The following is a 56,890-nucleotide window of genomic DNA, read 5'->3' as shown; positions in this document are numbered from 1 at the left end:
CGTGCCCGACCTCGCCGAGTGCGCCGCACACGGCATCGACTACCAGCCCTGCGTCCTGCCCGGCGGGGTCACCGAACGGCAGCGCGCGCACGGCGACTTCATGTGGCGGCAGTTCTACAACATGGGCCGGGCCGGGGTGCCCAGCGTCTACATCTCCATGTTCGACGAGTACAACGAGGGCAACCAGATCGCCAAGACCGCGGAGTCCCGGAACTGGGTGCCGGCCGGGTCGGGCCTCCTCGCACTCGACGAGGACGGCACCGCCTGCTCGTCCGACTACTACCTCCGGCTGACCGGCGACGGCGGCCGCATGCTGAAGGGCCTCCTCCCCCTCACCGCCTCCCGGCCGACCCCACCACGCGTCGGCGGCGATGACGACCAGCCGCCCACCGCGCCCGGCGCTCCGCACACCACCGCCGTCACCGACACCACGGTGGCGCTGGCCTGGACCGCCTCGACCGACGACGCCGGCGTGACCGGCTACCGCGTCCGCCGGATCATCGGCGACACAGCCACCCCGGTCGCCACCGCCCCGGCGAGCGCCACCACCTGCACGGTGACCGGTCTCTCCCCCTCGACGTCCTACACCTTCGACATCCAGGCACTCGACTCGGCAGGCTCCGTCTCGCCGCCCTCGGCCCGGGTCACCGTCACCACCGCGGCGGGAGGTGCCCCCACCGGCGATCTGGCCCTGCGCCGGCCGGTCTCGGAGAGCAGCCACACCCAGTCGTACGGTGCGAACAACGCCGTGGACGGCGACCCGAACACGTACTGGGAGAGTTCCAACCACGCCTTTCCCCAATGGCTCCAGGTCGACCTCGGCACCGCCACCGGCGTCCGTCGTGTCGTCCTCTCGCTGCCGCCCTCCACCGACTGGGCCGCGCGCACGCAGACCATCGCAGTCCGGGGCAGTACCGACGGCGTCTCGTTCAGCCAACTGCGCTCCGGCACCGACTGCTCCTTCGACCCGCTCACCGGGAACACCGTCACCCTGGACCTGCCGGCCGCCACGACCACGCGCCACCTGCGGCTCGTCTTCACCGCGAACACGGGCTGGCCCGCCGGCCAGCTCGCCCGGCTCCAGGTCTACGGCACCTGATCCGCGCAGGTGGTGTCCTGGCTCCGAGCGCCGCCGGTCCCGGGCCGGCCGTGACCAGGAGCGATACGGCCTGTCGGCCCGCCGGAGAACCCGGCGGGCCGACAGACCCATCAGAGGAACCCGGCCCGAGGACTCCACGGACGCTCCGGGATCACTCCGCTCCGAGTCGGGCCAGCTCGGCACGTAGCTCGTTGATCGCGTCCTCGGCGACGTCGTACGCGCTCGGCACACCCGGAACCGGCTGGTCGTCCTCGGGAATCCAGAACTTCCGCCTCGTCAGCCGCAAGGAGTCGAGGAACGCCGGGATGGCGTTGAAGATTTCGATGAGCAGCGGACCGTCGTACGCCGGCAGGACGGGGTCGAGGAACTCGCGCCAGGGAATCCAGCTGTCCGCGACCTCGCCGCGATCCGGCGGGGACACCTGCACGTAGTGCAGACGCTGCTGAGCGACGGCGTCCTCGACGTCCCGCTGATACGCCTTCGGGCCGCTGCTCCCGAGGACGACGTGGGAGCTGTCGACGCACACACCGATGTGCCGGCTGCTCACGCCTGCGAGGAAGTCGAGTACGTCGCGCACCATGTTCGGCGCGGGAGTCTCCCAGTGGTCGACGGGTTCGATGGCGACGTGGACGCCCTTCTCCGCCGCGTATGCGCCCAGCTGCTCGAAGAGCGGCTGGGCGATTTGGTACCGGGGCCGCAGCCAGTCCTGCAGTGCGTCACTCCACAGCCGCTCGCCGTTGAGGGTGGGGAAGACGTTGTACGGGAACAGGACGGGACCCGCCATGATGGTGCCGCGCAGAGCCGCCGTGATGTCCACCCGTGACTTGAGGTAGACGAGCGCGGCCTCGCGTTCCTCGGCGATCAGCGACGTGGGGTCGAAGGCCGGCGTGGTGGCGACGTTGGTGGTCAGACCGACGTCCGCCAGGCCGGCCGCGTCGAGAGCGTCCCTCAGCTTCTCGTAGCGGGGCACGTCCCCCTGGGGATCGCCCGTGTCGTTCGGGAAGACCGGCATGTCGAAGCCCGCGTACCCGATGTCCCGCAGTTTCTCCATGTGCCGGACGATGACCTCGGTGTACTGGGGATCGTCCGGGTGCAGGTTGACCGTGAACATGAAGAAGCTGAGGTAGATGTCGCGCGCGCTCATCGCTACCATCCCAGGACCTCGGTGAGGTAGGCGCGGGCCATCTTGGCGTACTCCAGCGGGCATGCCACCGCCGGGTCCTGTTCGGCCTCGACGACCAGCCATCCCTCATATCCGGCGTTCCCGAGCGTGGTGAGGACGGGCCTGAAGTCGATCATGCCCTGGGAGTCTCCGGGCACGGTGAAGACGCCCTGCCGGATTCCGTCCTCGAAGGACAAGTGGTCGCTCTTCACCTTCTCGGCCACCGACTGGCGGACGTTCTTGAGGTGCACGTGCTTGATCCGCTGCGTGTGCTTCTCCGCGGTGTGGAGCGGGTCGTCACCCGCGAGCTGGAGGTGTCCGGTGTCGAGCAGCAGGTGCACCCGGTCCGGATCGGTGCCCACCATCAGCCTGTCGATGTCCTCGGCCGTCTGCACACCCGTGCCCATGTGATGGTGGTAGCAGAGCCGCATCCCGCTGTCCGCGGCCAGCTTCCCGATCTCGTTGAGTCCGCCGGTGAGGAGATCCCAGTCCGAGTCGGTGAAGTGGGGACGGTGCTTGAAGACGGGGATGGGCTGCAGATGCGACGACTGCCCGAACTCCGCGACCACGATGTCGTGGCCGCCCACATTCTTGAGGAACTCCAGCTGCCTCTTGAAATTCGCGATGGTCCGGTCCTTTTCACCGATGGTGAAGTACGTGCTCACCCATGGCTCGGACACTTCCAGACCGCGCAGGTCGAGGGCTTCCTTGAGGACCGCGGCGTCCGTCGGGTACTTGTGGCCGATGCTGCAGCCCTGGAATCCCGCGAACGCCATCTCGCTCACGCATTGCTCGAAGGGGATTCCGATGTCGATCAGAGGGAAGTCGTCGTTCCACCACAGGGTCGGGGTGACGCCGAGCGACACCTTGTCGGGGCCGAGGTTCGGGACGGGGCTGGTCATTGGATTTCCTTCGCTCAGTGGTTTTCGAGTGCGGGTGGGCTGGCCCACGATCCGTAGCCCGGCGCCTTCGCGCCGGACGGATGGGCGCCGATGGCCCGCCACAGCAGGCCCTCGGTGTAGGCGTCGGGTGAGACGACGAACGGGGGTGTGCGGTCTTCGCCGTCCCCCGCGAGGTCTCCCCCGGCCGTCCGCCGGCCGGGTGCGGCCTGTGGGGGCAGGCTTTCCTCGGGCTGGCTGTCATCCGGCACGGCGGGCTTCGCTCCGCTGCGGCCGGGCGCCGTCCAGGCCGCCACGTCCACGCGTCCCGTCAGTTCCGGGCCGTACCAGACGCCGACGTACCAGAGCTTGATGATGCTCTTCACCACGGGATCGGCGGGGACGGCGGACGGATCGGACGAGAGCGCCTTCTGCAGCGCGTCCGGCCCTTCTTGATCCACGACCGTTTCGTAGTACGCCTCTGCCTGACCGGTTCCCCACAGGTCGAACTCGGTGAATCCGGTGACAGTGGCGGAGAACTTCACGAATTCGCGCACTTTCTCTTCTGTGGTCGCTGTCTGCGTCACAGTGTTTCCTCCCTCGGCGGCCTAGATCTCGAATGTCGGACCGGCGTTCACGCCCGCGCTCCCGGTGAGCGGGTTGCGGATGAGCCGGTTCATGCTGTCGCGAATGCGGAACATCTCCCAGACCGCCTTGAGCAGCAGGTCGGGCCGGCCGTTGTAGGCCAGGTTGATATTGGTCAGGAAGGTGGCGTAGGACCGGTTGAATTCCTCGGCCGCTGCCAGGATTTCCGGGTATCCCGCGAGATCCGCCAGTTTGATGTCCGGCTTCACCGGATAGACGGCATCCCAGTCGACGTTCACATCGGGTCCGGAAGGATGGCCCGGCGTGTCGCCCTTCTGGTAGTACTGCCCCTTCTCCAGTTGCTGGAACCGGTAGTAGTGGGCGATTTCGTCCTGGCTGTCGAAGATGCCGCCGTACAGCCCTTCGCCCTGCTCCGCGACGAGGGTGAGCGCCGCGACGGCGGTGTCGCGCCCCGTCACCACGATCACATCGCCGCCACCCGAGTAGAAGTACTCGGGGGTCACCTGGCGGGCGGGGTCACCGGTGAAGATCGTGGATCCCGCCTGCCGGGCCTGGTCCTCCAGGTAGTTGATCCCCCGCATGATCTCCTCGTAGAACTCACCGATGCTCAGGAAGCGCTGGGTGGGCTCACCGGGGACGAGGCCGAGGATCGCGCCGGACTCCTCCAGTTCCGCCAGCTTCTCCGATGGCGGTGCCGCGCCGTCGGACGCGAGTCCGAGGGCCGCCCAGTCCATCGGGACGAACCTGTCCTCCTCGTCGGCTGCCGCCGCCGGCTTCTCGATCTTCAGGAACGTGTCGAGTGCCTCGCGCGAGAACGGCCGGAGGTGCACCTCGAAGTAGTCGGGCCCGCACGGCAGGCGCGTCGGGTAGTTCGGGACGAAGCCGGACTTGGTGAGTTCCGGAGTGCCGCCCACGGCGTTCAGGACGTTGGCGACCAGGGTGAGGTGCAGCATCTCCTCGACGGCTACGACCCTGATGACGTGCCAGGCATCCGAGTTCTTCCCCGGGTGCAGCGAGTAGAGGGCGGTCAGGTAGGGCGGGAGCGTGGCGTGCTCCAACTGGAGCCCTTTGTACAGGTATTCGCGCAGTTCCTCGATGGTTTTGATCTTGGAGTCCTGGGACGGCTCCGGTTCTGAAGCGGACATGTTCCCCCAATCGTGGGCGGTGGCGGTGGCGGCGGCCGGCTTCGCGCTCGGGCCGCCGGTCTGTCGGCCGTCTAGCTGCGGACGGTTACCGGGGCCTTCGCGGCGCGCAGGTACCTGACGATGTGGGTCGAACTGCGGAAGGCGAGGGCCGCCATGGTCAGGCTGATGTTGGAGGTCCCGATCGAGGGCAGGCTGCCGGGCCCGACGAGGTAGAGGTTGTCGTGGTCCCACGACTGCTGGGTGTGGTCGACCACCGAGTTCGTCGGATCGGTCCCCATGATGTGGGTGCCCGCGAGGTGGTTGCCGCCGACGATGTTGTACCACTGGCCTTCGTGCTCGACGGCGCTGTAGCGGTCCTTGTCGTACTCGGTCCGCTCCTCGGCACCGAGCTTCGCGAAGATGTCGGTCGCGAGGTTCCTGGCGAACGCGGCGCCCCGCATGGTGTACGGCGGGATGGTGAGCGACACGACCGGCTTCAGGTTGTCCAGGGCGTCCTTGTACCGGTCGTCCACGGTGACCGTGTTGTTCGTGTCGGGCAGCAGGTCGATCATGAAGGCGAGCAGGAGCTGCCGGGAGATCCGGTTCCCGAGGGTCCGGCGCAACTCCTTCCCGTACAGGCCCTCCTTGTCGACGAGTTCGACCAGATCCGTGTAGGGCGAGCCGGTCGCCCAGCCCCAGCCGTCGTTGTGGATGTCCACGCCGAATCCGGCCTGGGTGCCGCGGAACCGCCCGCCGCGCAGATCGGTGATTCCGCTCGTGCAGGACGTGCCTCGCATCGTGCCGGCCGGCTCGGGCAGCAGACCCCAGGACAGCAGGTACGCGTGGTCCATTAGGTTGCGGCCGATCAGCTTGCTGCGGCTCATGCGCTGCATGTCGGAGGCCAGCATGAGCCGGGCGTTCTCGATGGCGTGGGCGCAGAGGATGTAGACGGTGCCCTTGACCGTGTACGTCTCGTAGTCGCTGGATTCAAGCGACTGGTAGTTCTTGATGGTGATTCCGGTGACCCGGCGGTCCTGCGCGTCGACTTCGACCTTGGACGCGACCGCCTGCGTCACGATCTTGACGTTGCCGCTGCTGAGCGCCTTGGTCAGGGTCTTCCCCGCGTGATACTTGGCCTGCACGGGGCAGAGCGGTACGCAGTTGGTGTTGCCCTGACACCGTTCGCCCTCTTCCACCTGGGTCGTGCTCACGGCACCGACCGGGACGTAGCCCTTGCCGCCGTCGTACGCGGCGTTCGGCACACCGTTGCGGGCCTGCGGGAAGCTGCGCACCCGGAGGGTGTATTCGTCGTCCGCCAGATTGACCCGCATACCGTCCACGCCTCGGGCGACCGTCTTGTCGAGATAGGACGGCGGCATGCGGTGCATGGGGAACACGTAACCCTTCGGGAAATGCATTCCCAGGTATGCCTGGTCCTCGACTTCCGCGGCCACCCCCAATTCGGCCTCGGCCTGCCGGTAATACGGTTCCAGATCGTCGTAGCTGAGCGGCCAGTTCAGCCCCTGGCCGTACTTGGTCTTCAGGTCGAAGTCCTCGGGGAGCATGCGCAGTGCCTTGCCCTCCCAATGCATGGAGGTGCCGCCCAGGACTCGGGTGAACGTGGTGTCCGAGCAGTACTCGTCCTCCTGCACGAGGTAGAACTCGTCCCGGGGTGTCTCCGGGTTCACCGGCATGGTGTCGGTGCTCCTGGGCATCCGGGCGTTCGGGTTGAACGGGTACGGTGACTGGTTGTCCTTGACGACCGCGCCGTAGAACCGCGACAGGTACGACTCGTACTCCGCGAGGTCCAGGTCCTTCCCCGGGCCGGCTTCGACGATCAGCACCCTGTAGCCGGCCTGGCTCAGCTGCCCGGCGACGATGGAGCCCGCCATGCCGCCGCCGACGATCACGGCATCCCACTCCCCTCTCGCGGCCTCGGCCGCGCTGGTCTCCGTCGCAGCCCCCGCTGGGAAGATCACCGGCTCTGTATCGTCGAAAGACGTCATTGATGCCCCTTGTCGTGTCTGGGGGTGGGCTCACCCCGATTTCGGGCCGAACAGCCCCGTGAATTCCCGCCGGTTGCCGGCACGAATGGTGATCGAACGGCTGTCGAAGGCCCATGTACCGCCGCCGATGGAATGAGGACTTCCCGTACACCCCAGGAGGGTTGCCGACGCATTGCGCGGGACCGCACCTGAAGCCGCGCGCCGATCCGCCGGGATCGAAGGAAGGGCCTCGGCACGAGGTTTGCATATGACGCGGTCATTCGCTCCGCCACGACTGGGATCTCGCCGGGAAACCCATCGATAGGGGGTAATCAGCGGTTCGATGTCAACTCAGGCCGTTGACAAGTCGGTTGAACCGAAGAAACTTCCCGCTGGAGGCTTCATGTGCTTGTCCATTTTTCAGCCGTTGACGTTTCCGTTTCCGCCGCGCGTCCTGCCTGCCGGGGATGGCCTCCCCGGGCGGGAGCGCGCCCCCTCTACATCACCGGGACATTGATGTACCGTCCACTCACATGCGCACCCGACTTGTTCTCGCGTGGGCCTCAGCCGTGACGGCCGCATTGGCGGTCACGGCCGCAGCCGGACCCGTGACGGCCGCACCGGCCGGTCGCGGGGCCGTGACGCCCACGGCCCGCTGCCCTCAGCTCTCCGACGATCTCCCCTGGTACGGCGGCAACAGAGCCCAGCTGCAGCGCGTGATCGACGAGCGCGGCACCTGCCACGGCAGGGGCGGGCCGCGCCCGGTCGCGGCGTTCGACTGGGACAACACCATCACGAAGAACGACGTCACCGATGCCACCATCAGCTGGTCCCTGCGCCACGACAAGATCCTTCGGCCCGCCAGCTGGAAGGACACCAGCACCTGGCTGACCGGCACCGCGGACCGGGCCCTCACCGCTGCCTGCGGAACCGACGTGCCGGTGGGAACGCCCCTGCCGACCTCCACCGACGACCGCTGCGCCGACGAGATCCTCCAGATCCGTGAGGACGGCAGAACGATGAGCGGCGAGGCCGCCTTCGCCGGGGAGTGGAACCATCGACGCACCGTGCCGCAGTACGCATGGGTGCCACAGCTGTTCGCCGGACACACCGTCGCCGAACTGCGTGCGTACACCGAGGCCGCCCGTACCGAGGCCCTCGCCGCGCCCGTCGGTGCGACCCGCACCGTCGGCACCCACGTACTGCCCGCTTACGTCCGGTACTACGAACAGCAGCGCGACCTGGTGCGGACGCTCCGGAAGGCCGGATTCGACGTCTGGATCGTCTCGGCGGGGTCCGAACCGGTGACCGAGGTGTGGTCGCGCGGCATCGGGATCGACCGGGCGCACACCGTCGCGATCCGGTCCGTGCTCGACGCCGAGGGCCGCATCACGACCAGCAACGAGGGCTGCGGCGGAGTGGGCGTCACCAAGGGGGAGGTCATCCCGTACATCGACGGCAAGCGCTGCTGGATCAACCAGGAGATCTACGGGATCCACGGCCGGGCCGCCTGGAAGCGACAGGCCCCGCATCGGCGGATCGCGATCGGCGGCGGCGACGCCGACACCGACGTGACGTTCGTCGGCGACGCCACGGGCGCGCATCTGGTGCTCAACCGCAACAAGAACGAACTCATGTGCCGGGCCTACGACGACGCCGACGGCCGCTGGGTCGTCAACCCCATGTTCATCGAGCCGCTGCCGCGCAGGACCACGGCCTACCCCTGCGCGAGCACCGCCTACACCGGTCCCGACGGCACCCTCGGCCCCGTGCTGCGCGGCGACGGCAGCGTCGTACCGGATCAGCGGGACGCGGTGTACTGACGCCGCGGACCGCAGCGCCGTGCCGAAGCGCGGAAGCTCCGCCGGAGCAGGGTGTCCCCCGCTCCGGCGGAGCCCGGACGGCCCGGCGGTACCTCAGCGGCGGCCCGCCGGGACCGGTGCCGCGTGCGACGATCCTCGGCTCACGCGAAGTTCACGTCGCTGCACCACATGTACGTCTGGTCCAGGTGCGAGGCCTGCCAGATCACGAACATGATGTGGTGTCCGCTGTAGCCGGAGGTCTGGACGGGGAACGTGATGTCCTGCGCCGGAGCGTAGCGGCCGGTCTGCGTGATGAAGTCGAGGTTGCCCCAGCCCAGCGTCTGGGTCTTGGGGTCGAAGCCCTGCTTGCTCACGTAGACCTTGAAGTAGTCGGCACCGTGGGACGCCTGATCGCGCAGGTGCACCGAGAAGTTGTCGCCGACCGTGGTGGTCTTCCACGCCCCGGGCTTGTCCAGACTGGCGTTCCGGGACAGGTTGTTGCTGCAGAGCGTCCCGTCGGGGGTCTTCGCCTGGAACTGGCCGCCGAGACCGTCGCGCAGTGCGCTCATCCAGTTCCACATGGTGTCGGTGTTGGCCTGCCATGCCTGCCAGCACATGGGGTCCTCGGTCTGCATGGCCGGGTCCATGTGGTGGCTGCCCCAGGTCTCCCAGCAGCGGTACGCGCGGCTGGCGGGGTCGACGATCGTGCCGTGCGCCTGGGCGGGGGCCGACCAGGCCAGCGCGCCGACGACGACGGCGAACAGCATGACGAGTGCCTGGAGAGGCCGACGAAGGTACGACCTCGAACGTCCGGTTAACGGGATCTTCTTGTACATGTGGGGGGAACTCCTTCCAGTGGCAAGGCTGTCGTGGGAGCGCTCCCAACGGTACGACTTTCGCGGGACATGTCAATGCAACAATTCAAGTTGGCCGTCGGTTCGCGCTCTTGCGCATCCGGGCCGGAACGGGAGACTGCCTTCACCACCCAGTCCCGCCGGCCCCGGCAGCACCACGCCGCACAGGCCGGAGCGGACCGGGCCGGATCGTCCGCCTTCACTCTCCCGAGACGAGGTCCCATGAACCGGAACCGCACCGCCGTCAGCACCGTTGCCCTGGCCCTGTTATGCGCCGGCTTCGCCGTCGGCCCCATGGCCGGCACCTCCGCCGCCGCGCCCGCCACCGGGGCGAAGGCACGCGTCGGGGCCGACTGGGAGACGCAGTCGATCGTCTTCACCGCCGCTCCGGGGCAGACCAACGACCTCAGCATCTACCCGATGTACACGAGCGACGGGATCAGCCGGATCGGCTTCAGCGACGTGGTCCCGCTCTCACCCGGCGAACACTGTGCGTACGCCAGGGCCGAGGACACCACGGCCGTCGTCTGCGAGCTGCCCGTCGACGGCGCACGGCCCGGTCGGATCGACGTCTTCCTCGGCGACGGTGACGACACGATCGCCGCCTTCACTCCCGGAATGAACACCGTCAGCGGCGGCGCGGGCGACGACGAACTGCACGCCCACACCGCCCGCACGGTCCTGGGCGGCGCGGGGGACGACATGGTCATGGGGCCCGGGACCCTGTACGGCGGCAACGGCATGGATCATCTGATGGGTGACAACGGGAACCAGCGGATGTGGGGCGGCCGGGGCGACGACATGATCGAGGGCTACGGGGGTGACGACACCGTGTACGCCGGGCCCGGCGACGACCACGTCATGGGCGGGGACGGCCGGGACATCCTCTTCGGCGGCTCCGGCGACGACCTGGTACACGGTGAGGGCGGCGACGACTTCGTCTGTGGTGGGACCGGGAAGGACGCCCTCGACGGCGGCGACGGCCGGGACCTGGTCCTTCCGTAACCGCCGCTCCCCCGCCGGCGGTTGCCCGCTGGGGAGGGAGGAAGCGAAGTCCCCCTCCCTCCCCAGCGGCTGTGCGCAACCGAACCGCGCTGCGGCGGGTCGGGCGCGTGCGGCGGCCGGGCCGCCGCCGGCCGATCAGACCTGGAACCCCGTGGCCTTCACGTCCTCGACCTTGCGGACCTTGATCTCCATGCGATTCACCTCCTCGTGACTGGACTGCCTGCCCCGGCCGGTGGTGCGGCCGGGGTGGACCGGTACCCGCGGGACCTCAGGTCCTCGACGTGAGCCGCCGTGCGCGCTCACGGACCGAGAGGGCCGCGGGAAGAACGAAGGGAGCCAGACAGACCGCGGTGCACAGCAGCGCCCACCAGAACTGTCCGGTGGCCGGGCCGGTGCCGAGTCGGCCGGCGGCCCAGCGCAGCACCTCCCACGCGGAGGGCGCCAGGAACAGCCCCGCCCAGACCAGGGTCAGCACCGCCCCGAGGAACCGCACCCAGCGGAACCAGCGTCCGGCCCGCTCATCGGCCGGATGCGCGTCGGCCAGCTCCGCCGCCCCCGCGGCGTCCAGGCGCCCGACGGCTCGACGGAGCATCAGCGTCGAGACCCGCCACAGGTTGCGGCAGCCCAGCGCGTTGACCAGCACCGCGTACAGGTCCGTGCGCAGGAAGACCATGCACTGCCACAGCATCGCGGTCAGCTTCACGTAGATCCAGGTAGCGAGGACCGCGTCGAGCGGACGGGGCGCTGCCCACGCTCCGGTGTCGATCAGCAGCCGCGCCACGAGCGGCACGGCGAGAAGCACCGAGTCAAGGGCGAGGCCGGCCAGCAGCGGCCCGTACCGCTTGCGTCTCGGTACGGTCCAGAGCTGGGTCAGGTCGGTCTCGAAGACCAGCAGGAACCCCATGCGCCGGTCCATGCCGAATCTGGCCCCCAGGCCGAGCGCCCGGGCCGCGAACCAGTGCCCCAGTTCATGGATCGCCGTCGCGGCCGTGGCGAGCGGGATCAGGATCAGGCTGCCGAGGCCGATGTCGTCCACGACGAACGCGTCGGTCGCCGGATCGGGGAAGAGGCCGGGCCGGGACACGAACACCGCGAGGGCGAGCACCGCGCACGCGGCGTAGCAGCTCCAGGCCACCCGCCCGAAGAAGGGCCGGGCGACCTCCTGGCGGACGCCGTCCAGCCACCGGCCGCCCTGCACGGGCGCCGAGCGGACCGGTGCGGCCTGCTGGCCCTCGTCGACGAAGCCGAGCTCGCGGAGGGTCTCCACGAAGGAGGGCACGTCCACGGGCTGCCCGGCGAACTCCTCGGCCTCGCCGGCGGCCTCGGCGATCGTCGCCCCGCGCAGCAGCGCCTCGATCACCACGCCGCCGACCTTCGGAATGGCGACGAACTGCCCCGTCTCCGGGTCGCCCACCAGGACTTCGTCGTCCCCCTCGGGCACCAGGCTCAGCGGTCGCAGCCGCACGGTGGACCGTGGCGGTCCGTCCACCCCGGTCATGCCGCGGCCGCCCGTGCCGGGGCCAGTGCGCACACCGGGCAGTCCGGCACGTCGGGGAACGGGACGCGGCTGCCCGCCAGGCCCTCCCGCAGGTCGAGCCGGACCCGGGCGCCGGCGGCCAGCGGCTCCTGGAAACCGGTGAGATAGCGCAGGCCCTCCAGCGCGATCAGCGAACCGATCTGCATGGCCACCGGGCCGATGAGGGGATTGGTCGTCCGCATGCCGTGCACGAGGTCCTCCGCGGCCGCCGCGCCGGTGCCCTCCTCCGGCTGCTGCGAGAACTCGCAGGCCAGGCAGGCGCTCGACCCCGGGTCGACGGACATGTACGAGAGCAGGGTGCGGGTCGCGCCGCCGACGACCAGGGGTACACCGGCCCGGACGGCGGCCTCGTTCACCCACAGGCCGGCGTCGGGGTGGCCGTCCAGGCCGCCCACCACCAGATCGATGCCGTCGGTGAGATCGGCGAGGTCCCCGGGGCCCGCGACCCAGCGGTCGACGGTGCGCACCTCGATGTCCGGGTCGTACGCCCGCACCCAGGCGGCGGCGCGCTCGACCTTCGAGCGGCCGACGTCCTCGTGCCGGTAGAGGAACTGCCGGGCGAAGTTGCGGGTCTCGACGCGGTCGTGGTCCAGCAGCGTCAGCCGGCCGACGCCGAGCCCCGCCAGGCACTGGACCAGCGAGGAGCCGCCACCGCCCACACCGAGCACCAGGACGTGCGCGTCGCGCACCCGGCGCAGGAAGTCGGTGCGGTGCCGGTCGAGGTCCGAGAAGGTGCCGAAGAACGCCAGGTTGGAGAAGTGCCGTTCGTCGACCGCCGGATCACCGGTGAACCTGCCCTCGTCGCGTTCGACCAGCCCCAGACCCGCGAGCCCCTGCAGTCCGCCGTCGAGCTCCTGGCCGGTCACCTCGACGCCCCGGGTGGCGAGCTCCGCACGCAGTCCGTCCACGCTGCGGGGGCCCTCGCGGAGCACGGAGAGAAGCGCCTCGACCTTCCCCTCGGGGTCCTCCAAGGTGATCGACTCACGGGGGTCGAAGACGACGATCAGGTCTTCCCCCACCGCTTGCCAGGTGCACTCCTTGAGCGCGACACGCATCAACCCACTCGCTTTCGGCCTCAGCGGACCCCGGACCCCCCAGGGCATGGCCGCAACTCTGCTGTCCGGCGCTGAACTTCCGCTTTGACGCCGCTTTGAGCCCGTGGCTCAGTCCGTCGCCCGCAGCTGTTCGCGTACGGCGTCCGCGTCCGGGTGCTCCAGTTCGTCGAGGAGGGCGAGGGAGGCCCGCCACGCCCCGCGCGCGCCCGCGGGGTCGCCGACGGTGTGCATGACCTCGCCGAGGCTGCGCAGTGCGACCGCTTCCCCGTACCGGTTGCCGAGCCGGTGGAACGCTTCCTGGCACCGGCGGTAGCAGTCGAGCGCTTCGGCGTACTGACCCATGGCACGGCGGATGACGGCGAAGGTCTCCCAGGTGTACGCCTCGCCGAGCGGGCTGCCCTCCTCCCGGTGCAGTCGCAGCGCCTCCTCGCAGCAGGCGAGCGCCTTCTCGTGGTCGCCCAGATGGGTGTGGCACCAGCCGATGTTGTTCAGCGCGCCGCCCCATGCGGCCCGGTTGCCGGCCGCGCGCTCCAGTTCGAGCACCTGCTCGATGCAGCGGAGCGTGGCGCGGTAGTCGCCCTGTTGCTCGTACGACCAGCCCAGCGCCCGCAACGTGTGGGCCTGCGCCGCCGGTTCGTTCAGCTCACGCTGCAGTTCCAACGCCCGCGACAGCTCCTCCCGGGCCTCCTCGTACCGCCCCAGCCGGATCGCGGCCCGGCCCGACTCGCAATGGCACAGTGCCGTCCCGGCCCGGTCCTGCCGGCGCCGGGCCGCGGCGATGGCCGTGCGCTGGGTGGCCGCCCAGTCGTGCCAACGACCGCTGAGGTGGAGGAAGTCCCCCATGACCAGCGGCAGTTGCCAGGCGTGGTCGTCGAAACCGGCCGGGCCCGCCGCACCCGTGGCCGCGAGCAGCGCGGCGTGCTCCGTCTCGAACCACGCCAGCGCCTCTTCGTACCCCTCCGGGTGGTGGGGTGCGGAGCCGGGCACCGGCGGCGGCAGCGGCAGTCCGGCGCGCACCGGGGCGAGCCGCCGGCCCGCCGCGTGCGCGGTGTGCAGGAAGTGGTCGAACAGGCGGTGCAGCGCCTCGGTGCGTTCCGCTTCGGAGTCCTCGGTCGCCGCCAGCTCCGCCGCGTAGGTGCGCAGCAGATCGTGGAAGGAGTACCGGCCGGGGTGGTGCTCGTCGATGAGATGGACCCGGGCCAGCGCGGTCAGCGCCGACGCGGCCTGCCGGAGGGACAGCCGGGCCAGGGCCGCCACGGCGGGCGCGGCCACGTCCCGGCCGGGGTACAGCCCGAGCAGCCGGAACACCTTGGCCGTGCCGGCGTCCAGCCGGAGGTACGACCACGAGAAGACCGTCCGTACGCTGCTCACCCCCTCGTCGGCGTCCAAGGCGTCCAACCGGCCTCTGGTGTCCCGCAGTTCGGCCGCGACGGCGCTCAGTGCGAACCCCGGACGGCCGACGGCGCGGGCGGCGGTCACCGCGAGGGCCAACGGCAGTCGGGCGCACAGCTCGATCAGCTCGGCCACCGCCTCGGGCTCCGCGTCGAGCCGGTCCGCCCCGAGGCGGGCCACGAGCAGTTCGTGTGCCTCGTCGTGCGGCAGCACGTCGAGGGAGACCAGCAGGGCGCCGTCGGTGACGGTGAGACCGGCCAGCCGGCCTCGGCCGGTGACGACCACGGCGCAACGGGCGCCGCCCGGCAGCAGGGGACGCACCTGGGCCGCGTCGGTGGCGTTGTCGAGGACGAACAGCAGCCGGCGGCCGGCGGTCTCGGTGCGCAGCAGCGCCGCCCGCGCCTCCAGCGCGTCCGGAATGCGCTCCGGCGGCACCGATAGCGCCTCCAGGAATCCGCGGATCGCCTCGCCGGGCGGCACGGGCCCGGCGGAGTCGAAGCCGCGCAGATTCACGTACAGCTGGCCGTCGGGATAGTACGGTGCCGCGCGGTGCGCCCAGTGCAGTGCCAGCGCCGTCTTTCCCGCGCCCGCCGTACCGGTGATCACGCGCACGGCCGGGCCCGTGCCGGTGGCCGCTTCGTCGGACGGCCCGTCCAGCAGGTGCAGCTCGGCCCGGCGTCCCGCGAACCTGGCGACCGCGGCGGGTAATTGACGCGGTGGTGCCGGGGCCCATCCGGGGCGGGCCGGTCCCTTGGACGGTCGTGGGCCCGGCGCGGGGGCGGCGAGCCCCGGATCGCCGCGCAGCATGCGCAGTTGCAGCTCTCGCAGCGGGGCGGACGGTTCGACGCTCAGCTCGTCGGTCAGCAGCCGGTGTACCTCCCGGTAGGCGTCGAGCGCCTCCGCCTGCCTTCCCGACCGGTACAGCGCCAGCATCAGCTGCCCCCACAGCCCTTCCCGGAGCGGGTGTTCGCGCACGGACTGCCGTAGCTCCGATACCAGTTCGGTGTGGCGTCCGCAGGCCAGGTCCGCTTCGACACGGGTCTGGAGGACGTCGAGCCGCTGCTCGTCGAGCCGCGCCGCCTCGGCTTCCACCACCGGCCCGGCCGGTACGTCCGCGAGTGCGGGGCCGCGCCAGAGCGCGAGCGCCTCGGCGAGCAGAGCCGCCGCGTGTTCCGCCTCGCCGGCCGCCAGCGCGGCGCGGCCGGACGCGCCGAGACGGACGAAGGCGGTGGCGTCCAGGTCGTCGGCGCCGTCGGGCACCACCTGGTAGCCGGGTGACCGCGTGACGATCAACCGGCCCTGGCGGTCCCCAAGTTCACGGCGCAGTCGCAGCACGTACTGCTGGATGAGATTGGCGGCCGCCCTGGGTTCGGTCTCGCCCCACAGCTCCGTCGCGAGCCGGTCCGTCGGAACGGGGGTGTCGCGCCGGGCCAATAAGGTGGCGAGCAGGGCACGCGGCTTGGCGGCGGAGATGCCCCGCCAGTGGGTGCCGTCGAATATTTCGAGGGGGCCGAGGATACGAAAACGCATCCCGCCTCCCCCGTTCTCCGTACCTTGCCCATGTGATCTTGCCACCGGGCGACGCGATCCGCCATGTGGTTGCCGGCTGCGGAGCGCTCGGATGGTGGGCGGTGGGCGGTGGGTGGTGGACGGCGGGTGGCGGGTCGTCAACCGGTCGGTGTCGCCTTCGTAGGGACGACGGCGACGGGGGCGTTGGCGAAGTGGAGTGTCGAGTGCACGACGTGTCCCACGTACCGGCTGCCGGTTCTGCTGCTGCGCCCGAGCACCAGGAGCCGGGCACCGGCGGCCAGGGACACCAGCATCTCGGCGGCGAAGCCCACTTCGGTGTGCTCGGTCACCATGACGTCGGGATGGCGCCGGCGCCACGGCCTCAGGAGGGTGACGAGTGCGCGGCGGTGGTCTTCCGCCAGCTGGGCCGGCCTGTTCGAGAGGCCCGTGACACCGGACTGGTTCGTGAACATCCTGGGCAGGTCCCAGGCCCGCGCCGCCCGCAGCGGGACACCGTGCGCGGCAGCCGCCCGGAAGGCGAAGTCCAGGACCGCTTCCGCCTCGTCGTCCTCCTCGGGGACGCCCGCCACGACCTCGCCGCTCCCCGGGGTCCGGCGGACGTCACCGCCACGGATCATCACCACGGGGCAGTCGGCCCGGCTCACTACGCGAAGGCCGACCGATCCGAGGAGGAATCCGGTCACCGGTCCGGGTCTGCGTGATCCGACCACGATCATCTGGGCCTCGCGGCCACGCTCCGTCAGCAGGTCGGCCTCGGGCCGGTCGACCAGCTCGGCACTGGCCTCCACATCGCCGTAGTGTTCACGCACCCAGTCCAGGGTGCCCGCGAGCGCCTGTTCGGCGGCCTGGCGTTCGGTTCCGGCGTCCGCGAAGAAGGACGGATCGTATCCGTGCAGCAGCAGAAGCGGCGCGGAGCGGCGACGGGCCTCGTCGGCCGCCCAGCCTGCCGCGAGCAGACTGTCCGGCGTGATGTCGATTCCGGCGATGATGGGCTGGTGCTGCACGACGTCTCCTCATGGGCGGCAGGCGGTGGACGACCGGCGTCGGGCTGAGCGGCCTCAGCCCAGGAAACCCTGGACTTCGTCACTGTCGGTGGAGGCGCGGGAGAGTCTCATATCCATGTCCAGAATGTACGAACATAGGACTGCTCACGCCGTGCGGGCGCGCCCCATACCCTGAAGCGGCACCCGATCAGATGCCCCCTCGGCCACCACGTGCGCCCGAAGGTCTCGGCGTCGGCCTCAGATCCGCCGGTCCGTCGCCGGCGATACCGCCCGCAGCGCCCCGCGCCGCCGACCGGTCACGTACGCGCCGAGGCCGGCCGCGATGAGTACGAGGCCGAGGGCGCCGAACACCACGGGACCTGTGGGCACGGTCTCCTCCGCCACCACGCGCCCCCGTACGCCCGAGACCGCGAAGGCGCCTTCGTGGACATCGAGGTGGTAGCGGGAGTCGTTGGAATTCGCACGGTAGTCGCCCAGCACGAACAGGCGTCCGGCCGGGACCCGCACGTCGTACGAGACGGCGTTCGGATCACCCTGGGTGTCCGCGACGTACGGCTCATCGAGCGTCTTCCCGTTCACCGAGACCCCGCCCCCGGACCCCGTGACCCGGTCGCCGCCGATGCCGATGACGCGCCGCAGCACCGGCTCGGTCATGTACGGCTCGGGCGGGTCCATGAGGACCACGTCACCCCGGTGAACGCCGTCCGAGCCGATCGGCTTCACGAGCACGCGCGCCCCGGGCGGGAAACCGGGCCGCATGGAGTCGCCCCGGACCGTCACCGTCTCGTACCGCACGAGGCCGGAAGCGACCGAGCCGACCAGCAGCACGAGACCGACCGGCGTCAGCCCCCAGGTCAAGGCGCGCCATCCCCATGCCATGCGCCGCCGCCTCATGAGACCCCGCCCGCTTCCTTGATCCACCGCACACCTCACACAGCGCGCCCGCGACGCGAAGCGTTACCCCTCGCCACAGCGCGGTGCCGGGACGAGGGCGCCAGAGGCGAGCAGCGGCGCGGACGTCGACAGCCCGCCCCCGCGCACCGGCCACACCCTGTACGCCCTACGTGAGCTTGAAGAAGAGGGTGTCCTGGGTGTACCAGTCGATGTTCTTCGTGGCGTACTCCCACTCGTCGTGCTCCGTCTCGAGCTTCTCGATGAGCTCTTGCACGTCGTACCGGAAGTCGGCGGGTATCTCGTCGAGGGCGGCGCGATACGCCTCGGCGGCGGGCTTGGCCTTGGCGAGGGGCAGATGGCCGATGGCGGGGTAGCCGTCGACCGAGTGCGGAACGAAGGGGAAGCCGTCGGGCAGCCCACCGTAGAGGAAGCCGTGGGGCAGCAGGTCGGCGGGGACGCCGACGCGTCGCATCCCGTCGTCGACCAGACCGAAGAACGTCGACGGTTTCGAGTACGTGCCCAGGTGCGTCGGATCGGATGCGTTGTGGTCGATGATGTGCTGCAACGCGCTGTGGTAGGCGTTGCCCGCGTACGCGGCGTCCGAGTCGGTGCGTCCGGCGACGAGGTGGTCGAGGGCGTCGACGACGGACAGGCCCCAGTCGACGCCTTGGTCCTCGAGGTCGTCCTGGTGGACCCGCGCGTCCTTGCGCATCGCGTCGAGGCGGCGTCGCCGGTCGGCGTCCAGACCGTCCCTGACGCCCAGAAAGGCGAGGACGTCGGCCTTGTCGGCAGTGGAGTAGGCGATGTTGTGGCTCATGACCGTCATCATGCCAACCGGCACCGACAGTCCCTGGCGCCGGTCCGTCCCCCCTCACGGGCGCGGGCGCCCCGTCGTGGACGGGACGCCCGGCGTGCGGTCGCGGAAGCGTGGTCAGCTGGTCCAGAGGACCGGGCTGTCGCTGTACGCGTCACCCTCCTCGAACGAGGCGACCGCGATGGGGTCGGTCTTCGTGGCGCTGAGCGAACAGGTCTCGTACGAGGCGCCCTTGGTGGTGAAGTCGCGCGGGGCCGACTCGCTGTCGCACTTGCCCGGGAGGTCGCCGATCAGAATGACGCCCGTGGGCGCGCCGCCCGCCAGCTTGCCGCGCAGCCTCAGCGACGAGTAGGAGAGGTCGGTACCGCCGACGTTCTCCACCTTCATGCGGATGTAATAGGGCGTCATGCCCTTCGCCTTCTCACCGAAGGGGGACATGTCGGCCTCGGTGCCCTTCTCGATCGCCGTGACGGTAACGGCGACCGTGCCCTCCTTGGAAGTTCCGTACGTGAACGGCAGCACCGCGCGGTCACCGACCTTGAGCTTCGTGCCCGGTGCGGCGACGTCGCCACCGGGCGCGGCGGAGGTGTCGTCGCTCGGCTCGGCGGAGGGGCTTTCGCTGCTCGGGGCGGGTGAGGCCGGGGCGGAGGCCGAGGGCGATTCCTGCCCCGTGACCTCGTCCTCGCCGTCATTGCAGGCCGTGAGCCCGAGGCCCAGGGCGGTGGTGAGGGCAACTGCGAAGACGATGCGTCCCTTACGTATCATTTTGACCTAACTCGCGGTAAGGGCTGCGCTGTACGACAGCCGGAATGTTCAACAACTGGACCGGGCGGGCCGGGCGTCACGGCGACGGCAGTGCGTCCATGAGGCGCGCCGCGATGTCCCCCTCACACTGGGCCAGGAATGACACAGGCTTGTCCCAGGGACGGCACAGCCACGCGACGGCTGTTCACCGTCACCCTGTGTGCGAGTAGCGGTGTCGCCGACCACCGTGAGGTCCTCCGTGAGGACGCCGCCCGCGCCGTCGGTGGCGGCTTGTACGCTGCACCCATTCGACGGGCGACAGCTCGGGCGCGGGCACGGTCGGGCGCCCGGGCGGGGGAACGCGGGGGGCTTCGATGAGTGACGCACATCCGATACCGGGCCGCGGACCGGGTTTCTCCGTCGGCGCGCGCATCATCGCGGTCCTCGTGCTCATCGCGATCGGAGCCGTCGGCGCGTGGCTCCAACGCGACGCCCGCCACCGGGACGCGGAGCCCCGTACGGAGTTCACCGCGAGCAACCCGCCCTCCGGCCTCCCCGCTGCGCTCACCACCGGCCAGCACCTCCGCTGGTCCCGCTGCACCTCGCCGCCCACCGCGCGCGAGGGCTACGACTGCGCCGTCATGAAGGCCCCCCTCGACTATCGGAAACCGGCCGGCCGGACGATCGACGTCGCCCTGATACGTCTCAAGGCCACCGGCCCGAACGACCGGCGCATCGGTTCACTCGTCCTCAACTTCGGTGGGCCGGGAGCGTCCGGCGTGAGCGGACTGCCCTCGTTCCGCAACCAGTACGAGCCGCTGCTCGACCGCTACGACCTGGTCTCCTTCGACCCGCGCGGGGTGGGCGCCACCATCCCCGTGCGCTGCGGGAAGACCGCCGACGACACCGGATACGAGGGAGCCGCCGCCTGCGCCGAGCATTCCGGAGCGATCCTCCCGTACATCGGCACCTCGCACACCGCGCGCGATCTCGACCTGATGCGCTACCTCCTCGGCGACGAGCGGCTGCACTACTTCGGCGTTTCGTACGGCACCCGACTCGGCGCGGTCTACGCCCACCAGTACCCGTCGCACGTCGGACGGCTCGTCCTCGAAGCGTCGGTCGACCCGACCGAGGACCTCGACGCGGAGCAGGTGTCGCAGGTCAAGGCGGTCCAGGCGGCATTCGACCGGTTCGCCGTGCACTGCGCGGCCCGCATCCGCGACTGTCCCACCGGAAACGGCCCCGAGGAGGCCGCCCGCCGCATGGGGCGCCTGGCCGACCGCCTGGAGAAGAAGCCCGCTCCGGCCGGAGACGGAAGGACACTGGACGCCGACGGCCTCGCGTACGCCGTCGCCGACCATCTCGACGTCGGCACCAACGGCTGGGCGCCCCTCGCCAAGGCCCTCACCGCGCTGATCGACCACAACGACGGCCGGCCGCTGGCCAAGGGCTCGGACGACGTCGGCTCGGGCGACATCGCCTCGAACACCATCGCCTCGGACGACGGGGCGGCGACCCCGAACGACAACAGCCGCGCCGCCCGGACCGCGATCACCTGTGCGGACTCCAGCCTGCGCCCCGACTCCGAACGCCTCGACAGGGACTCGGCCCGGGTCGAAGCCGCCTCGCCCGTCTTCGGTGCGGCCTGGTCCAGTGCCGTCTACCTCTGCTACGAGTGGCCGTTCGACGGCGAGCGGATCACCCCGCGGGTGAAGGCCGACGGCGCGGCCCCCATCCTGGTGATCGGCGGCACCGGTGACCCGACCACCCCGTACGCCGGGGCGCGCCGCATGGCCCGCGCCCTGGGCGACGGTGTGGGCGTGCTCCTGACGGCCGAGGAAGAGGGCCACGGTACGTATCCGCGGAACCGCTGTGTCGGGGAGGCGGTCGACCGATACCTCCGCACGGGCCGCGCCCCGGCCCCTGGGACGGTCTGCCGGGGCGACATGTCCTAGGGGCGGTCGCAGGCTCCCGTCTTCTGCGCCACGCACTCCGGGCCCATGCCTCGGACCGTCCGCAATCCCCCACAGGGGTGACCCGACCTGATCGAACGAGTTTCGGCGGCGACACCCCGGAGGGCCCACGGCCAGACCCCACCATACGAACTTGTGTTCACCGAATGCCCTCCGATCGGACCGTTACGGGACCGGACGCACCGCGTTTTTAGAGCATCAGTGCCCCATCGATGCCCAGACGGAGGAACGCCATGCACCGCACCCCTTCCCCCTCGCAGCTGCCGCCCGGAATCGAACAGCGGCCTCCCCGAGCACCGGTGGCGCAGACGGCACCCGTGTCTCAGAACGTCCCAACGCGGGGTGGGCGGCATGAGTGAGCCCGCGGACGCATCGGCCGACAGCGTTCCGGGACCGCGCGCCACCCCCCTGACGCCCGCGCCGTCCGAGCTCCCGCCCGCGCCGCAGATGCGCTACGTCGACCTGACCGGCAGTCGTGAGGCGGCCGGCCGGTCGATCCGGATGCGCGACATGGCCCGCCGGCTGCCGCAGTTGGTGCGCCGCTCGCTGGCCCTGGCGTGGCGGGTCGACCGGCGGGCGACCGTCGGCCTCCTGCTGTGCCAGCTGGTGACCGGGGTGATGCAGGCCCTGGGCCTGGTCGCCATCGCCGGTACCCTGACGGCCCTGCTGCGCGACGGGGACGTGTACCACCGTCTCCTCGATGCCTGGCCCTCGGTGGGACTGCTCGCCGGGGCGGCCGGGGTGCGCGCGCTCCTCGGCATCACCGTCAGCTGGCTCGCCGCGCGGCTGGGCCCGCTGATGTCCCGCGAGGCCGAGCAGATGCTGCTCACCGGTTGTGCCGAGGTCGAGTTGTGCGCGTACGACGATCCCGACTTCAACCGCGACCGCGAGGCCGCCGACCGCGGCGCCCAGGTCACCGGCGACCTGATCAACGAGGGGCAGGACCTGATCGCCTCGGCCGCCGCCTTCCTCGCCGGGGCCGTCGTGCTCGCCGGAGTGCACTGGGTGCTGCTGCCCCTCCTCGTCGCCGCCAGCCTGCCGCAGGCCGTGGCCCAGGTCAGCGCCGCACGCGTCCGCTACCTGGCCAACCCTCCGCAGCAACGGCGACAACCGGATGCTGTCCGTGCTGCGGTGGCACATCTACACCAAGGACGCCGCCGACCAGATCCGCGCCCGGGCCGGCCGCGTCTACACGGAACTGGGCTGGGCACGTTGACCGGCGCCGGTGCGGTGACGGGCGGGATACTTCACCCGTCCGTACGGCTCCGGCTCCGACGGCACCCCGGCCACCGCCGTGAGTACCCCTCGAACGGAGAGAGATGACCACGACATCCGCGCCCGACGAGCTCCCCGGTGTGGCGATACGCGAGGCGGCGTACGGGAAGCTGCGCGCCTCGGCCGCGCTGTGGGCCGGCACCGGCGTGCTGATCACCAACCGGCGCGGGCAGGTGCTGCTCCAGCGTGTCGGCTACCGGCCCACCCGCCTGCTGCCCGGCGGAGCCGTCGACCAGGGCGAGTCACCGGCCCGGGGGGCCGCCCGCGAGCTGGAGGAGGAACTCGGCATCGCGGCGACCGTGACCAGCGGGCTGGCCGTCGACTGGGTCTCCCCTGCCGGCCGGGCGGCGCACCCCGCCATGCGGTTCCCGGGCGAGCTGCTGCACGTCTTCGACGGGGGTGTCTGGGACGACGAGCGCATCGCGGCCGTCCGGCCCGCCCCGGGTGAGATCGACGGCATCGAGTTCGCCGAGCCCGCAGCCCTCCCCTCGCTGATGTCTCCCGGCGATGCCCGCCGCACCCTGTCCGCTCTCCGCGCCCGCATCAACGGCGCCGGACCCGTGCTCCTGGAGGACGGGATTCCGATCGCCCCCACCGTCCTCGACCGGGTCGGTGTCCTGCGCACCGCCCGGGCCTGCCACCACCTGCCCTTCCACCCCGGACCCGTGCCCGTCGGCCTCACGGTCCGCCAGTCCTGGGTCTGGGCCTTCGCCCCGGACGGACGGGTCCTCGTGCTCCTCTCAGCGGACACCGGCGCGCCCTGTCTGCCCGGCGGCACGCCGGAACCGGAGGACGGCGGCGATCTGCTGGCGACCGCGGTCCGCGAATGCCGCGAGGAGGCCACCGCGGAACTCGGCGACACCCACTACCTCGGGTATCTCTCCGACCCCTCCGGCCCCTGCGCGAGAGTCCGCTACGCCGCCGCGCTCGCGAGCCTGGGCGAGGCCGCCGTCGATCCGGCCACCGGTCAGACGTATGTACGCGTGCTGGCCACCCCGGAGCAGGCCCTGGAGTTCTTCGACTGGGGGCCGTCCGAGTCGGCCGCGCAGCTTGCGGCCGCCCACCGGGGCCGCGTCATGCTCGGCATCCCCGAGGCCGTCCACCCCCGGCCGGTCACCGAAATCACGCGCCCCATCGCCTGGTAGCGCTCCCCGTACCGCATCGAGAATCCGATGACCACTGCCCCCGTGCCGGCCCGGACCGGGCACTGCCAGTGCCGCCACATCACGTACCGGGTGCTCGGCGACCCGGTCGACCCGCACCTGTGTTCATGCCCGCACGAGACACGTATCTCCGGCGCGCCCGCAGTCCTGTGGGTGGGATTCGACAGGGCCGGCCTGACGTGGACCGGTCCCGGTGGCGAGCCGACGTGGTACGCGGCCTGGCCCACGCTCCGCCGGGGCCGTCGACCTCGCCTAGTCGGCACGGGACGCTCTGCGCCTACGGGTTCGGTCGCGCCTTCCCCCGCGCCGGGAGCCGGGGCGGGGGAAGACGCCGGGGTCAGCAGGGGCGGATGTGGAAGACGGGGGTCCATGAGGCGGTGCCGGTGCCCTTGGCGACGTGGGACCAGCGTTCGCTGCCGTCGCTGTTGTAGAAGCGGGCGCGGGTGCCCGAGGTTTGGTTGTTGTTGAAGGTGCCGTCGCCGACGCCGTTGAAGTCGTAGTAGCCGCAGCGGTAGTAGTCGTAGTTGACGCCGCGCCCGTCCGTGATGCACAGGTGCCCGTTGGCGCAGGCCAGGGCTGTGCCGGGGGAGGCCAGGCTGCGGGCTTCGGTCTGTCCCGGGGCGGGGAGCGTGACGGTGCCGCCAGGGATGGCGAGGGTGTTCGCGGAGGTCTGGCGGGCCCGGGGCTCCTGGGCACGTACCGCGTCGACCTGTCGCTGGAGCTCCGCGGCCTGCTGGTGGGTCAGGCCGGCGGTCCGCGCCTGCGCGGCGTAGGTCTGCTGACCGCTCGGGGCGGCGGCGGGGGTCATGGCGTGAGCGGACAGGACGGGGCCGGCGATCAGGGCCGCGGTGGCGGCCACCAGACCGGCGGAACGGCGGAACGAGACACGCTTCAAGGTCTTCTCCTCGGGTTGGCCGTGCGCCTCTTTGAGGTGCACGGCCAACCTTTCCAACTGGGCCCCGCTTCAAAGGACATAGCGGCGATGTTCACCGTTAAGTGGTGCAGATGCCTTTTTTCGCACGCGCAGGAATCCACCGAGCGCCTGTGTCAGTCCGCGCTCCGACGGCCTACGCGAGCACCCATCGGGGCGCGTGACCGGTCGCCCTCGGGCAGACGAAGACGTGCAGATCGCGGTCCCGGCCGAAGCGGAGCCGCGTGGGTCGTGTGACCGAGGCCCCGCCCCGGATCGACGCCTTGCCCTTCAGCAGCGGGTCCCGGTCCTCCAGCGGCGCCCAGCTGTGCGAGCCGCCGTCCGTCTCGGAGCCGGCAGCCGTCAGCAGCAGTTCCATGGGGGTGTCACAGGACGCGCAGTCGATGACCATCGGGCCGGTCGACGCCCAGGTGGGGTAGCCGCCGACGCGCCAGCCGGGAGGGATCGACAGGTCGTACTGGTAGCTCGGAGCGTCGGATGCGTGTGCCGCCGGCTGCGCGTCCTCCCATGCGTCGATGCGTGCGATCAGGGACGTGGGGAGTGCGCCGTCCTCCGCCCAGGGGTAGGTGTCCACCTCTTCCGGGTGCAGGACGCACGGTTCGGGGAGTTCGTCCTCCCACCGCAGCAGGGGCGTCCGGGGCGGCGTGGCGAGGAAGCGCTCCGCGCGCTCGGTCCGTGCGGCGTGTCGTCGGCGCAGGTGGTAGCGGCGTTCCAGGTGCGGGCCGTGGGTGAACGGGCAGCGGAAGAGCTGCACCAGGTCCGCGCCGTCGGGCCCGCAGGCCAGTCCCGGAACGTCGCGGCGGAAGAGCTGGCCCAGCGCCACGAAGGGCGCCGGGCCGTCGTCCGCGGCGGTCTCCTCGCGGGGCCACGGCCGGCTCTGCGGCCACGCCCCCGCGGCCCGGGCGTCGCGGATCTCCTCCGGTGCGTACCCCTCGGTCTCACGCCGGTGCGGCTCACGGCAGAGTGGCCAGGGTTCGTCCGCCGGCCACAGCATCGGCCCGCCGAGATGGCTGTCGTGCATGCCGGGCCGCCCCGGCCTGGGGTGCAACCGTGTCGTCCGGGCCCGGTAGGGGGCCAGCTCCGGGAACACGGCTTCCACGGACACCGGTCTGGCCGGCGTGGTCCTCGTCATGTCCGGTCCACTTCGTAGAGGAACTCGCGGTCGCCCGGAGCCGGGTGTCAGCTCCCGCTGCCGGCACGGCCGTCCAGTCGGACGTCGAGCCCGCCGGGCAGTCCCGTATCGCGGTGGGGTGCGGAAGACAGCCGAGCGGGGTGCGGGCGACGGCCGCGTCGGGCTGATGATACGGACGGCCGTCCGGGCGGCGGCCCGGCGGCCCCGTACGGCGTCAGCGGACCGGGAAGGCAGGACTCGTCGCGCCGGGGCCGCCGTGTCGAGGAACTCTGCCGGCTGGAGCGGGGCGCGTAGGTCCAGGCGGTGCCGGGCAGCCGGGCCGGAAGCGGTGAGGGGGCAGCCGGAGGCCCGTCCGCGGAGGGCGCGCCTGGTGTACCGGCTCGGCGCCCATGATCAGCACGGTCCTGCCGCCTCACACCGCGGGTGGCCGCCACCACCCGGCGCCGTCTCGACAGAACTCGGCCGCCCACGCCCGCGTGCCGACCCCGGCGGTTCGCGGCATCGATGGCTGGAAGGCGATCTTCCGCATCTGGTTGAAGCCGCAAATAATCGAGTCTCCCCCTCCCGAACACGAAGGTGGCAATCACGATGAGCCGTAACCACCGTAGGTACGCCGCTGCCGCGGCCTGTGGCGCGGTCCTCGCGGTCGGTGCGGGCCTCGCCCAGCCCGCCGCCGCACAGTCTCCGGGCGTTGTCTTCTACACCGGCGCGCACCAGACGGGCACGGCCACGTCGGTGGACCTCACCAGCACCGGGTGCCACAACCTGGCCGCGCCCTCGGCCTCCGCGCTGAACTACGCGGCCGTGGACGTCGACGTGTTCTTCAACGCCGACTGCCGTACCGGCGCCCCCGGAGACGGCGGCGACCTGAGCTTCGCCCTGGGCAGCCTGCACACGGCGGACTTCCCGTACCAGGCCGTGAGTTACCGGGTCCGCCCCATCCGCTGACCGGCGGCGCACGGGCGAGCGCCGACCGTGCCGGGTCACGGTCAGCCGGTGCTCACCCAGGTCGCGACGGCCAGCGTGAGCGGAACGGGACAGGCCACCGCACACAGCAACAGCGCACGCCGGGGCGGAGCCATGCGACGCACCGGCGGTACGAAGGCGAGAGCCACCAGCAGCGCGGCTCCGCCGGCCAGGCACGCCGCGTACGTCGCGAGAATCCCACCGGCGGGCTCCCCGGAAGCCGCTCCCCAGACGGAGATCATCCACACCAGGAAGGTCAGCCACACCACCGAAGCGGCCGTGGCGATGCCCAGCAGGGCCGTCGCCACGGCGACTCCGGGACGCGCGGCGGTCGACGGGGCGGGGCCCCACCAGACAGGGGGCTCGGCTCGGGTTCGATCAGTCATGAGGCGATGGTCTCCCGTAGCCGCCGGGCTCCTCGTGAGCCTCGCTACTCAGCCGCACGCAGCAAAGTACTCAGCCCCGCCCCGCGCGCCGCCCGGGTTCACTCGGTCGGCAACGTCGGCAGGTATCGGGGCGCGCGCCGGCCGTCCAGCCGGTGCTCCACCGCCGCGCCCAGGGAGAGCAGGTCGGCGTCCTGGCGGTCGCCCGCCATGAGGAGCAGCCCGACCGGCAGTTCGCCCACGAAGCCGGCCGGCACCGACAGGGACGGGTATCCGGCGACGGCGGCGGGAGTCGACGACGGGATCACGTCGTTGTCACCCCGGGCGCAGTCGGTGGTCCACGCGGGCGGGTTCGCCGGGGAGGCGATCGCGTCCAGGTTGTGCGCGGCCATGACCTCGTCGATGGAGCGGCGGGAGAGGTCGGCCAACTCGGCGCGCATCGCCAGGTATTCCGGATCGGTGGTGGACGGTGCGGTGAGGGCCTGCTCGAAGAGTTCCTGTCCGGCGAAGCAGGTCTGCTCCTGCGGGTGGGTCCGGTTGAACTCGATGAGCTCGGCCAGGTCGCGCGGGCCCTTCCTGGTCGCGAGGTAGGCGTCGATGTCCCGGTGGAACTCGCTGAGCAGGGCCGGGAACTCGAGCTCGGCCAGACGTTCCTGGTACGGCAGGTCCACCTCGACGATCTCGGCGCCCGCCGCTCGCAGCCGTTCGGCGGTGCGCGTCATGAGGGCGTCGACCTCGGTGCCGAGCACCGGCAGCCGCCACAGTCCGATCCGCTTGCCGCGCAGTGCGCCGGGGCGGGCCGCCGCTTCGGCGAGGTCGGGGGCGGGGGTGCCGCCGCTGAGGACCGACAGGGTGAGCGCGGTGTCGATCACGTTCCGGGCCATGGGTCCGGCGGTGTCCTGTTCGGCGGAGATCGGGACGACGCCCAACTGGCTCACCACGCCGAGGCTCGGCTTGAGGCCGACGACGGCGTTCATCCCGGCGGGGCAGACGATGGAACCGTCCGTCTCGGTGCCGATCGCCACCTGTGCCAGCGACGCGGCGAGCGCCGCGGCCGATCCGGCGGACGAGCCGCAGGGGTTGCGGTCCAGGACGTACGGGTTGTGCGTCTGGCCGCCCACCGCCGACCAGCCCGACGTGGGCGCCGCCGCACGGAAGTTGGCCCACTCGGACAGGTTGGCCTTGCCGAGTATCACCGCGCCGCCCGCCCGCAGCTTCGCAACCAGCTCCGCGTCGGTCGCCGGCGGCTTGCCGGCGAGGGCGAGCGACCCGGCGGTCGTCGGCATGTCACGGGTGTTCACGTTGTCCTTGAGCAGGACGGGGATGCCGTCGAGCGGGCCGCGCGTCCGGCCGAGCCGGTGCCTGATGTCACTGGCCACCGCCTGGCCCAGGGCCGTGGGACTGGTGTGCAGGACCGCGTTGATCCTGGGGTCGACGGCCTTGATGCGCCGCAGATAGGCGAGGGTCAGCCGGACCGAGGACAACGACCCGCGGGCCATGCGGGCCTGCAGTTCGGGGATGGTGACGGTGTCGAGGTCGATGCCGCCGACCAGCGTGGATTCGGCGGATCGCGCCGAGCCGCCGGGGCGGGGCTGGGCGGCTGCCTGCGGGCCGGGCGCCACCGCGATCAACGGAGCTACGACCAGGATCGTGGTCAGGGCCGCCATGCTTCTCGTCTTCATGGCGGACACCCCACTACACGCGGCCGCGAGGCACAAGGGTGCCTTGCCCGCCCCGCAACAATGCCGCGCATCGATTGTTCAGAACAGCTGCCGGGCGAGCAGTTCGGCGCGGGTCAGCTCCAGCAGCCTGCCCATCCAGTTCCGCCCCCGGTCGTCGGGGACGTCTCGCCAGAAGGGGGAGTCCGCGAAGCCGGTGTAGCTGATCCTGGCGTCACCCGTGGAGAGGAGCACCTGGGCGGGGCCGGGGTGCTGGGTGAACTTCGCGCGGAGGAGTCCGGCCATGACCGCGAGCCGGACGTCGGACCAGTCGTCCCGGCGCGGTGCCCGCCCGCCCAGCTCCTGCGCCTCCCTGCCGGAGGCCGCGGCCCGGATACTGCTCCTGTCCGAGGCGTTGGCCGCCGACAGGGCCCAGTACCCGTGCTGCACGGAGGCGTAGGAGTCGCCGGCGAACTCGATGGGTGCGGGGAAGTCGTTGCGGAGCATGAAGAGCCCCGGCTCGTCGGGCCATCCCCGCGGGTAGACGGTTTCGTGGGAGACGAGCGGCGGCCTGCCGGGTTCCGCCGGGTCGTCCGCGTACTGGGCCGCTCGCCTCTCCTGCTCGGCCAGGACGGCCTCGTCCGCGCGGGCGAAGTAGTCCAGGACACCCTGGTGCATCTCGGCCGTCACGACCGGGCCGTCGCCGTCGACGGCCTCGCCGATGTCCGTGAGCAGGATGCGCAACGGACGGTCCTGGCGGTCCATGTCGCCGAGGACGTAGATCCGGAGGTGCGCGGGAACCGCCAGGTAGGCAGCGCGGAGAAGTTCCCGGTTCGACTCGGTCGGCTCCTGCTCGAACCGCCTGATCGCGTCCCAGCAGCGCTGCCCCGCGGTCGGCCGCCGGTTCAGCGCTTCGATGCGGTCGGCGACCTCCAGGAGGAACCCCTGCGGTGTCAGCGGTTGGCCGGAGCGGGACTGCCACTTCGACGGGGGGTCGGGACGCGGTGGCGCCTGCGGATCGGTCGCCGTCCAGCGGCCCGCTGCCAGCTCGCTCGCGAGGCCGGCCAGGTCCGTGGGTTCGCCGCAGGTGATCCTTCCGTCGGCGAAGACGATCAGATCGTCGACGTAGTGCCCGCCGCCCGGCTGGTTCCGCCGCCAGATGTGGCACCAGGCCCCGTCGATTCGCTCCCCGTCCACCATCCGGTACACCGGTCCCCGCCACGTCATGGGCGCACGCTATCGCCTTTGGCGCGATCACAGGGCCGGCACGGAGCTTCGGCGTCTCGCTCCGGCGCGGCGATACGGTCGGCTTCGTCCCGGGCGAGTGTCCCACCGCCGCACCACTTACCTTTCTTGACATAGGTATCCCTGCATACCTATGATCGCCGGCGTGAGTCAGAACAGCGCGTCCGCGCAGAGCATCAGCCAGGTGGCCTCCGGCCTCGTGGCGTGCCTGCCCGCGCTGTCCCGCGCGCTGGACCGGCGCGTCGGCCAGGAATTCGCCGCCCCGAAGCCGCCGGAGGCGCAGCTCGCCCTGTTGCGGCATGTCGAGGCGCACGAGGGCGTCACGGTGCGCAAGGCCGCCGAGTCGTTGCTCATGAAGCCCAACAACGTCAGTGCGCTCGTCACGCAGCTCACCGAGCAGGGGCTCCTGGAGCGGCGGCAGGACGACGCCGACAAGCGGGTCGCACACCTTCATCTCACCGCGAAGGCGCGGCGGGAGCTGGCCGAGGTGCACCGGCTGATGAGTGCGCACATCGCCGGCGCGCTGCGGACCATGACCGACGGCGATCTGAAGGCCCTCGGCGCGGCCCTCGGGACGCTGAACTCACTCGCCGAGCGGCTGCACTCCGACCGGTAGGCCGGCCGTACGGCCGATTCCAGGGGTGTGCCGCACCATTCGCCCCCCTCTTCGCGCTGCCGTCCCTTCCGACGGCGGCCGCCTTTCGTCTCTCCGCGCGTGCGTGCCCGCCCGCGCCCTCCGAAGGACTGAACCGTCTTGCCCTCCGAAGTTCTCAGCTCCCCCGCGCCCCTGGCCGGGTCCCCCGCCGAGCCACGTCCGGGTGGTGTACGCGCCAACCCGTGGCTGACCTTGATCGCCGTCGCCTTCGGGCTGTTCATGGTCGGTCTCGACGGCTCGGTCGTCTCCATCGCCAACCCCGAGATCGGCCGGGACCTCGGCGCCACCACTGCCGATCTGCAGTGGGTGACCAACTCCTATCTGCTGGCCCTGGCCGCCGCGCTGATTCTCGGCGGCAAGCTGGGCGACCGGTTCGGGCGCCGCACCTTCTACCTGATCGGCGTCGCGGGCTTCACCGCCGCGTCCGTCGCCATCGGCCTCTCGGGCTCCATCGAGGGGGTCATCGCCTTCCGCGCGGTGCAGGGGTTCTTCGGTGCGCTGCTGATGCCCAACACGCTCGGGATGCTGCGCGCCGTCTTCCCGCCGCGGAAGTTCGGCATCGCGGTCGGGATCTGGGCCATGGTCTCCTCCGTATCCACGGCTCTCGGCCCGATCGTGGGCGGCCTGCTGGTCGAGCACGTGAACTGGGAGTCGGTCTTCTACATCAACGCGCCGATCGGGCTCGCGGCCCTCGTCTTCAGCATCGCCGTCCTGCCCCAGTCGCGTAACGCCGCCGCCGCGGGCGAGAAGTTCGACCTGCCGGGCGTCGTGCTGCTGGGCGTCGGCCTGCTCGCCATGGTGTTCGGTGTCGTCAAGGGCGAGACGTGGGGGTGGACGTCGGGCAGTACCCTCGGGGCGATCGGGGCCGGGGTCGCGGTGCTGGTGCTGTTCGGCCGGTACGAGACGAGGGCGGCGCGCCCGCTGCTTCCGATGCGCCTGTTCCGCAACCCCGCGCTGTCCATCGGGACCGTCATCACCGCGCTCAACTTCTTCATCCTGCTCGGTGTGATCTTCTTCGTGATGCTCTACCTGCAGAACGTGCGCGGCTTCACGCCGGTCCAGGCGGGCGTACGAACCCTGCCGCTCAGCCTCGCCTCGGTCGTCGCCTCGCCCCTGGGCGCCGTACTCACCCAGCGGTTCGGCCCCCGCCTGACGATGCCGCTCGGCATGGCGTTGCAGGCCGCCGCCTGCTTCGTGATGCTCGGCTGGACCGCCACGTCCTCGTACGCCGCGCTGTGGCCGCCGTTCGTGGCGCTGGGTCTGGGCGTCGGTATGGTCATGGCCTCCTCCTCGGACGCCATCGTGGGCAACGCGCCGGTCGAGGACGGCGGCGTCGCGGGCGGCCTGCAAGCCACCGCCCTGCAGATCGGCGGCGCCCTGGGGACCTCCGTGCTGGTGTCGCTCATCAGCAGCCGCGTCGGCTCCACCCTCACCGGTGAACTCACCTCGGCGGGCGTCCCGGCGGCCGAGGCCCAGGGCTTCGCAGCGGCCAAGGACGCGGTCTCCATGGGCGTCGCACCGGTCTCCGCGCGCATGCCGGAGCAGCTGAGGGCCGCGGTAGCCGAGGGCAGCCACCACGCGTTCATGAACGGAGTGCACACCGCCGCGCTCGTCTCCGCCGTACTGGCCGTCATCGGCATGCTCCTGGCGGTCACCGGCGTCCGGCGGGCGCCCGGGGCGGGCCGGCACCAGGGAGCGGCCGATGGATGACCGCATGAGGTAATGGGCTGATGAGCGACGACACGTACGACGTCACGGGCCGGGCGGCCGGCGAGCCCGGTCCACGGACGCCGGGGCGGGTGATCCGCCGGAGCCTGCGCGTGGTGCTGGCCGAGGACTCCGTCGTCCTCCGGGACGGCATGGCCGAGTTGCTCGGCGCACGCGGGTGCGAGGTGGTGGCCACCGCGGGAACGGCGCCGGGGCTGATCGACGCGGTGGCCGAACACCGGCCCGACGTGGCCGTGGTGGACATCCGGATGCCGCCCACCCAGACCGATGAAGGCATTCGTGCCGCGGTGGAGATCCGCGCCTCGACGCCCGAGGTCGGCATCCTGGTGTTCTCGCAGCACGTCGAGACCGCCTGGGCTTCGCGGTTGCTTGCGGGCGGAGCGGCGGGGATCGGATACGTGCTGAAGGAGCGGGTGGCCCGTACCTCCGAGTTCGTGGACGCGCTGCACCGGGTCGCGGACGGGGGCACGGCCCTCGACCCGGAGATCGTCACCCAGCTGATGCGGGGTGGGCGGCGCAGCCGGGTGGACGCCCTGACGCCCCGTGAGCGCGAGGTGCTGGAGCTGATGGCCGCGGGGCACTCCAACCGTTCGATCGCCGCACAGCTCGTGGTGTCGGAGCGGGCGGTGGAGAAACATGTCGCCGCCGTCTTCGGCAAGTTCGGTCTGCCGGCGACGGGCACCGACAACCGCCGGGTGAAGGCCGTCCTCGCCTACCTCGCGGAGACCGGGAGCCGGCCGGACGTCACAGACGGGCCGGCAGCTCGGCCGTGACCACGGTCGGTCCGCCGGGCGGGCTGTCGATCCGCAGCTCGCCGTCCACCGCCGCGAGCCGTTCGGCCAGGCCCGTCAGCCCCGTCCCGGCACCGGGCGCGGCGCCGCCCCGGCCGTCGTCGCGCACGGACAGGCGGATGCGGTCCCGGCTCCGGCCGGCCGTGAGCTCGGCCGAGTGGGCGCCGCTGTGCTTGGCGACGTTGGTGAGGAGTTCGGCGGCGCAGAAGTAGAGGGCCCGTTCGATCGCGTGCTCCGGGCGTTCCGTCAGGTCGAGGCGGAGGGCGACCGGCACGGGCGAGGTGGCGGCGAGTCCCGGCAGCGCCTCGCCGAGGCCCCCTTCCAGCGCCACCGGGTGGATGCCCCGGGTGAGCCGTCGCAGCTCGGACACGGTGTCGTCGGTCTGGTCACGGGCCCGCTCCAGGAGGGCGCGCAGCCGTACGAGCTCCGGGGCGGGGGTGGGCGGGAGCGCGTCCTCGGCCAGCGAGAGGGTGATGGCCAGGGCGACCAGCCGGGCCTGGGTGCCATCGTGCAGATCGCGCTCCAGGCGGCGCAGTTCGTCGGTGCTCTGGGTCAGCAGGGTGGCGCGGGCGGTCTCCAGTTCCCGGACGCGCCGCTGGGTGCGGACCGGGCCGAGGAGGAGCCGGGCGAGCCGGCGGTTCGCCCCGCTCAGCGCCCGGATCACAGGAGGCACCGCGCACAGGACCGTCAGGCCCACCGGCACGGCCGCGACATCCAGCGGTCCGGCCGGGTGCGACCCCGGTTCGATCAGACGGACCCAGAGCGGGAAGCCGATCAGCCAGCCGCAGCCGAGGGGGACGACCATCGCGGCGGCGAACCCCAGCAGGCCGAGCGGCAGCCGCAGCAGCAGATAGAGCAGCGCCCGCCAGGCGGCCGGGTCGGTCAGCGCGACGCGTGTCCGGGCGACCGGGCCCACCGCGCGGGGCAGCCGGGCCGGCGCCTCGATGCGCTCACCGAGCCACCGGCCGACCAGTCGCCGGTGCAGCGTGCCGAGCCCGCGGGCGCCCTTCAGCGCGGCGGCGACGAACGGCAGGCCGAACGCGGTGAGCGAGAGCAGCGTCCCCGCGTAGAGGACGGTCAGCGCGTAGGCCCCGCCGAGCAGGGCCGGCGCCGCCCCCGCGACGGCGAAGGCCCACTCGCCACCGCGGACCGACAGGAATCGCCGCTGCTCAGCCACGCGTGGCTCCGGGGTCTCGCGTGGACCCGTTCCAGCCGGGTGGGGCGCTCGCACCGGGTGACGCCGGGTCGAGGGCGGCCGGCCCGTCGCCGTGCTCAGTCACCGCCGGCGCCCACCAGTTCCGTGGCCGGGCCGCGTACGGCCCAGAGGCCCGTGGCCACGACGGCGGGTACGGTCAGCGCCACGGCGCCCGCGCCGATCCACCAGCAGTCGGTCACCGGGAGGTCCGGCATCGGCGATCCGGTCACCGCCGTGCTGAACGCCGACGCCGCGGCGCCCGCGACGGCCGCGCCGAGCAGGACGCCCACCGCCGCGGTCAGCGCGGCCTCGACGGTGAGCATGCGCAGCAGTTGCCCGCGGGTGGCTCCGGTCAGGCGCAGCAGCGCGCATTCACGACGGCGTTCGGCGGTCACGGCGACCAGGGTGTTGACCGTCGAGACGGCGGCGAAGCAGACGAGCATGGCGAGCTCGGTCCGGCGCAGCCAGACGTCCGTGTCGGAGGTGACGCCGGACGCCGCCGCCCCGACGGCGTGTTCGGCGGTACGTGTCATGGTCAGCATGGTGCCCGACAGGCCCACGAGCAGTGCCACCGGGACCACGGCGGACGACAGCCGCCGGGCGTACCCCCGCAGGTTGGCATCGGCCAGCCATCCGGCACCGGGCGCGAGTGTCCGTATCGGCGTGCCCAGCAGGGCCGCGAGGACACGCGCCGCGAACGGTCCCGCCAGGGCGGTCGCGACCAGCAGCACCAGCGCGCCGAGCAGGGCCGCCTGCCCGGCCTTGTCGACCTGCCCGGCCGGCCGTGTCGCGGCCAGCCGCAGCAGCAGGCCGCCGCCCGCCAGTACGGCCGGCGCGGCGAGCAGGCGCGGTGCGCCGGTGCGCCCGTGCTCGGTCGCGCTCGCGGTGAGGGCGGCCGCGGGCGCGGTCCGGGTGGTACGCCGCGCCGCCACGGCCGAGGCCGCCAGGCCGACGGCCAGGGTGACCGCCAGCGCCACCAGCATCGGTACCGGGGTGGCCGGCACCCGTACCCCCTGCGCCGCCATCCCCCGCCGGCGCAGCTCGGCGAGCATGCCCCGGCCCGCGGCGGCGCCGGCGGCCCAGGCCGGCAGGGCCATCACCAGCGTGGTCACGGTCACCTGGCCACGGATCAGGCGCCGCACCTGACGGGGTGTCGCCGCGATGGTGCGCAGCAGGGCCAGCTCCCGCTGCTGGCGGCGCAGGGCGAATCCCAGGGCGTTGACCACGACGAAGAACGCGACCAGTACGGCGATCTCGCCGAAGGCGCCGGCGATCACCGCCAGGCCCGGTCCGTCGGCCGTGTCCCGGCCTTCCGGGGTGGTGATGTCGGCGGCGAGAAGGGAGCCGAACAGCGTGAGGGTGGCGAGGGCGAGGAAGAGCGCGGCTGCCAGACCGGCGAAGGCGGCGGGGCGGCGGCGCAGCTGCCCGAGCGCGAGCAGGATCACCGCTCTCCCCCGCCGAGCCGGCTCAGGCGTTCGCCGATCCGGGCGGCCGTGGGGCGGTGGAGTTCCTCCGCCACGACGCCGTCGGCGAGCAGCAGCACCCGGTCCGCGTACCCGGCGGCCACCGGATCGTGAGTGACCATCACGCAGGTGCCGGCCTCTTCGTCCACCTGGGCGCGCAGCAGGGCGAGGATCTCGTGGCCGGTGGCCCGGTCGAGCGCGCCGGTCGGCTCGTCGGCGAACAGCATCGCGGGGCGGGAGACCAGCGCCCGGGCGATGGCCACCCGCTGCTGCTGGCCGCCCGAGAGCTGTCCGGGCCGGTGCCGCTCGCGGCCGGCCAGTCCGACGCGGGCGAGCGCGTCCAGCACGAGGCGCCGGTCGGGTCGTTCGCCGGCCAGCCGGCCCGGCAGGGCGACGTTCTGCGCGGCGGTCATCGCGGGCATCAGGTTGAACGCCTGGAAAACGAACCCGATCCGGCGGCGCCGCAGTACCGCCAGCCGCCGCTCGGGCAGCCGTGACACCTCCGTGCCGCCCCACCAGACGGTGCCCCGGGTCGGCCGGTCCATCCCCGCCAGGCAGTGCAGCAAGGTGCTCTTCCCCGAGCCGGAGGGCCCCATCACCGCCGTGAACGTACCGGCTGCCACCTCCACCGACACTCCGCGCAGGGCTCGCACGGCGGCGCCGCCGCGTCCGTACTCACGATGCAGGTCTTGCGTGCGGGCGGCCGTGCCCGTCCCGGTGTCCGTCGCCGTCTCAGTCATGTCCTCATCCTCGGCGGGCACGGGGCCGCGTTCGATCGTGCCCGCCCCCGGATCGGGGGTTCGGGAAACCACACCCTGCCGGGCCCCGTCACTGGTCCGGACGCGCTTGACGGGGCGGTTGGAGCCGGCGCGGCCATCATGAGGTGGGCGGTGTGCCCCCATCTGTGAGGGAGAGGCATGAAGGAGACCGACGCGGACGTGGTGCGGGAGGAGCTCTCCGGGGGTGTGGATCTGCGGCGCGTCGGCGCCGGTCCGGATCACTGGTACCCGGTGGCGCTGACCCGGGACGTGCGGGTCGGGAAGGTGGTCGCCGCCGTGTTCGCCGGTGAGCGTCTCGCGCTCTACCGGGGGAAGGGCGGAGCCGTCCACGCGCTGGAGGACCGGTGTGCACACCGGCAGGTTCCGCTGAGCATGGGGGTCGTGGAGGGTGACGTACTCCGGTGCCGGTATCACGCGTGGGCCTACCGCGGTGACGGGCGCATCTCGCAGATCCCGTATCTGACGAAGGACGACCGCAGGCCGCCCCGGGGGGTGCGCAGCTATCCCGTGCGCGAGGCGTACGGCCTGGTGTTCGTCTTTCCCGGCGATCCGGAGAAGGCACGGGCGTCCGCGCTGCCGCGGTTGCCCGCCTTCTCGTCGCCGCGGTACAAGACGCTGACGTACTCCCGGATCGTGCGCTGCCACTACTCGTTCATGCACGAGAACCTGCTGGACATGAACCACCAGTTCCTGCACCAGGGCGTCGTCGGCCGGCTCCGTCCCGAACTGATCGGTCACCGGAGCGACGACCGCTCGGTGGAGGCCAGGTACCTGTTCACGCACGCCGGAGGCAAGCGCAACGCCGGCGCGAGCGTGCTGGCGGCCGAGGGCATCGCGGGCGGCTCCCGGGACGTGATGACCATCCGCACGGAGTACCCGTACCAGACCCTCGACCTGGTGCCGGAGGGTGCCGACGAGCCGGTCTTCAGCCTCTGGGCGGTCTACGTGCCCGTGGGCGCCGACCAGCGCGCCTGTCACGTCCATGGGCTGCTCATGATCAAGAAGCCCCGCGTGCCGGCCGTGCTGACCGTGGCCGCGCCCCTGATCAGGCGCTTCACCGAACGCATCTTCGCGCAGGACCGCATGGCGGTCGAGGCGGAACAGCGGGCGTGGGAGGAGCAGGGCGAGGACCGCAACCACGAGGTGTTCTCCCTCATCCTGGACGTGCGAGAAGCGCTGCGGTCCAACGGCGTCCCGCTGTCCGTCTCCGCGGGCCCGCGTGGGGCGGGGCCCTGCGGCGGCGGGGCCGGGATCTGTGGCGGCGGAGACGAGGAACCCATGCAGGCGGACGCGGCACCCGCGCACTGACCCACTCGCGGCGTGCGGGCGTCGCGAACCGGCTCCTGCCCTCCCTGAGTATCCGTACTCATGCGCGGCGCACTGGCGTACGGGCACGCTGGCAGGGGCCCGCAACGGGCGCGGTGGGGCGTGAGGTGGTGCGTGTGAGGTATGGCGAGCCGTCAAAGGGCTTTCAGATCGCGGCCGGATGCGTATGGCTCGTCGTCGATGTGGCCCTGATCGGCTATCTGCTGTTCCGCTACGGAATGACGGGGTGGGCGGACGCCTACGACGACTCCGCCAACCCGCCTGCCGCCCCTGCGGAGGCCCGACGCGCAGCGTGGCTCGTCCTGGGCACCGCGGTCGTGAGCGGTGGGTTCCTCCTTCTGCGGCACTACTGGGTGAACGGAGTCCTGCAGCTCCTCCTTCTCGGCGCCGGCGCGGGGATGTTCGCCCACTTCGCCGCACGCGGATAGGCGAGGCGAAATCACGCTGGCGCCCGCCCGACGCCCGTTGCTACAAGTGGGTCATGGGAATCTGGACCGACGCCTTCGTCGCACCCCCCGAGCCGGTGCTCCTCCGTCCGGAGGCGTTCGGACAACTGGCGGTCGAGTTGGCGCGCGATCGCGTGGTGCGGACGCCGTGGACGCTGGTCGCCGGGCGGCTCTGTGTCAACGCGAGTCTCAACTGGGGCGGCGTCAGCGGTCGGGCCAGGTGGGAGGGGCAGCCCGTGGGTACGGTGCTGCGGACCGAAGAGTATCCGTGGGACACGACGGAGCCGGACGACGAACCGCCGCCGTGGGGCCCCTCCCACGAGGAGGCGCGGCTGCTCGCCTCCGGGGACAAGCTGCTCGATCTGCCGGTGGCGCTGCGTGCCGCCCCGTACGGAGTCGAGGACGTCGCCGTCGTCTTCGCCCACATGGACTTCGGCAACCGGGCGATCACCGACTACTTCTGGTCCGAGGACAGACGTACGACGCTGGCGTGCTTCGCCCTGGCGCACCCGCAGAACCGGCCGTTCTCCGCGAACGTCCTCGGGGACATGGACGACGGACCGGTGCATCCTGTGCGCACCTGCGTGGTGCATACCTTCAAGCACGCCAAGGGTTTCGAGGAGGGCGAACCCCTGCCCGCGCTGGCCTCAGTGACCGCCCGCTACTTCGGGCCGGACCAGGTGAACGGCCGGACCATGAGCTGAGGCATCCGGTGCCACCGCCGGCCCCGCACCGAGCCGGAGGTCCGTGTGCGGGGCGCGCGGAGCGACCGGGCCCCTCAGACTCCGGTCAGGTGGTACGTGCCCGTTCCGTCCTGCCTGCCGCTGGAGTACTGGCGGATGAACTCGCCGTCCGCGTAGCGGTCGTGGCCCATCATGGAGCCGGTGTACTTGTTCTGGACGCCGATCGACGTGCTGCCGGGTACGTCACGGTAGATGTAGAACCGCTGGAGGTCGTCCTCCACGCAGGAGGCCGTCGTCAGGATCGCGCGCTCGGTGGACGCGTCCGGTTCGGCGATGGTGGCGCAGCCGCCGTTGCCCCAGTTCCACAGGGTCGCTTCGAGGACCCCGTCGTTCTCCGTGACGTTGCACAGCCGCCAGTTGTCCAGGTGGGCGCTGAAGATGGAGGAGGGCCGCAGCCGGACGCCGTCGTTCGCGAGGAGCGGCGCGCCCCAGGACAGGGGCTTTCCGGGTACTTCGATCTTGTACACGGCGGACTGGCAGTCGAGTGCGGCCCGCGCGGCGGCCTCCGGCCGCGCGGCCGGAGCAACGGTCCGGGCGGGGCTGTCCCGGCGCTGCTTCGCCGTCGGCGCCACCGCGCCCGCCGGGTGTGCGGCCCGCGCGGCGGGCGAGCCGCAGTCGAGGAGGGTCTGCGCCTCGGCCATGACGCTCCCCGCGGGAACCTGGTCCTGGCAGCGCACGGCGCCTTCCTCAAGGGTGGTGTACGTGGTGAAACTGCCGCTGCCGGGACCCTCGGCCCATCGCAGCGCCCAGCTGCCGTCGGTCTGCTGGGCCCGGTTGCAGTTGATGCTTCCGTAGGTGCCGGTGACCTTCTTGGTGCCCTTGTAGACGCCGTAGTAGCCGGGCTGGTTGAAGTTCCAGGTCACCGCGTTCGACTCGGTGCTCGTGGTCGAGGACTCCATCTTCACGCTCAGGCCCACGCTCACCCCGGCCTTGTTGAGGGCATCGACGGCGAAGCTCGCTTCGATCTTGTCGTCGAGGCCGACGGAGACCTTGATGGTGGTCTCCGTGGTGGTGGTGACGGCTTGTTCGCCGGTGGTGCCCTCGGTCACGTACCAGCCCTTGAAGTGGGTGATCGTCGGGGACACCTCGGTGGTCTTGATGTACGGGTGGCGGGTGCCGAGGTCGGCCGTCGTACAGGCGTCACCGGGCTGGGGCGAGGTCGCTCCGGCGGGTGCCGCGGCAGCCGGTGCGGCGGGGCCGATCGCGGTGAGGGCCAGGGCCGTCGCCGTGGCGGTCACGGCGGTGAGCAGAGCGGCGGCGCGGCTGCCGGAGCGTAAGCGTACGGGTCGCATCGTTGGGTGTTTCCCCTCAGGTGTACGAGTCCGGGTCGGGGTGAATGTATCGGCCACGGGAGTTGCCGCGCGAGGGTCGAACTGGCCAGAGATGTGCCGTGGACGGCCGGAACTCCGGGGAGGGACCGCCTCGCTCCGCAGCTCGGACGCGGGAACGGTCGCCGGCTCCGCGGCCGGGGGGCGCGGCACGAGAGCGGTGCGCGGCCACTCACGAGGGCTGCGACCGCCGGGTCCCCCGGGCACCGCCGCGGCCGGCTACGACGGCGCGCACGGCCCGGTCACCGCGGGGGTCGGCCATCAGGCGGGCGATGTCCCACCACCGCAGGAGCAGCGCCGGGAAGTGCGGCGGAATCGCGTGCAGGCGGTCCTGGTCGAACCGGCCGCGGACGCTCTCGTGGCGCAGGGCGGCCCTGATCTCGTCGAAGGACGGCGGTCTGTGGCGTAGCGCGGGCGGCAGCGCCGCCTCGTACTCCGGCGCCAGCTCGCGGCCGGGCTGCGCCATGATGTTCCCGCGCAGCGCGGACGCGATGTCGTCCTCCAGCTGCTCCTGGGCCTCCACCGCGCGCCCCCACCAGTGGTCCAGGAAGGCGGCGACGGCCTCCGGTCCGGCCAGGTCGAGCGCGTCGCGCCGCTCGTCGAACGCGTCGCGCTCGTCATGGGGCAGCGCCTCCCGGATCGCGCCGAGGGTCTTGGCGGGATGGCGCGGCGGGGCCTGGCCGAGGTGGCGTACCCACGCGTCGCCGCGCTCACCGTCGGGCGGACCCCACACGAGGGCCCCCCGCAGCATGCCGGGTTTCTCCGGGCCTGCCGCCGTCAGGGGTGCTTCGAGGCTGACCGCCATCAGTTCGAGGTAGGCGGGCAGCGACGCGTACTCCCGGCCGCGCTCCGCGTACCGGCCCCAGCGGTGCACCTCTCCGGTCCGGGCGTCGAGGCAGAGGCCGGAGACGGTGTCGTCGGGGCCGGAGGAGCAGAAGGGTATCCACCAGGGCTCCCACAGTGCCGGGGGGTCCTCGCCGTGCTCCTCCTGGATGCGCAGCTGCCGCCGGTGGACCTCGGCCACCGCGTCGAGCGGCATCAGGGCCCAGCCGCCCAGCATGAGCCCCGAACCGTTGACGCCATCCTCACCGGCGGACAGCCGCCACAACGCTCTGAGTTCCGCCGGGACGTCCGTGCCCGAGGCCGCTGCCAGCTCGGCCATCTCCTCCTCGGACGCGCCGGGTCTGAGAGCCGCGTACGACGGCGGGGTGTACTCGGCCAGCCATTCCAGGATCTGGGCCCAGGCCCGGGTGACCCGTGCGTCCGCCGGTTCGTCAGTAGTCATGGTGCCACGCTCCCATCGCGCTCCGGGCCGCCGTGCGGCGGGTGCGGACAACGGCCCTGGGGCGGGTAGGCCATTCGCCCTTGAAGAATCGATTCGACGCTCCCCGATCGGGCGAGGCCGTGTTGCGTCGCCGACGGCCGGGGCATCCCTGACACCGACCCGAAGGACAACAAGAAAGAGGTCGATCCCCGGTGTCCCTTCGCTCTCTCACCAAGGCTCTCGGCGCGGCGGCAGGCGCGGCCGTGCTCCTCGTGGCCGTGCCCGGCTCGGCGTCGGCCGCGGCCGGCCAGTTCCGGTACTCCTACACCACCGCGGACGGATACGAGGCCGTCGGCTTCCTCAACGACCCCGAGAGCGGCCGGTGCATCAACCTGGACGCCCCCGCGTCCGTGCCCGGGGCCCCCTCGCGGGCGCCCAAGAACCTCACGGACGCGACCGCCATCGTCTTCCTGGACGCCGACTGCGAGGGCGACACCTACTACGTCCTGCCGCCCGGCAGGGGTGCCTCCGACCGCCTGCTCCTGCGGTCGGTCGCCTTCTCCTGAGCCGTCTGTCCGAGGGGCTGGGTCCGGATGCCACGGGCGCAGCCCTTCGGCGCGGGCGGGCGGGCCCGCGCGTCTGGCGGTGCGGGCCGGACGGGTGCGGTGTAGAGAGGAGTCATGCCGCAGCACGCCGAAAGACGCCGCCGGCCGCTGCGAGGAGGCCGGGCGCTGCTCGCCGTCCCCGTCGGCTGGATCATCGCGGTCTTCCTGGTCGACGTCCTCGCACCGCCCGACATCCATCTGGGCCCGCTGCTCGTGGCGGCCCCGGCGATCACGCCCTCGATCGGCGGCCCCCGGGCAGTCGGGTTCGTGGCCGCGCTGGCGGTGATCGCGCAGGCGGCGGTGGGGGTGGTGCGCGACCCGGACGAACTGCTCTCGGCCAACCACGAGGCGCAGATCGCCGCTCTGGCGCTGGTCGGGATCTGCCTCGTCGTCTTCTGTGTCCTGCGGGAGCGCCGCGCCCGGGAGCTGGAGCAGGTGCGCTACGTCTCCGAGGCGGTCCAGCGGGTGGTCCTGCCCCCGCTCCCCCGGCGTCTGGGGCCGTTGCGCGCGGCCTCGCTGTACCTCGCGGCGGAGGCGGAGGCGCAGATCGGCGGGGACCTGTACGCGGCGGCACGCACCGGCACGGGGACGCGGCTGATCATCGGTGACGTACGGGGCAAGGGGGTGAGCGCGGTCAGCGACGCGGCGCTGCTGCTCGGTGCGTTCCACGCCGCGGCCCGTCACCGGGCGACCCTGGACGAGTTCGTCGCCTATCTGGACGAGAGCGTGTCCTGGGGGCTCCCCGAGTCGGACGGGCGCGGCCCCGGGGAGTCGTTCATCACCGCCACCGTCCTGGACATCCCGGACCGGCACGACCGCGTGCGCATGGTCTCCTGCGGGCACCCTCCGCCGGTCGTCCTGCGCGACGGGCGGCCGCTGACGATGGACGCCGCCTCCCCCGCTCCCCCGCTGGGGCTGGGCAACCTGTCGCGACCGCGCTATCGGATCGACGACTTCCGGTTCGTTCCCGGCGACCTCCTGCTGCTGTACACCGACGGTGTCACCGAGGCCCGTGACGCCTCCCGCGCCTTCTACCCGCTCGCGGAACGGGTCACCGGGTGGGCCGAGGTCGACCCGGACTCGTTCATCGACCGGTTCCGCGAGGATCTGCTGCGGTACGTCGGCGGGCGTCTGGACGACGACGCCGCCATGATCGCGATCGGCTACGCCGCCACCCCCGGAGCCTGACTCCGCGGGTCCGGCCCGGCACCCCCTTGACTGCCCTCTTGGTCCAGTCCAATCTAAGGCACCCCGCAAATTGTTGTGCCCCTGCCAAGAGGTGAGGTTCCGCCATGTTCCGCAGCCCTGTCCCTTCCGCCCGGTCCGGGCGTCCGGTGCGGCGCACCGCCGTCGCCGCGGTCCTCGTCGGCGCCGGCCTGCTCGGCACACCCGGTGCCGCATCGGCCGCGTCCGGGGCCACTGGCGCGGCGGTGGTGCGGGTGACGAACGGCAAGGAACTCAAGGCCGCGCTGTCCGCGGTCGCACCAGGGCAGACGATCGAACTGGCGGACGGCTCCTACTCCGGCAACTTCAAGATCACGCGGGGTGGCACCGCGAGCGCGCCGATCACCCTGACCGGCTCGCGGGCCGCGGTCCTGACCACCCCCACGGGCGGCGGGAACGGCATCCAGCTCACGAGTGCGCCGTACTGGGTGATCCGGGGCATCACCGTCACCGGCGGCCAGAAGGGCATCATGATCGACGCCTCCGACCACGTCGTGGCCGACTCGGTCGAGATCCACCACACGACCATGGAGGGCATCCACTTCCGGACGTCGAGCAGCTACGGAGTGGTCCGGAACTCCTTCATCCACGACACGGGCCTGTCGGGCAACGGGATGGGCGAGGGGGTGTACGTCGGCACGGCGAACACCCTCACGGACGCCAGCGACCACGTCCGCATCCTCGACAACGTGATCGGCCCCGGCGTCGGCGGCGAGAACATCGACATCAAGGAGGGCACCACGGGCGGCCTGATCTCCGGGAACACCTTCGACGGCGACGGTCTCACCGGGGCCAACTACGACGACTCGTGGGTGGACATCAAGGGCAACGGCTACACGGTCGAGAACAACCGGGGCACCGGCACGACCAACGACGGCTTCCAGACCCACACCCAGGACCCGGGCTGGGGCTGCGGCACGGTCTTCCGCAACAACAGCGCCGACCTGACCGGCGCCAGCGGCCCCACCCGCTTCGCCATCGACGTCACCAACTACGCCTCGTCGGCCTGCCCGGCCACGGTGACCTCGGACAACCGGGTGACCGGCGGCGCCGGGCTGGTCAATCCGGGCGTCCCCGTCACCTGACCGTCTCCGGCGGGCCGCCAGGGCGCGCCGGGCACCACGAGGGGGCTGCCGGTGACCGGGTCGGGGACGACGGTCGCGTCGAGGCCGAAGACCTCGCGGACCAGATCGGCGGTGACGATGCCGGACGGCGGCCCCTGGGCGATGACCCGCCCTTCGCGCATGGCGACGAGGTGGTCGGCGTAGCGAGCGGCCTGGTTGAGGTCGTGGAGCACGGCGACGACGGTGCGACCGCGCTCGTGGTTGAGGCGGCGCACCAGGTCGAGCACCTCCACCTGGTGGGCGATGTCGAGGTACGTGGTCGGCTCGTCCAGCAGGAGGATCTCGGTCTCCTGCGCCAGGGCCATCGCGATCCACACACGCTGCCGCTGGCCGCCCGAGAGCTCGTCGACCGAGCGGTCGGCGAGCGCGGCGGTGCCGGTGTGCTCCAGGGCCTCCGTGACGGCACGTTCATCGGCCTCGGACCACTGCTGCCACCACTTCTGGTACGGCTGGCGGCCGCGCGCCACGAGGTCCGCGACCGTGATGCCGTCGGGCGGGACGGGGCTCTGCGGAAGCACCCCGACCGTCCGGGCGATCCGGCGCCCGGGCAGCCCGGCGAGCTCCGCGCCGTCGAGCAGTACGGAGCCGCCGCTCGGCTTGAGCAGCCGGCCCAGGGCGCGCAGCAGCGTGGACTTGCCGCAGGCGTTGGGGCCGACGATGACCGTGACCTGCCCGTCGGGGATGTCCAGGTCCAGTCCGTCGACGACGGTGCGGTCCTCGTACGCCAGCGTCAGGGACCGGGCGGCGAGTCGGCTGCGGGTCATGAGGTGCCTCCGGAACGGCTGCGGCCACGCGCGATCAGCCACATCAGGTAAGGGGCGCCCACCGCTGCGGTCAGGACGCCGACGGGGAGTTCGACGGGTGAGAACAGGCGCCGGGCCAGCAGGTCCGCGACCACGACCACCAGTGCGCCGGTGAGCGCCGAGGACAGCAGCGGGGTCTGCGGCGTCCGGGAGAGCCGGCGGGCGATCTGCGGGGCGAGCAGGGCGACGAAGTCGACGGGTCCGCACGCCCCGGTGGCCATGGAGGCCAGCACGACGCCGAGGGCGGTCAGGCCGAGCCGTACCCGGTCGAGCCGGATGCCCAGCGACGCCGCCGTGTCGTCGTCCAGGGACGCCCCCCGCTGGGCCCTGGCGGCCCACAGCGTCGCGGGGATCGCCAGCAGGAGGACCGTGGCGAGCGGTGCGGCGTCCTCGTAGCCCCGGCTGTTGAGCGAGCCGGTGAGCCAGACCTTCGCCTGCTGGGCGACGAGGAAGTCGCCCTTCGTGAGGAACAGCTGGGTCAGCGAGCCGAGCGCGACGGAGACCCCGATGCCGATGAGCACGAAGCGCGAGGCGTGCATGCCGCGGCGCCAGGCGAAGGCGTACACCAGCAGCGCCGCGGCCAGGCCGCCGCCGACGGACACGTAGGGCAGTGCGGTGTAGCCGACCAGGCCGAAACTCATCGCGGCGACCGTCGCGGCTCCCGCCCCGTGGGTCACCCCGATGATGTCGGGGCTGGCCAGGGGGTTGCGGGCCACGGTCTGGATGAGGGCTCCGGCCACCCCGAAGGCGAGTCCGGCCAGCAGTCCGACCGTCAGGCGCGGCAGCCGCAGGGTGCCGACGACGAACTCGTCCGGGCTCGGCCGGCCGAGCAGGACGTCCACCACCGAGCCGGGTGAAACGAAGGACTCGCCGACGCACAGGTACGCCACCACGGCGGCCAGCAGCAGGACGGCGAGCGCGACGGCCACGAGCGCCGCCCTGCGGTGCACGAGGAAGCTGGCGCGTCCCGGGCGCAGCACGGCGTGCCCGGCCGGCCGGACCCGGGGCGGGGCCACTGCGGTGCGGTTCATGCCGCGACCACCGCCTTGCGCCGTACAAGGGCGACGAGGAACGGCACACCGAGCAGCGCGGTCATCACGGCGACCGGTACCTCCGAGGGCGGGAACACGATGCGGCCGAGCACGTCGGAGAGCAGGATCATCACCGGGCCGAGCACGGCCGCGACCGGCAGCACCCAGCGGTGCGCCGTGCCCACCAGGGCCCGCGCGATGTGCGGAACGGCCAGTCCGGTGAAGGCGATCGGCCCGGCGGCGGCGACCGCCGCGCCGGTGAGCACGGTCGCCGCCGCGGCGCCGCCCACCCGCAGCAGGCCCACGTTGTGGCCAAGGCCCTTGGCCGCCTCGTCCCCGAGGGCGAGCGCGTCCAGGCCGCGGGCCAGCACCGCGCTCAGCACCAGCCCGGCCAGGACGAACGGCCAGATCTGGGCGATGACTTCGGGGCCCCGGCCGTCGATGGAACCGACCTGCCAGAACCGGAACTCGTCCAGGGCGCGGGCGTCCGTGGTGACGACCGCGGAGACCACCGCGCCCAGGAGGGCGTTCATCGCGGCGCCGGAGAGCGCGAGCTTCACGGGCGAGGCACCGCGGTACCCGCCGGCCGCGACGGCGTAGACCGCGACGGCGGCCAGCGCGGCACCGGCGAACGCGAACCAGATGTACCCGGTGAGGGTGTGCACCCCGCAGAAGGTGAGGGCGCAGACCACGCCGACCGAGGCGCCCTGGCTGACGCCGAGGATGCCGGGTTCGGCGATCGGGTTGCGGGTGATGCCCTGCATCACGGTCCCCGCCACCGCGAGTGCGGCGCCCGCGAGCACCCCGGTGACGGTGCGCGGGACCCGCATGGCCCTGACCACTTGGGCGTTGTCACTGGTGCCGCCGTGCAGGAGCGCCGAGAGGGCCTCGCCGGGCGCGACCGCCCGGCTGCCCACCGCGAGGCTCAGCAGGGCGGCGACGAGCAGGAGTGCCAGACAGAGCGTCAGGTGGACGAGGCGGCGCCGATCGGTTCGCGCCATGTGCCGCACTCACTTTCCTTCCTCGCGGGTGCTTCGGCGAACGGGAGAGCGCGGCGCCCGGGCGGGCGCCGCGACGTCTCAGCTGGTGAGGTACTTCTCCAGGTCGTCCAGGACGGTGTCGGCCGCGGTGACACCGAGCCCGAGGTACCAGGTCTCGTCGGGCACGTCGAAGGCGTGCCCCTTCTTGACGGCGTTCAGGTTCTTCCAGAGCGGGTTGCGCTGGACCTCGCTCTTCTGCGTGGCCTTGGGGCTTCCGTACACGCCGGTGAAGATGTAGTCGGCGTCGGCCTGGTCGATGTTCTCGGCGCTGATCTCGGTCGCGAGGTCGGCGATGTCCTGGTTCTTGGGCCGCGGGATGCCGACGTCCTTGAGGATGGTGCCGATGAAGGAGTCGTTGGCGTAGAGGCGGATGCGCCCCTCGGCCATGAAGCGCAGCATGGACACGGTCGGCTTGTCGGCGCCCAGCCGGGCCGCGAGGTCCTTCGTCTTCGCCTCGTACGCGGCGAGGTTCTTCTCGGCCGCGGCGGTCTTGTCGAGGGCCGCCGCGTTGAGAAGGTAGTTCTCCTTCCACGTGAAGCCGGGGCGGATGGAGAAGACGGTCGGCGCGATCTGCGACAGCTCGTCGTAGGACTTGGCGGCGCGCAGCTGGCTGCCCAGGATGAGGTCGGGCTTGAGCGCGGCGATGGCCTCCAGGTTGAGGCTGTTGATGGTGCCGACGTGCGCCGGCTTGCCCGCGTCGTCCTTGAGATAGGCGGGCAGTTCGGGGGAGCCCTCGCTCGGGGCGAGGCCGACCGGCTTCACGCCGAGGGAGACAACGTTATCGAGCTCACCGACGTCGAGGACGACCACGCGTTCGGGGCGGTGCTCGACGACCGTCTTGCCCATGGCGTGGCGGATCGTCCGCGGCCACTGACCGGGCTTGGCGTCCGTGCCCATCGCGGCGGTCTCCGCCGCCGCGTCCCCGAAGTCCTTGCCGCCCTGGGCCACCGACTTCGAATCCTTGGCCGCCCCGGAGGCGGCGGATCCGTTCGCCGGGCCGCTGTCGCTGCCACAGGCCGACAGGGAGGCCAGGGCCACCAGGACGACGGAAGCCGCGGCCAGACCGTGCCTTCGGAAGAGCATGAGGTACTCCAAGAGCGTCGCTTGTTCAGCGTTGAACCGTTAGGTAAGGCACACCTTATACACACCTCACGCGCGCGAACCACCGCCCCGGAACGTACGCCGACCGGAGGACTCGCGGGGCGACACGCCGCGGTGAACCCCGCATCCACCGCCGCCCGGGGGTGAGATCGCCCGATACGCGTTCCGGCAGGAGACCGGCACGCGTGCGAGAGGGAAGAGGGGGCCGCGCATGCCCGGACCGCCGGACGGAGAGGTCGCGTGAAGGCCGTACCCGGACCCACCGGCCATGTCGTCGTGGTGGGCGCGGGCTTGTCCGGACTGGCCTGTGCCCTGCATCTGCTGGGGGCGGGCCGCCGGGTCACCGTGGTCGAACGGGACGCGGGTCCCGGGGGCCGGGCGGGGAGGCTGCGGCTCGGCGGGTTCGAGACCGACACCGGTCCCACGGTGCTGACCATGCCGCACCTGGCCGACGAGGCGTTCGCCGCCGTGGGCGACAGCCTGTACCGCCGGGTCGAACTGACGGCCCTGCACCCGGCGTACCGGGCGTGCTTCGCGGACGGGTCCTCGCTCGACGTGCACACCGACGGCGAGGCGATGGAGGCGGAGGTGCGGCGCTTCGCCGGACCGGCGGAGGCGGCGGGCTACCGCGATCTGCGGCGGTGGCTGGAACGCCTGTACCGGGCGCAGATGCGCCGGTTCATCGACACGAACTTCGATTCACCGTTCCAACTGCTGCACCCGGATCTGGCCCGGCTCGCGGCGCTGGGCGGGTTCGGGCGCCTCGACCACCGGATCGGCCGCTTCCTCTCCGACGAACGCCTGCGGCGCGTCTTCTCGTTCCAGTCGCTGTACGCGGGTGTGGCCCCGGCCAGGGCGCTCGCGGCCTATGCCGTGATCGCCTACATGGACACCGTGGCCGGCGTCTGGTTCCCGAAGGGCGGCATGCACGCCCTCCCCCGGGCCATGGCCGACGCGGCGGCGGAGGCGGGCGCCGATCTGCGGTGGGCGGCCGAGGTGAGCACGCTGGAGCGGTCGGCGGGGCGGGTGCGGGCCGTACGCCTGGCGTCCGGCGAACGCGTGCCCTGCGACGCGGTGGTGCTCACGTGCGAACCGGCCGCCGCCTACCGGCTGCTGGGGCGCCGCCCGCTGCGCCCGGCGCGCCCGCGTCACTCCCCGTCCGCCGTGGTGCTGCACGCCGGCACCGACCGCACCTGGCCGCACCTCGCGCACCACACCCTCTCCTTCGGCGCCGCCTGGGAGCGGACGTTCGAGGAGCTGACCCGTACGGGCGCGCTGATGAGCGACCCCTCGCTGCTGATCACGCGCCCCACGGCCCACGACCCGTCTTTGGCGCCCCCGGGCCGCCATCTGCACTACGTCCTCGCCCCGTGCCCCAACACCACGACCGGTCCCCCGGCCGCCGCCTGGGCGGACCTCGGCCCGCGCTACCGCGACAGCCTGGTCCGCGAACTCGAACGCCGGGGCCTGGACGGGTTCGCGGACAGCGTCGAGGAGGAGCTGCTGGTGACCCCGCTCGACTGGACGGCCCGGGGCCACGCCGCCGGCAGTCCGTTCTCCCTGTCGCACACCTTCGCCCAGACCGGGCCCTTCCGCCCGCGCAACCTCGTGCGGGGGACGGAGAACGCGGTCCTGGCGGGGTGCGGCACGACTCCGGGCGTCGGGGTGCCGACGGTGCTCATCAGCGGCAAGCTGGCCGCCGCGCGGATCACCGGTGTCGCCGGGCCGCGGCCCCGCCGGCTGCGCACCGGCCCTTCCCCCCTGGTCCGGGCAGGTGCCGATGACTCGTCGTGAACTGGACGCGGCCGGTATCACCGACCCGGGGCTGCGCGCCGCGTACGCCCGGTGCCGGCAGCTCAACGCCCGCCACGGCCGCACGTACTTCCTGGCCACCCGGCTCCTGCCGCCCGAGCGGCGGTCCGCCGTGCACGCCCTGTACGGCTTCGCCCGCTGGGCCGACGACATCGTCGACGATCTGGACCGGCACCGGACGCCCGCCGAGCGCGACCGGCTGCTGCTGCGCCTGGAGAGCGACCTGGCGCAGGGGCTGAGGACCGGCACGGGTGCCGAGCCGGTGGTCCGGGCGGTCGCCGACACCGCCGCCCGGTACGGCATCGGACACGACCTGTTCGCCGACTTCCTGTCCTCGATGAGGGCCGACCTGACCGTCACCCACTACCCCACCTATGCCGACCTGCAGACGTATGTGCACGGTTCGGCCGCGGTGATCGGTCTGCAGATGCTGCCGGTGCTCGGTACGGTCGTGCCCCGGCAGGAGGCCGAGCCGCACGCGGCCGCGCTGGGCGTGGCGTTCCAGCTCACCAACTTCGTACGCGACGTGGGCGAGGACCTCGACCGGGGCCGCGTCTACCTGCCCGGTGATCTGCTGTCCGCCCATGGCGTGGACCGGGCGCTGCTGGAGTGGAGCCGGCGCACCGGGCGCGGTGACACGCGCATCCGGGCCGCGCTGGTGGCCGCGACGGAGCTGACGCGCGGGGTGTACCGGACGGCGGAGCCGGGCATCGGCATGCTCGACCCGCGGGTGCGCCCGTGCATCCGCGCGGCGTTCACCCTCTACGGCGGCATCCTCGACGCGGTCGCCGAGCAGGACTACCGCGTCCTGCACCGCCGCGCGGTCGTCTCCCGGCGACGGCGTGCCGCCACGGCCGCCCTCGGGGTGCTGCGCGTGGCCGGGGCCCGGTGGCGTGCGCGCGGCCGGGCGGGGGTGGCCGGCCCCGGAGCCGAGCGGAAGGAACCGGTGCGATGACCCGGCGGAACGGCGGGCGGTGGTCGCCACCGCTGCGGCTGCGGGGTTCCGGCCCCGACTGGGCGGCGCAGGAGCCGACTTGGCGCGACGCCCGGCCGGCGCTCATCGCCGGGGCGCTGAAGCGGGCCATGACGCGCCCGTCCGGCAACTGGTACGTGGTGGGCGCCTCGCGCGACGTCCGCGCCGGTGAACCTTACGGCCGGACCGTCGGCGGGACGGAGGTCGTGCTGTGGCGTACGGACGGCGGTGAACTGCGCGCCGGATCCGGTGTCTGCCCGCACCTGGGCGCACCGCTGCGGGACAGCCGGGTGGTGTGCGGCACGCTGGTGTGCCACTGGCACGGACTCGCCCTGGACGGGGCCCCGTTCGCCGGCTGGCAGCCCTTCCCGGTCCACGACGACGGCGTACTCGTGTGGGTGCGGCTGGACGAGGTGGGGGGCGAGGAGCCCACCGACCGGCCCGTGGTGCCGGAGCGGCCCGCGCGCGGGGACGCGGTGGACGCGGTGTTCACGGCGGCCGGGCGGTGCGAACCGCAGGACGTGGTGGCCAATCGGCTCGACCCGTGGCACGGTGCGTGGTTCCACCCGTACTCGTTCATCGATCTGTCGGTGGTGCGTGAACCGCGGGGCGACGAGGACGACGCCTTCGTGGTGGACGTCTCCTTCCGCGTCGCGGGGCGCCTGGTGGTGCCGGTGCGGGCCGAGTTCACGGCGCCGGGGCCGCGTACCGTGGTCATGCGCATCACGGACGGCGAGGGCGTGTCCTCCGTGGTGGAGACGCACGCGACGCCCCTGACCCGTCCGGATCACGAGCGTCCGCGCACCGCCGTGGTCGAGGCGACGCTCGCCGCCTCGGACCGGCCGGGCTTCGCGCTCGCGCGGGCCGCCGCCCCGGTGCTGCGGCCGCTGATGCGCCGCACGGCCGGGCGGCTGTGGGTGGACGACCTGGCGTACGCGGAGAGGCGCTGGGCGCTGCGCAGCACCGGGCGCTTCCCGGGCTGACGCGTTCAGGCACGCCCGGCGGCGAGCGCCCGGAGCACGCGGGAGCGGCCCCTCCGGGGCACCGTCCACAGCACCTGGCCCCGGACGCCCCGGTCGGCGAGCAGGGCGTTCGCCGCCAGGAAGCCGGTGGTGGCGGCCCGTTCCATGAGGGCGACGGGCAGTGCGCAGCGGACCCCGTCCCCCGCGAGGGCCAGCCAGGGGTGCGGGGTGCGCACGGTGGGGCGCAGGTGGTACGTGCCGGCCTCGAAGAGCGGACAGTCGGAGCGCCACTCGTGCCGGGCGTCGACCACGCGCGCGTCACGGGTCTCCGGATAGACCCGGTGCAGCCGGTCGACGAGCCGTTCCTGTACGGCCTTGTGTTCGGCCCCGGGGTCGACGGCGTACGCGTGCAGTTCCACGACGGAGCCGCCGGTGCGCCCGGCCCAGCGGGCGGCCTCGCCCTCGTACCGTTCCAGGGTGCTGATGTTATCGAGCCCGTCGAAGCCGCTGGTGCCGAGGAAGCCGGGCCGGTCCGCGCGGACGGGCCGGTCGAGCCAGAGCCGGGACACCAGGAAGGGCGGTGCGGTGCGCAGGGCGGCGATGCCGTCGCGCCAGCCCGCGGTGCCGAGGCCGGGCGACGCGGCGACGGTGTGCCGCAGGCCCTCGGTGTCGAGGGCGAGCACCACGGCGTCGTGCCGGTGGGTGCCGGTCTCGGTGTCCACGTGGGCGCCGCCGCCGTCACGAGGGGTGATCCGGTGCACGGGCGTCCCGGTGCGGATGTCCGCGCCGAGGCGGTCGACGTACGCCGCGAGGGGTTCCCAGAGGGCCTGGGGGAAGGGCTCGGCCGGTACGTCGAAGAGCAGCCCCTCGGACGAGCCGAGGAAGTAGATGTGGAACATCAGCAGCAGTTCGGCGGCGGACAGCTGGCGCGGGTCGGCGAAGAAGCTGCGCGAGAACACCTCGAACGCCAGATGGTGGGCGGCCTCCGGGAAGCGCACGCGCTCCAGGAAGGCGGTCGCGCCGACGCCGTCGAAGCGCTCGTACACCTCGGGGACGCGGACGTCGAGGAGCGGGAGCGCGGCCCGGGGGTCCATGGCGGCCAGGTCCCGCCATCCGAAGGTGGGGCTGAGCGCGACGAAGCCGAGCGCGCTGAGCGGCGGCGTCCTCGGGACGCGGGCGAAGCTGTCGGTCAGGCCGCCGCTGTGCCGCAGGGGGTAGTCGGGCAGGGGTACGAGGCGTGCCAGGGCGGGGTCGGTACGCCGGAGCAGGCCGCGCAGGTTGTAGTACTGGCGGAAGAACGCGTGGAAGCCGCGGGTCATCGTCACCGCTGAGCCGTCGGCCAGCAGGGTGCGGTGGCCGGAGAGCCGGCCGCCGAGCGCGTCGTCCTTCTCGTACAGGGTCACCCGGGCGCCGCGCTCGGCCAGCAGGGTCGCCGCGGAGAGGCCGGCGATGCCGCCCCCGACGACGGCGACGGACGGCTCGTCACCTCGTCGGAAGCGTGCCGCGCCGGGTGCGGGCAGCAGGATTTCGGCCTTGCGGTCGCGGCCTCGTCGGGCGGCGGGGGGTCGGGTGTTCACGGGGCGTGCTCCGGTGTCGTGGCCGGGCGGCCGTTACGGGCGAGGAGGGCGTGCACGCCGCCGGGCTGCCGTCCGGCGGCGGGGGCGGTCCGCACCGGGACCGGACCGGCCGGGACGCGGTCCCACGGCAGGGTCATCGCCGGTTCCCTCCGTCTTCGGCGGTGGCTCCGGCCCGGCGCGGGAGGAACGGCAGTTCGGCGGCGGTGGCGAGCATCGGCCTGACCGGGGTGCGCAGTCCGATGCCCCACTCCTCCCGGAGCGAGGCAGTGCCGTCGAGGAACCTCAGCAGCCGTTCGGCCGGGACCCGGCGGAACAGGCCGGTGAAGAAGTCCGGGCCGTCGATCCGGCCGGTGTCCAGCGCGCGGAGCACGATGGCGTCCATGGCGAGCGCCCGTCGGCCGTGGGGCGCGGGGACGGACCCCCGTCCGTCGCGCAGGGCGGCGGCGATGGCCCGGCTCTGCCGTTGGACGGCCGCGAAGGTGTAGCCGGTGGCCGGGCGGGTGGCGCCGCCCGCGGTGCCGATCCGGAACACCGAGGGCCCGGCCCGGTGCGGGAAGCGGGCGTCGGTCATCGGAATCGCCCCCTGCTCCGTACGCTCCACCGTGAGCGTGCCGAGCCGGAGGACGTCGCGGCAGTAGTGGCCGAGCGCCGACTCGTACGCCGGGGTGGTCAGGGGGCGGCGGGAGAACTCGGTGTACTCCACGAGCGCCCGGTCCGGGGCCAGGGGCAGCACGTAGCCGAACGCGAGCCCGTGGGCGGGCTGGGGGACGCGGAAGTCCATCAGGTCGGCGACCCCGGGATCGAACCGGGCGGTGGCGGTGCGGACGAACCAGCCACGGAAGTGCTGGAGCAGTCGGGTGCGCGCGGGTGGCAGGGCGGGCAGCGGCCGGGAGTCGAACACGCGGTGGGCGCGCACGTGGACCGTGGAGCCGTCGGGCCGTGTGCAGCGGACCTCGGCGCCGCCGGGCACGCCGCGCACCGCGTCCGCCGTGGCCCGCAGGAGGCGTCCGCCGTCCGCGCGGGCCAGCCGGCCGTGCACCAGGCGTTCGAAGTCGGCGGAGCGCACCATGCGGTAGGTGAAGGGGGCCGGTTCGACGGTGACCGGGCGGCCGTCGGCGTCGTGCACCCGCAGCACGGACCAGGACGCGCTGACGGCTTCGTCGAGGCCGTCCGACTCCGCGTGCCAGTAGCACCAGGTCCGCTCCGCCGGGCGCGGCGGTCCGTCCGGCGGCTCGATCACGGTGACGGTGGCGGCACGGGTCTCGGTCAGACGGTGCGCGAGGCTGAGTCCGGCCGCCCCGCCACCGACGACGGCCACGTGGCAGCGGCTCACGGCCGGCGCGCCAGATCCGCCGCCACCTCCCGGGCCGCCCGGGTGCCCGAGGCGAGGGCGCCCTGGACGGAGCCGGTGGCCCGGTGGTCCCCGCACACGTACCGGCCCGGGCGGACGCGGGTGGTGCGGCTCAGCTGCCAGGGCGGGCGCATGGCAGGCAGGGCGCCCTCGACCGTGCGGGCGGCGATCTGCGTCCAGCCGGCGGTGTCGGTGGCGTACAGGTCGCCCAGGCGCCGCAGCACCGCCCGGCCGCGGCCCGGGAGGTCGGTGCCCAGTACGGAGGTGGAGATCAGCGCGGTGCCGGGCGGTGCGTACGTGGGGGCGACCTCGCTGAGGACGCAGGTGTTCAGGACCGGCCCGGTGCTGTCCACGAGCAGGGTCGGTTCGGCGAGGGGTGTGCGGTCGGTGGCGTGGTAATACGTGGTGACGGTGCGCGTGTCCGGCACGGTCAGGCCCGGCAGCAGGCGGGCGGCGGCGGCCGGTTCCGTCGCCACCACGACGACGCTCGCGGGTACTTCGCTCCCGCCCTCCAGGGCGACCCCCGTGCCGGTGATCTCCGCGACGGGGGTGCCGAGCCGGAGGACGCCGTCGGGGAGGCCCCGGGCGAGCTGGTGGGGTACGGCGCCGATGCCCCGGGCGGGCAGGCACAGCGTCCCGCGCACCATGCTCCGCCAGACCAGGTGGAAGAACCGCGCGGAGGTCTCCAGACCGTCCTCCAGGAACACCCCGGCCAGGAACGGCCGGAGTACGCCGGTGATGACGTCGTCCGACAGACCGGCCCGGAACAGCGCGGCCGAGGTGGTTTCGTCGCGGCGGCGCCTGACGGAGGAAGCGGGGAGCACCGCGTCCCGTGCCGTGAGCGCCGCCAGCGCGCCGAGGTCGCGGGCGGAGAGGACCCGGCCCGGCAGCAACGCCCCCACCGCGCCCTGTTCGCGCGTCGGGTCGGCGAGGCGGACGGGGCCCGTCCGGGTGTGCGCGATGATGCCCGCGGTGAACGGCCGCAGCCGCAGGCTCCTGAGGTCCAGGCGCCGCTTCACCTGTGGATAGGCGGTGTTGAACACCTGGAAGCCGCGGTCGAGCAGGAATCCGTCCCGGCGGTCCGTGCGCATCCGGCCGCCCACCGAGTCGGACGCCTCCAGGAGGGCCACCTTCAGGCCGGAGCGGCAGAGATCCAGGGCGCAGGCCAGTCCGGCGAGGCCCGCGCCGACGACGACGGCGTCCGCGGGCCGGCGGTGTTCGTCGGTCATGTCGCTCCTCGCCCCGGCGGTCATTCCGTCCAGCCGACCACGTTCCGCGGTCCGATGCGAGGAGCCACGCATGTGCGGACCGGGTGACACGGGAGCCCCGGCCCCGGTCCGCGCGCGGACCGGGGC

49 protein-coding genes and 1 pseudogene (1 of these 50 cut by a window edge) are annotated in these 56,890 nt (G+C 72.5%); 19 read left to right on the top strand and 31 right to left on the bottom strand.

The genetic code is table 11. The annotated features are described in order from the left end of the window. Window positions 1-1,099 carry the 3' portion of a discoidin domain-containing protein gene (locus tag ACFUJY_RS26570; protein ID WP_383304257.1) on the top strand. 881 nt of this gene lie to the left of the window's left edge, so the window shows 1,099 of its 1,980 coding nt (coding positions 882-1,980); the start codon falls outside the window, past its left edge; its stop codon occupies window positions 1,097-1,099. A gap of 151 nt (window positions 1,100-1,250) precedes the next feature. Here the strand turns inward: ACFUJY_RS26570 and ACFUJY_RS26565 are convergent, their stop codons facing one another. From ACFUJY_RS26565 to ACFUJY_RS26545, 5 genes are all read right to left on the bottom strand, one after another. Beyond that, window positions 1,251-2,243: a sugar phosphate isomerase/epimerase family protein gene (locus ACFUJY_RS26565; RefSeq protein WP_383304255.1), complete on the bottom strand. Its 993-nt coding sequence runs from the start codon at window positions 2,241-2,243 to the stop codon at window positions 1,251-1,253. Window positions 2,244-2,245: 2 nt separating this feature from the next. Then, a complete protein-coding gene (gene iolE / locus ACFUJY_RS26560; protein ID WP_383304253.1) occupies window positions 2,246-3,163 on the bottom strand; it encodes a myo-inosose-2 dehydratase in 918 nt (305 codons plus the stop codon). 14 nt (window positions 3,164-3,177) lie between these two features. Further along, a complete protein-coding gene (locus ACFUJY_RS26555; protein ID WP_383304251.1) occupies window positions 3,178-3,726 on the bottom strand; it encodes a hypothetical protein in 549 nt (182 codons plus the stop codon). 21 nt (window positions 3,727-3,747) lie between these two features. Further along, on the bottom strand, window positions 3,748-4,890 hold the full coding sequence (locus ACFUJY_RS26550) for a ferritin-like protein (protein WP_383304249.1): 1,143 nt from the start codon (window positions 4,888-4,890) through the stop codon (window positions 3,748-3,750). A gap of 71 nt (window positions 4,891-4,961) precedes the next feature. Beyond that, entirely contained in the window at window positions 4,962-6,875 is a 1,914-nt protein-coding gene (locus ACFUJY_RS26545) for a GMC family oxidoreductase (protein ID WP_383304247.1), read from the bottom strand. A gap of 512 nt (window positions 6,876-7,387) precedes the next feature. Between ACFUJY_RS26545 and ACFUJY_RS26540 the strand changes: the two genes are divergently transcribed. Further along, window positions 7,388-8,677, top strand: coding sequence for a haloacid dehalogenase-like hydrolase (locus ACFUJY_RS26540; RefSeq protein WP_383304245.1), 1,290 nt, complete (start codon window positions 7,388-7,390; stop codon window positions 8,675-8,677). A 140-nt stretch (window positions 8,678-8,817) separates the two neighbouring features. Here the strand turns inward: ACFUJY_RS26540 and ACFUJY_RS26535 are convergent, their stop codons facing one another. Beyond that, complete coding sequence (locus tag ACFUJY_RS26535) at window positions 8,818-9,423, bottom strand: lytic polysaccharide monooxygenase (protein WP_383304243.1); 606 nt, start codon at window positions 9,421-9,423, stop codon at window positions 8,818-8,820. Window positions 9,424-9,732: 309 nt separating this feature from the next. On the opposite strand from ACFUJY_RS26535, the gene ACFUJY_RS26530 reads away from it, so the two are divergent. Next, on the top strand, window positions 9,733-10,515 hold the full coding sequence (locus ACFUJY_RS26530) for a calcium-binding protein (protein ID WP_383304241.1): 783 nt from the start codon (window positions 9,733-9,735) through the stop codon (window positions 10,513-10,515). Between the two features lie 268 nt (window positions 10,516-10,783). Here the strand turns inward: ACFUJY_RS26530 and ACFUJY_RS26525 are convergent, their stop codons facing one another. The 7 genes from ACFUJY_RS26525 to ACFUJY_RS26495 all read right to left on the bottom strand — a co-directional run bounded on the left by ACFUJY_RS26525 (window position 10,784) and on the right by ACFUJY_RS26495 (window position 19,506). Further along, entirely contained in the window at window positions 10,784-12,046 is a 1,263-nt protein-coding gene (locus tag ACFUJY_RS26525) for a hypothetical protein (protein ID WP_383304239.1), read from the bottom strand. Beyond that, window positions 12,010-13,107, bottom strand: coding sequence for a HesA/MoeB/ThiF family protein (locus ACFUJY_RS26520; RefSeq protein ID WP_383304237.1), 1,098 nt, complete (start codon window positions 13,105-13,107; stop codon window positions 12,010-12,012). Before ACFUJY_RS26520 ends, ACFUJY_RS26525 begins: the two co-directional genes overlap by 37 nt. Before the next feature lie 108 nt (window positions 13,108-13,215). Further along, the gene (locus ACFUJY_RS26515) at window positions 13,216-16,029 is read right to left on the bottom strand and encodes a BTAD domain-containing putative transcriptional regulator (protein WP_383304235.1); all 2,814 of its coding nucleotides are present in this window, start codon (window positions 16,027-16,029) and stop codon (window positions 13,216-13,218) included. A gap of 137 nt (window positions 16,030-16,166) precedes the next feature. Then, window positions 16,167-17,033 carry a universal stress protein gene (locus ACFUJY_RS26510; RefSeq protein WP_383304233.1) on the bottom strand — a complete coding sequence of 289 codons (867 nt, stop codon included), beginning with the start codon at window positions 17,031-17,033 and terminating at the stop codon, window positions 16,167-16,169. A gap of 237 nt (window positions 17,034-17,270) precedes the next feature. Beyond that, on the bottom strand, window positions 17,271-17,912 hold the full coding sequence (gene lepB / locus ACFUJY_RS26505) for a signal peptidase I (RefSeq protein ID WP_383304231.1): 642 nt from the start codon (window positions 17,910-17,912) through the stop codon (window positions 17,271-17,273). Between the two features lie 181 nt (window positions 17,913-18,093). Continuing rightward, entirely contained in the window at window positions 18,094-18,744 is a 651-nt protein-coding gene (locus ACFUJY_RS26500; protein ID WP_383304229.1) for a hypothetical protein, read from the bottom strand. A 114-nt stretch (window positions 18,745-18,858) separates the two neighbouring features. Further along, entirely contained in the window at window positions 18,859-19,506 is a 648-nt protein-coding gene (locus ACFUJY_RS26495) for a hypothetical protein (protein WP_383304228.1), read from the bottom strand. 353 nt (window positions 19,507-19,859) lie between these two features. On the opposite strand from ACFUJY_RS26495, the gene ACFUJY_RS26490 reads away from it, so the two are divergent. The 3 genes and pseudogenes from ACFUJY_RS26490 (at window position 19,860) to ACFUJY_RS26480 (ending at window position 23,881) form a co-directional block, all read left to right on the top strand. After that, window positions 19,860-21,443, top strand: coding sequence for an alpha/beta hydrolase (locus tag ACFUJY_RS26490; protein WP_383304226.1), 1,584 nt, complete (start codon window positions 19,860-19,862; stop codon window positions 21,441-21,443). 465 nt (window positions 21,444-21,908) lie between these two features. Further along, window positions 21,909-22,635, top strand: a pseudogene (locus tag ACFUJY_RS26485) (ABC transporter ATP-binding protein); the annotation flags it as partial. A gap of 145 nt (window positions 22,636-22,780) precedes the next feature. Next, window positions 22,781-23,881, top strand: coding sequence for an NUDIX domain-containing protein (locus tag ACFUJY_RS26480; protein ID WP_383304224.1), 1,101 nt, complete (start codon window positions 22,781-22,783; stop codon window positions 23,879-23,881). A gap of 355 nt (window positions 23,882-24,236) precedes the next feature. Here the strand turns inward: ACFUJY_RS26480 and ACFUJY_RS26475 are convergent, their stop codons facing one another. Both ACFUJY_RS26475 and ACFUJY_RS26470 read right to left on the bottom strand, forming a co-directional pair. Further along, window positions 24,237-24,794, bottom strand: coding sequence for a hypothetical protein (locus ACFUJY_RS26475; RefSeq protein ID WP_383304223.1), 558 nt, complete (start codon window positions 24,792-24,794; stop codon window positions 24,237-24,239). Window positions 24,795-24,966: 172 nt separating this feature from the next. Next, complete coding sequence (locus ACFUJY_RS26470; RefSeq protein WP_383304444.1) at window positions 24,967-25,935, bottom strand: hypothetical protein; 969 nt, start codon at window positions 25,933-25,935, stop codon at window positions 24,967-24,969. A gap of 615 nt (window positions 25,936-26,550) precedes the next feature. Between ACFUJY_RS26470 and ACFUJY_RS26465 the strand changes: the two genes are divergently transcribed. Then, a complete protein-coding gene (locus tag ACFUJY_RS26465) occupies window positions 26,551-26,910 on the top strand; it encodes a hypothetical protein (RefSeq protein WP_383304221.1) in 360 nt (119 codons plus the stop codon). Between the two features lie 41 nt (window positions 26,911-26,951). On the opposite strand, the gene ACFUJY_RS26460 is transcribed toward ACFUJY_RS26465, so the two are convergent. From ACFUJY_RS26460 to ACFUJY_RS26450, 3 genes are all read right to left on the bottom strand, one after another. Next, a complete protein-coding gene (locus ACFUJY_RS26460) occupies window positions 26,952-27,314 on the bottom strand; it encodes a hypothetical protein (protein WP_383304219.1) in 363 nt (120 codons plus the stop codon). Window positions 27,315-27,412: 98 nt separating this feature from the next. After that, window positions 27,413-28,993, bottom strand: a complete 1,581-nt coding sequence (locus ACFUJY_RS26455) for an amidase family protein (RefSeq protein WP_383304217.1) — start codon at window positions 28,991-28,993, stop codon at window positions 27,413-27,415. 78 nt (window positions 28,994-29,071) lie between these two features. Beyond that, on the bottom strand, window positions 29,072-30,196 hold the full coding sequence (locus ACFUJY_RS26450; RefSeq protein WP_383304215.1) for an NADAR family protein: 1,125 nt from the start codon (window positions 30,194-30,196) through the stop codon (window positions 29,072-29,074). Between the two features lie 163 nt (window positions 30,197-30,359). Between ACFUJY_RS26450 and ACFUJY_RS26445 the strand changes: the two genes are divergently transcribed. From ACFUJY_RS26445 to ACFUJY_RS26435, 3 genes are all read left to right on the top strand, one after another. Beyond that, entirely contained in the window at window positions 30,360-30,830 is a 471-nt protein-coding gene (locus ACFUJY_RS26445; protein WP_383304213.1) for a MarR family winged helix-turn-helix transcriptional regulator, read from the top strand. A 138-nt stretch (window positions 30,831-30,968) separates the two neighbouring features. After that, entirely contained in the window at window positions 30,969-32,579 is a 1,611-nt protein-coding gene (locus tag ACFUJY_RS26440; protein WP_383304211.1) for an MFS transporter, read from the top strand. 110 nt (window positions 32,580-32,689) lie between these two features. Next, a complete protein-coding gene (locus ACFUJY_RS26435; protein ID WP_383304442.1) occupies window positions 32,690-33,370 on the top strand; it encodes a LuxR C-terminal-related transcriptional regulator in 681 nt (226 codons plus the stop codon). Here ACFUJY_RS26435 and ACFUJY_RS26430 read toward each other — a convergent pair. The 3 genes from ACFUJY_RS26430 to ACFUJY_RS26420 form a co-directional block, all read right to left on the bottom strand. Further along, a complete protein-coding gene (locus tag ACFUJY_RS26430; RefSeq protein ID WP_383304209.1) occupies window positions 33,342-34,565 on the bottom strand; it encodes a sensor histidine kinase in 1,224 nt (407 codons plus the stop codon). The genes ACFUJY_RS26435 and ACFUJY_RS26430 overlap by 29 nt on opposite strands. Window positions 34,566-34,660: 95 nt before the next feature. Continuing rightward, complete coding sequence (locus ACFUJY_RS26425) at window positions 34,661-36,028, bottom strand: FtsX-like permease family protein (RefSeq protein WP_383304207.1); 1,368 nt, start codon at window positions 36,026-36,028, stop codon at window positions 34,661-34,663. Then, complete coding sequence (locus tag ACFUJY_RS26420) at window positions 36,025-36,786, bottom strand: ABC transporter ATP-binding protein (RefSeq protein ID WP_383304205.1); 762 nt, start codon at window positions 36,784-36,786, stop codon at window positions 36,025-36,027. The genes ACFUJY_RS26425 and ACFUJY_RS26420 overlap by 4 nt, the downstream gene beginning before the upstream one ends. Window positions 36,787-36,963: 177 nt before the next feature. Here ACFUJY_RS26420 and ACFUJY_RS26415 point away from each other — a divergent pair, with 177 nt between their 5' ends. From ACFUJY_RS26415 to ACFUJY_RS26405, 3 genes are all read left to right on the top strand, one after another. Continuing rightward, window positions 36,964-38,133: a Rieske 2Fe-2S domain-containing protein gene (locus ACFUJY_RS26415; protein ID WP_383304203.1), complete on the top strand. Its 1,170-nt coding sequence runs from the start codon at window positions 36,964-36,966 to the stop codon at window positions 38,131-38,133. A gap of 134 nt (window positions 38,134-38,267) precedes the next feature. Further along, window positions 38,268-38,579 (top strand): hypothetical protein, encoded by a 312-nt coding sequence (locus ACFUJY_RS26410; protein WP_383304201.1) that lies wholly within the window; start codon window positions 38,268-38,270, stop codon window positions 38,577-38,579. 53 nt (window positions 38,580-38,632) lie between these two features. Continuing rightward, complete coding sequence (locus tag ACFUJY_RS26405) at window positions 38,633-39,301, top strand: hypothetical protein (protein WP_383304199.1); 669 nt, start codon at window positions 38,633-38,635, stop codon at window positions 39,299-39,301. Window positions 39,302-39,375: 74 nt separating this feature from the next. Here the strand turns inward: ACFUJY_RS26405 and ACFUJY_RS26400 are convergent, their stop codons facing one another. Beyond that, window positions 39,376-40,632 (bottom strand): hypothetical protein, encoded by a 1,257-nt coding sequence (locus ACFUJY_RS26400; protein ID WP_383304197.1) that lies wholly within the window; start codon window positions 40,630-40,632, stop codon window positions 39,376-39,378. 208 nt (window positions 40,633-40,840) lie between these two features. Then, window positions 40,841-41,953, bottom strand: a complete 1,113-nt coding sequence (locus ACFUJY_RS26395) for an SMI1/KNR4 family protein (protein WP_383304195.1) — start codon at window positions 41,951-41,953, stop codon at window positions 40,841-40,843. A 191-nt stretch (window positions 41,954-42,144) separates the two neighbouring features. On the opposite strand from ACFUJY_RS26395, the gene ACFUJY_RS26390 reads away from it, so the two are divergent. The 3 genes from ACFUJY_RS26390 (at window position 42,145) to ACFUJY_RS26380 (ending at window position 44,846) form a co-directional block, all read left to right on the top strand. After that, window positions 42,145-42,498 (top strand): hypothetical protein, encoded by a 354-nt coding sequence (locus tag ACFUJY_RS26390; protein ID WP_383304193.1) that lies wholly within the window; start codon window positions 42,145-42,147, stop codon window positions 42,496-42,498. Window positions 42,499-42,612: 114 nt separating this feature from the next. Then, window positions 42,613-43,725: a PP2C family protein-serine/threonine phosphatase gene (locus ACFUJY_RS26385; protein WP_383304191.1), complete on the top strand. Its 1,113-nt coding sequence runs from the start codon at window positions 42,613-42,615 to the stop codon at window positions 43,723-43,725. A gap of 104 nt (window positions 43,726-43,829) precedes the next feature. Beyond that, window positions 43,830-44,846, top strand: a complete 1,017-nt coding sequence (locus tag ACFUJY_RS26380) for a right-handed parallel beta-helix repeat-containing protein (RefSeq protein ID WP_383304189.1) — start codon at window positions 43,830-43,832, stop codon at window positions 44,844-44,846. Here ACFUJY_RS26380 and ACFUJY_RS26375 read toward each other — a convergent pair. The 4 genes from ACFUJY_RS26375 to ACFUJY_RS26360 all read right to left on the bottom strand — a co-directional run bounded on the left by ACFUJY_RS26375 (window position 44,753) and on the right by ACFUJY_RS26360 (window position 48,842). Next, a complete protein-coding gene (locus ACFUJY_RS26375) occupies window positions 44,753-45,649 on the bottom strand; it encodes an ABC transporter ATP-binding protein (protein ID WP_383304187.1) in 897 nt (298 codons plus the stop codon). The genes ACFUJY_RS26380 and ACFUJY_RS26375 overlap by 94 nt on opposite strands. Beyond that, window positions 45,646-46,719, bottom strand: coding sequence for a FecCD family ABC transporter permease (locus ACFUJY_RS26370; RefSeq protein WP_383304185.1), 1,074 nt, complete (start codon window positions 46,717-46,719; stop codon window positions 45,646-45,648). Before ACFUJY_RS26370 ends, ACFUJY_RS26375 begins: the two co-directional genes overlap by 4 nt. Next, on the bottom strand, window positions 46,716-47,720 hold the full coding sequence (locus ACFUJY_RS26365; protein WP_383304183.1) for a FecCD family ABC transporter permease: 1,005 nt from the start codon (window positions 47,718-47,720) through the stop codon (window positions 46,716-46,718). Before ACFUJY_RS26365 ends, ACFUJY_RS26370 begins: the two co-directional genes overlap by 4 nt. Window positions 47,721-47,798: 78 nt before the next feature. Beyond that, window positions 47,799-48,842: an ABC transporter substrate-binding protein gene (locus ACFUJY_RS26360; RefSeq protein WP_383304181.1), complete on the bottom strand. Its 1,044-nt coding sequence runs from the start codon at window positions 48,840-48,842 to the stop codon at window positions 47,799-47,801. 258 nt (window positions 48,843-49,100) lie between these two features. On the opposite strand from ACFUJY_RS26360, the gene crtI reads away from it, so the two are divergent. Genes crtI through ACFUJY_RS26345 form a run of 3 tightly spaced genes read left to right on the top strand, consistent with a single transcriptional unit; the run spans window position 49,101 to window position 52,628 of the window. Then, window positions 49,101-50,654 (top strand): phytoene desaturase family protein, encoded by a 1,554-nt coding sequence (gene crtI / locus ACFUJY_RS26355; protein WP_383304179.1) that lies wholly within the window; start codon window positions 49,101-49,103, stop codon window positions 50,652-50,654. Beyond that, window positions 50,641-51,627, top strand: a complete 987-nt coding sequence (locus ACFUJY_RS26350; RefSeq protein ID WP_383304177.1) for a phytoene/squalene synthase family protein — start codon at window positions 50,641-50,643, stop codon at window positions 51,625-51,627. The genes crtI and ACFUJY_RS26350 overlap by 14 nt, the downstream gene beginning before the upstream one ends. Next, on the top strand, window positions 51,624-52,628 hold the full coding sequence (locus ACFUJY_RS26345; protein ID WP_383304175.1) for a DUF5914 domain-containing protein: 1,005 nt from the start codon (window positions 51,624-51,626) through the stop codon (window positions 52,626-52,628). The genes ACFUJY_RS26350 and ACFUJY_RS26345 overlap by 4 nt, the downstream gene beginning before the upstream one ends. 5 nt (window positions 52,629-52,633) lie before the next feature. Here ACFUJY_RS26345 and ACFUJY_RS26340 read toward each other — a convergent pair whose 3' ends face one another. The 4 genes from ACFUJY_RS26340 to ACFUJY_RS26325 are packed head-to-tail and all read right to left on the bottom strand — an operon-like array spanning window position 52,634 to window position 56,764. Then, window positions 52,634-54,184, bottom strand: a complete 1,551-nt coding sequence (locus ACFUJY_RS26340; protein WP_383304173.1) for an FAD-dependent oxidoreductase — start codon at window positions 54,182-54,184, stop codon at window positions 52,634-52,636. Continuing rightward, window positions 54,181-54,321 (bottom strand): hypothetical protein, encoded by a 141-nt coding sequence (locus ACFUJY_RS26335; RefSeq protein WP_383304171.1) that lies wholly within the window; start codon window positions 54,319-54,321, stop codon window positions 54,181-54,183. The genes ACFUJY_RS26340 and ACFUJY_RS26335 overlap by 4 nt, the downstream gene beginning before the upstream one ends. Then, on the bottom strand, window positions 54,318-55,517 hold the full coding sequence (locus ACFUJY_RS26330) for a lycopene cyclase family protein (RefSeq protein WP_383304169.1): 1,200 nt from the start codon (window positions 55,515-55,517) through the stop codon (window positions 54,318-54,320). Before ACFUJY_RS26330 ends, ACFUJY_RS26335 begins: the two co-directional genes overlap by 4 nt. Then, entirely contained in the window at window positions 55,514-56,764 is a 1,251-nt protein-coding gene (locus tag ACFUJY_RS26325) for an NAD(P)/FAD-dependent oxidoreductase (protein ID WP_383304167.1), read from the bottom strand. Before ACFUJY_RS26325 ends, ACFUJY_RS26330 begins: the two co-directional genes overlap by 4 nt. Window positions 56,765-56,890 lie beyond the last annotated feature (126 nt).

The organism is Streptomyces sp. NPDC057249 (genome assembly GCF_042669245.1).
Taxonomy (GTDB): domain Bacteria; phylum Actinomycetota; class Actinomycetes; order Streptomycetales; family Streptomycetaceae; genus Streptomyces.
This window is presented reverse-complemented; position numbering and strand designations above follow the sequence as displayed.

Coding starts and splice junctions, on each gene's coding strand:
- ACFUJY_RS26565 (WP_383304255.1), bottom strand. CDS start 2,243: ATGAGCGCGCGCGACATCTACCTCAGCTTCTTCATGTTCACGGTCAAC.
- iolE (WP_383304253.1), bottom strand. CDS start 3,163: ATGACCAGCCCCGTCCCGAACCTCGGCCCCGACAAGGTGTCGCTCGGC.
- ACFUJY_RS26550 (WP_383304249.1), bottom strand. CDS start 4,890: ATGTCCGCTTCAGAACCGGAGCCGTCCCAGGACTCCAAGATCAAAACC.
- ACFUJY_RS26545 (WP_383304247.1), bottom strand. CDS start 6,875: ATGACGTCTTTCGACGATACAGAGCCGGTGATCTTCCCAGCGGGGGCT.
- ACFUJY_RS26540 (WP_383304245.1), top strand. CDS start 7,388: ATGCGCACCCGACTTGTTCTCGCGTGGGCCTCAGCCGTGACGGCCGCA.
- ACFUJY_RS26535 (WP_383304243.1), bottom strand. CDS start 9,423: ATGCTGTTCGCCGTCGTCGTCGGCGCGCTGGCCTGGTCGGCCCCCGCC.
- ACFUJY_RS26530 (WP_383304241.1), top strand. CDS start 9,733: ATGAACCGGAACCGCACCGCCGTCAGCACCGTTGCCCTGGCCCTGTTA.
- ACFUJY_RS26520 (WP_383304237.1), bottom strand. CDS start 13,107: ATGCGTGTCGCGCTCAAGGAGTGCACCTGGCAAGCGGTGGGGGAAGAC.
- ACFUJY_RS26515 (WP_383304235.1), bottom strand. CDS start 16,029: ATGCGTTTTCGTATCCTCGGCCCCCTCGAAATATTCGACGGCACCCAC.
- lepB (WP_383304231.1), bottom strand. CDS start 17,912: ATGGCATGGGGATGGCGCGCCTTGACCTGGGGGCTGACGCCGGTCGGT.
- ACFUJY_RS26500 (WP_383304229.1), bottom strand. CDS start 18,744: ATGAGCCACAACATCGCCTACTCCACTGCCGACAAGGCCGACGTCCTC.
- ACFUJY_RS26495 (WP_383304228.1), bottom strand. CDS start 19,506: ATGATACGTAAGGGACGCATCGTCTTCGCAGTTGCCCTCACCACCGCC.
- ACFUJY_RS26490 (WP_383304226.1), top strand. CDS start 19,860: ATGAGTGACGCACATCCGATACCGGGCCGCGGACCGGGTTTCTCCGTC.
- ACFUJY_RS26480 (WP_383304224.1), top strand. CDS start 22,781: ATGACCACGACATCCGCGCCCGACGAGCTCCCCGGTGTGGCGATACGC.
- ACFUJY_RS26465 (WP_383304221.1), top strand. CDS start 26,551: ATGAGCCGTAACCACCGTAGGTACGCCGCTGCCGCGGCCTGTGGCGCG.
- ACFUJY_RS26460 (WP_383304219.1), bottom strand. CDS start 27,314: ATGACTGATCGAACCCGAGCCGAGCCCCCTGTCTGGTGGGGCCCCGCC.
- ACFUJY_RS26455 (WP_383304217.1), bottom strand. CDS start 28,993: ATGAAGACGAGAAGCATGGCGGCCCTGACCACGATCCTGGTCGTAGCT.
- ACFUJY_RS26450 (WP_383304215.1), bottom strand. CDS start 30,196: ATGACGTGGCGGGGACCGGTGTACCGGATGGTGGACGGGGAGCGAATC.
- ACFUJY_RS26420 (WP_383304205.1), bottom strand. CDS start 36,786: ATGACTGAGACGGCGACGGACACCGGGACGGGCACGGCCGCCCGCACG.
- ACFUJY_RS26415 (WP_383304203.1), top strand. CDS start 36,964: ATGAAGGAGACCGACGCGGACGTGGTGCGGGAGGAGCTCTCCGGGGGT.
- ACFUJY_RS26405 (WP_383304199.1), top strand. CDS start 38,633: ATGGGAATCTGGACCGACGCCTTCGTCGCACCCCCCGAGCCGGTGCTC.
- ACFUJY_RS26400 (WP_383304197.1), bottom strand. CDS start 40,632: ATGCGACCCGTACGCTTACGCTCCGGCAGCCGCGCCGCCGCTCTGCTC.
- ACFUJY_RS26395 (WP_383304195.1), bottom strand. CDS start 41,953: ATGACTACTGACGAACCGGCGGACGCACGGGTCACCCGGGCCTGGGCC.
- ACFUJY_RS26385 (WP_383304191.1), top strand. CDS start 42,613: ATGCCGCAGCACGCCGAAAGACGCCGCCGGCCGCTGCGAGGAGGCCGG.
- ACFUJY_RS26380 (WP_383304189.1), top strand. CDS start 43,830: ATGTTCCGCAGCCCTGTCCCTTCCGCCCGGTCCGGGCGTCCGGTGCGG.
- ACFUJY_RS26375 (WP_383304187.1), bottom strand. CDS start 45,649: ATGACCCGCAGCCGACTCGCCGCCCGGTCCCTGACGCTGGCGTACGAG.
- ACFUJY_RS26370 (WP_383304185.1), bottom strand. CDS start 46,719: ATGAACCGCACCGCAGTGGCCCCGCCCCGGGTCCGGCCGGCCGGGCAC.
- ACFUJY_RS26365 (WP_383304183.1), bottom strand. CDS start 47,720: ATGGCGCGAACCGATCGGCGCCGCCTCGTCCACCTGACGCTCTGTCTG.
- ACFUJY_RS26360 (WP_383304181.1), bottom strand. CDS start 48,842: ATGCTCTTCCGAAGGCACGGTCTGGCCGCGGCTTCCGTCGTCCTGGTG.
- ACFUJY_RS26350 (WP_383304177.1), top strand. CDS start 50,641: ATGACTCGTCGTGAACTGGACGCGGCCGGTATCACCGACCCGGGGCTG.
- ACFUJY_RS26345 (WP_383304175.1), top strand. CDS start 51,624: ATGACCCGGCGGAACGGCGGGCGGTGGTCGCCACCGCTGCGGCTGCGG.
- ACFUJY_RS26335 (WP_383304171.1), bottom strand. CDS start 54,321: ATGACCCTGCCGTGGGACCGCGTCCCGGCCGGTCCGGTCCCGGTGCGG.
- ACFUJY_RS26325 (WP_383304167.1), bottom strand. CDS start 56,764: ATGACCGACGAACACCGCCGGCCCGCGGACGCCGTCGTCGTCGGCGCG.